General features: G+C 61.7%; 45 protein-coding genes (1 of these 45 running past the window's edge). 24 read left to right on the top strand and 21 right to left on the bottom strand.

What is annotated here, in order from left to right:
• The 13 genes from EGM97_RS21490 to lpxC all read left to right on the top strand — a co-directional run.
• A protein-coding gene (locus EGM97_RS21490; RefSeq protein WP_172679573.1) for a peptidoglycan D,D-transpeptidase FtsI family protein crosses the window boundary here: on the top strand, positions 1-684 show its 3' end. 1056 nt of this gene lie to the left of the window's left edge; only the last 684 of its 1740 coding nucleotides appear in the window; its start codon lies beyond the left edge, outside the window; the stop codon is at positions 682-684.
• Positions 684-2147: a UDP-N-acetylmuramoyl-L-alanyl-D-glutamate--2,6-diaminopimelate ligase gene (locus EGM97_RS21485; RefSeq protein WP_238962637.1), complete on the top strand. Its 1464-nt coding sequence runs from the start codon at positions 684-686 to the stop codon at positions 2145-2147. Before EGM97_RS21490 ends, EGM97_RS21485 begins: the two co-directional genes overlap by 1 nt.
• Positions 2140-3507 carry a UDP-N-acetylmuramoyl-tripeptide--D-alanyl-D-alanine ligase gene (locus EGM97_RS21480; RefSeq protein ID WP_238962636.1) on the top strand — a complete coding sequence of 456 codons (1368 nt, stop codon included), beginning with the start codon at positions 2140-2142 and terminating at the stop codon, positions 3505-3507. Before EGM97_RS21485 ends, EGM97_RS21480 begins: the two co-directional genes overlap by 8 nt.
• Positions 3507-4589, top strand: a complete 1083-nt coding sequence (gene mraY / locus EGM97_RS21475) for a phospho-N-acetylmuramoyl-pentapeptide-transferase (protein WP_053146432.1) — start codon at positions 3507-3509, stop codon at positions 4587-4589. Before EGM97_RS21480 ends, mraY begins: the two co-directional genes overlap by 1 nt.
• 5 nt (positions 4590-4594) lie before the next feature.
• On the top strand, positions 4595-5941 hold the full coding sequence (gene murD, locus EGM97_RS21470) for a UDP-N-acetylmuramoyl-L-alanine--D-glutamate ligase (protein ID WP_238962635.1): 1347 nt from the start codon (positions 4595-4597) through the stop codon (positions 5939-5941).
• Positions 5938-7155: a putative lipid II flippase FtsW gene (ftsW, locus tag EGM97_RS21465; RefSeq protein ID WP_238962634.1), complete on the top strand. Its 1218-nt coding sequence runs from the start codon at positions 5938-5940 to the stop codon at positions 7153-7155. The genes murD and ftsW overlap by 4 nt, the downstream gene beginning before the upstream one ends.
• Positions 7145-8215, top strand: a complete 1071-nt coding sequence (gene murG, locus EGM97_RS21460) for an undecaprenyldiphospho-muramoylpentapeptide beta-N-acetylglucosaminyltransferase (RefSeq protein ID WP_238962633.1) — start codon at positions 7145-7147, stop codon at positions 8213-8215. Before ftsW ends, murG begins: the two co-directional genes overlap by 11 nt.
• The gene (murC, locus tag EGM97_RS21455) at positions 8208-9668 is read left to right on the top strand and encodes a UDP-N-acetylmuramate--L-alanine ligase (RefSeq protein ID WP_238962632.1); all 1461 of its coding nucleotides are present in this window, start codon (positions 8208-8210) and stop codon (positions 9666-9668) included. The genes murG and murC overlap by 8 nt, the downstream gene beginning before the upstream one ends.
• Positions 9665-10630 carry a D-alanine--D-alanine ligase gene (locus tag EGM97_RS21450; RefSeq protein WP_053149742.1) on the top strand — a complete coding sequence of 322 codons (966 nt, stop codon included), beginning with the start codon at positions 9665-9667 and terminating at the stop codon, positions 10628-10630. The genes murC and EGM97_RS21450 overlap by 4 nt, the downstream gene beginning before the upstream one ends.
• Before the next feature lie 3 nt (positions 10631-10633).
• A complete protein-coding gene (locus EGM97_RS21445; RefSeq protein WP_053149740.1) occupies positions 10634-11500 on the top strand; it encodes a cell division protein FtsQ/DivIB in 867 nt (288 codons plus the stop codon).
• Between the two features lie 15 nt (positions 11501-11515).
• On the top strand, positions 11516-12775 hold the full coding sequence (gene ftsA / locus EGM97_RS21440; RefSeq protein WP_053149737.1) for a cell division protein FtsA: 1260 nt from the start codon (positions 11516-11518) through the stop codon (positions 12773-12775).
• 100 nt (positions 12776-12875) lie between these two features.
• On the top strand, positions 12876-14069 hold the full coding sequence (ftsZ, locus tag EGM97_RS21435; RefSeq protein ID WP_238962631.1) for a cell division protein FtsZ: 1194 nt from the start codon (positions 12876-12878) through the stop codon (positions 14067-14069).
• A gap of 112 nt (positions 14070-14181) precedes the next feature.
• Positions 14182-15093: a UDP-3-O-acyl-N-acetylglucosamine deacetylase gene (lpxC, locus tag EGM97_RS21430; protein WP_053149734.1), complete on the top strand. Its 912-nt coding sequence runs from the start codon at positions 14182-14184 to the stop codon at positions 15091-15093.
• A 646-nt stretch (positions 15094-15739) separates the two neighbouring features.
• Here lpxC and EGM97_RS21425 read toward each other — a convergent pair.
• The 5 genes from EGM97_RS21425 to EGM97_RS21405 all read right to left on the bottom strand — a co-directional run bounded on the left by EGM97_RS21425 (position 15740) and on the right by EGM97_RS21405 (position 23785).
• Positions 15740-17236 (bottom strand): sensor domain-containing diguanylate cyclase, encoded by a 1497-nt coding sequence (locus EGM97_RS21425; RefSeq protein WP_238962630.1) that lies wholly within the window; start codon positions 17234-17236, stop codon positions 15740-15742.
• 243 nt (positions 17237-17479) lie between these two features.
• On the bottom strand, positions 17480-18859 hold the full coding sequence (locus EGM97_RS21420; protein ID WP_238962629.1) for a heavy metal sensor histidine kinase: 1380 nt from the start codon (positions 18857-18859) through the stop codon (positions 17480-17482).
• Positions 18834-19508 carry a heavy metal response regulator transcription factor gene (locus EGM97_RS21415; RefSeq protein ID WP_238962628.1) on the bottom strand — a complete coding sequence of 225 codons (675 nt, stop codon included), beginning with the start codon at positions 19506-19508 and terminating at the stop codon, positions 18834-18836. The genes EGM97_RS21420 and EGM97_RS21415 overlap by 26 nt, the downstream gene beginning before the upstream one ends.
• 9 nt (positions 19509-19517) lie before the next feature.
• Positions 19518-22631 carry a multidrug efflux RND transporter permease subunit gene (locus EGM97_RS21410; protein ID WP_238962627.1) on the bottom strand — a complete coding sequence of 1038 codons (3114 nt, stop codon included), beginning with the start codon at positions 22629-22631 and terminating at the stop codon, positions 19518-19520.
• Entirely contained in the window at positions 22628-23785 is a 1158-nt protein-coding gene (locus EGM97_RS21405) for an efflux RND transporter periplasmic adaptor subunit (protein ID WP_238962626.1), read from the bottom strand. Before EGM97_RS21405 ends, EGM97_RS21410 begins: the two co-directional genes overlap by 4 nt.
• Positions 23786-24021: 236 nt before the next feature.
• On the opposite strand from EGM97_RS21405, the gene EGM97_RS21400 reads away from it, so the two are divergent.
• Positions 24022-24267: a hypothetical protein gene (locus EGM97_RS21400; RefSeq protein ID WP_238962625.1), complete on the top strand. Its 246-nt coding sequence runs from the start codon at positions 24022-24024 to the stop codon at positions 24265-24267.
• Positions 24268-24300: 33 nt separating this feature from the next.
• Here EGM97_RS21400 and EGM97_RS21395 read toward each other — a convergent pair whose 3' ends face one another.
• Positions 24301-25269, bottom strand: a complete 969-nt coding sequence (locus tag EGM97_RS21395) for a LysR family transcriptional regulator (RefSeq protein WP_053146646.1) — start codon at positions 25267-25269, stop codon at positions 24301-24303.
• A gap of 332 nt (positions 25270-25601) precedes the next feature.
• On the opposite strand from EGM97_RS21395, the gene EGM97_RS21390 reads away from it, so the two are divergent.
• From EGM97_RS21390 to EGM97_RS21375, 4 genes are read left to right on the top strand one after another with little or no spacing between them, the layout of a single operon-like run.
• Positions 25602-27113: an efflux transporter outer membrane subunit gene (locus EGM97_RS21390; protein WP_238962624.1), complete on the top strand. Its 1512-nt coding sequence runs from the start codon at positions 25602-25604 to the stop codon at positions 27111-27113.
• A gap of 10 nt (positions 27114-27123) precedes the next feature.
• A complete protein-coding gene (locus EGM97_RS21385) occupies positions 27124-29286 on the top strand; it encodes an FUSC family protein (protein WP_238962623.1) in 2163 nt (720 codons plus the stop codon).
• A 2-nt stretch (positions 29287-29288) separates the two neighbouring features.
• The gene (locus tag EGM97_RS21380) at positions 29289-29489 is read left to right on the top strand and encodes a DUF1656 domain-containing protein (RefSeq protein ID WP_238962622.1); all 201 of its coding nucleotides are present in this window, start codon (positions 29289-29291) and stop codon (positions 29487-29489) included.
• Positions 29490-29499: 10 nt separating this feature from the next.
• Positions 29500-30363 carry an efflux RND transporter periplasmic adaptor subunit gene (locus EGM97_RS21375; protein WP_238962621.1) on the top strand — a complete coding sequence of 288 codons (864 nt, stop codon included), beginning with the start codon at positions 29500-29502 and terminating at the stop codon, positions 30361-30363.
• A gap of 299 nt (positions 30364-30662) precedes the next feature.
• Here EGM97_RS21375 and EGM97_RS21370 read toward each other — a convergent pair whose 3' ends face one another.
• Both EGM97_RS21370 and EGM97_RS21365 read right to left on the bottom strand, forming a co-directional pair.
• Positions 30663-31487, bottom strand: coding sequence for an SDR family oxidoreductase (locus EGM97_RS21370; protein WP_238962620.1), 825 nt, complete (start codon positions 31485-31487; stop codon positions 30663-30665).
• Between the two features lie 31 nt (positions 31488-31518).
• The gene (locus EGM97_RS21365; RefSeq protein ID WP_238962619.1) at positions 31519-31983 is read right to left on the bottom strand and encodes a multidrug transporter; all 465 of its coding nucleotides are present in this window, start codon (positions 31981-31983) and stop codon (positions 31519-31521) included.
• 174 nt (positions 31984-32157) lie between these two features.
• Between EGM97_RS21365 and EGM97_RS21360 the strand changes: the two genes are divergently transcribed.
• A complete protein-coding gene (locus tag EGM97_RS21360) occupies positions 32158-34878 on the top strand; it encodes an RHS repeat domain-containing protein (RefSeq protein WP_238962647.1) in 2721 nt (906 codons plus the stop codon).
• Positions 34879-34950: 72 nt separating this feature from the next.
• On the opposite strand, the gene EGM97_RS21355 is transcribed toward EGM97_RS21360, so the two are convergent.
• The 13 genes from EGM97_RS21355 to yaaA form a co-directional block, all read right to left on the bottom strand.
• Positions 34951-36402, bottom strand: a complete 1452-nt coding sequence (locus tag EGM97_RS21355; RefSeq protein WP_053146658.1) for a mannose-1-phosphate guanylyltransferase/mannose-6-phosphate isomerase — start codon at positions 36400-36402, stop codon at positions 34951-34953.
• 147 nt (positions 36403-36549) lie between these two features.
• Entirely contained in the window at positions 36550-37215 is a 666-nt protein-coding gene (locus EGM97_RS21350) for an alginate O-acetyltransferase AlgF (protein ID WP_053146660.1), read from the bottom strand.
• A 14-nt stretch (positions 37216-37229) separates the two neighbouring features.
• Positions 37230-38405 (bottom strand): alginate O-acetyltransferase, encoded by a 1176-nt coding sequence (locus EGM97_RS21345; RefSeq protein WP_238962618.1) that lies wholly within the window; start codon positions 38403-38405, stop codon positions 37230-37232.
• A gap of 11 nt (positions 38406-38416) precedes the next feature.
• Complete coding sequence (locus EGM97_RS21340) at positions 38417-39982, bottom strand: MBOAT family O-acyltransferase (protein WP_238962617.1); 1566 nt, start codon at positions 39980-39982, stop codon at positions 38417-38419.
• Positions 39983-40190: 208 nt separating this feature from the next.
• On the bottom strand, positions 40191-41324 hold the full coding sequence (locus tag EGM97_RS21335) for a mannuronate-specific alginate lyase (RefSeq protein WP_275300626.1): 1134 nt from the start codon (positions 41322-41324) through the stop codon (positions 40191-40193).
• Between the two features lie 11 nt (positions 41325-41335).
• On the bottom strand, positions 41336-42784 hold the full coding sequence (locus EGM97_RS21330) for an alginate O-acetyltransferase (RefSeq protein WP_238962616.1): 1449 nt from the start codon (positions 42782-42784) through the stop codon (positions 41336-41338).
• An 11-nt stretch (positions 42785-42795) separates the two neighbouring features.
• Positions 42796-44385 (bottom strand): mannuronan 5-epimerase AlgG, encoded by a 1590-nt coding sequence (gene algG / locus EGM97_RS21325; RefSeq protein WP_238962615.1) that lies wholly within the window; start codon positions 44383-44385, stop codon positions 42796-42798.
• 26 nt (positions 44386-44411) lie between these two features.
• Positions 44412-45896, bottom strand: a complete 1485-nt coding sequence (locus EGM97_RS21320) for an alginate export family protein (RefSeq protein ID WP_238962645.1) — start codon at positions 45894-45896, stop codon at positions 44412-44414.
• A gap of 5 nt (positions 45897-45901) precedes the next feature.
• Complete coding sequence (algK, locus tag EGM97_RS21315) at positions 45902-47305, bottom strand: alginate biosynthesis TPR repeat lipoprotein AlgK (protein WP_477788846.1); 1404 nt, start codon at positions 47303-47305, stop codon at positions 45902-45904.
• Between the two features lie 9 nt (positions 47306-47314).
• Positions 47315-48484, bottom strand: coding sequence for an alginate biosynthesis protein Alg44 (locus tag EGM97_RS21310; RefSeq protein ID WP_238962613.1), 1170 nt, complete (start codon positions 48482-48484; stop codon positions 47315-47317).
• 35 nt (positions 48485-48519) lie between these two features.
• Positions 48520-50001, bottom strand: coding sequence for a mannuronan synthase (gene alg8, locus EGM97_RS21305; RefSeq protein ID WP_477788845.1), 1482 nt, complete (start codon positions 49999-50001; stop codon positions 48520-48522).
• Between the two features lie 100 nt (positions 50002-50101).
• Positions 50102-51418: a nucleotide sugar dehydrogenase gene (locus EGM97_RS21300; protein WP_238962612.1), complete on the bottom strand. Its 1317-nt coding sequence runs from the start codon at positions 51416-51418 to the stop codon at positions 50102-50104.
• Between the two features lie 809 nt (positions 51419-52227).
• A complete protein-coding gene (yaaA, locus tag EGM97_RS21295) occupies positions 52228-53007 on the bottom strand; it encodes a peroxide stress protein YaaA (protein WP_238962611.1) in 780 nt (259 codons plus the stop codon).
• A 191-nt stretch (positions 53008-53198) separates the two neighbouring features.
• Here yaaA and EGM97_RS21290 point away from each other — a divergent pair, with 191 nt between their 5' ends.
• The 5 genes from EGM97_RS21290 to moaE all read left to right on the top strand — a co-directional run bounded on the left by EGM97_RS21290 (position 53199) and on the right by moaE (position 57478).
• On the top strand, positions 53199-54323 hold the full coding sequence (locus tag EGM97_RS21290; RefSeq protein WP_238962643.1) for a polysaccharide deacetylase family protein: 1125 nt from the start codon (positions 53199-53201) through the stop codon (positions 54321-54323).
• A gap of 336 nt (positions 54324-54659) precedes the next feature.
• A complete protein-coding gene (locus EGM97_RS21285; RefSeq protein ID WP_053146685.1) occupies positions 54660-56054 on the top strand; it encodes a PhoH family protein in 1395 nt (464 codons plus the stop codon).
• Between the two features lie 255 nt (positions 56055-56309).
• Positions 56310-56783 (top strand): cyclic pyranopterin monophosphate synthase MoaC, encoded by a 474-nt coding sequence (moaC, locus tag EGM97_RS21280; protein WP_238962610.1) that lies wholly within the window; start codon positions 56310-56312, stop codon positions 56781-56783.
• Positions 56780-57022 (top strand): MoaD/ThiS family protein, encoded by a 243-nt coding sequence (locus EGM97_RS21275; protein ID WP_238962609.1) that lies wholly within the window; start codon positions 56780-56782, stop codon positions 57020-57022. Before moaC ends, EGM97_RS21275 begins: the two co-directional genes overlap by 4 nt.
• Before the next feature lie 3 nt (positions 57023-57025).
• The gene (gene moaE / locus EGM97_RS21270) at positions 57026-57478 is read left to right on the top strand and encodes a molybdopterin synthase catalytic subunit MoaE (RefSeq protein ID WP_238962608.1); all 453 of its coding nucleotides are present in this window, start codon (positions 57026-57028) and stop codon (positions 57476-57478) included.
• Positions 57479-57671: the final 193 nt, after the last annotated feature.

The raw sequence follows: 57671 nt of genomic DNA, 5'->3' as shown, positions 1-57671 counted from the left end.
AGCAAGATCGCCTTCGACATCGGCGGCGAAACGATCTATCGACTGGCCCAGAAGATCGGCCTCGGCCAGGACACCGGCCTGGGCTTCCCGGGCGAACGGGTTGGCAATCTGCCGAACTACAGGGAATGGCGCAAGGCTGAGACGGCCACGCTGTCCTACGGCTACGGTGTTTCCGTGACGGCGATCCAGCTGGTTCACGCGTTTTCGGCGTTGGCGAACAACGGTCGTATTGCACCGCTGACCCTGATCAAAACCGACAAACCGCCGCAGACTACCCAAGTGATCCCGGAGAATGTCGCCAAGACCATGCAGGGCATGCTGCAGCAGGTGATCGAGGCCCCGCGTGGGGTTTATCGCGCCCAGGTGCCGGCCTATCACGTCGCGGGCAAGTCGGGTACGGCCCGCAAGACCTCCGTGGGCACCAAGGGCTACGCCGAGAATTCCTATCGTTCGCTGTTTGCCGGCTTCGGTCCGATGAGCGATCCGCGCTACGCCATCGTGGTGGTCATCGACGAACCGAGCAAGGCCGGCTATTTCGGTGGTCTGGTATCGGCGCCGGTCTTCAGCAAGGTCATGTCCGGCACCCTGCGCCTGATGAACATTACTCCGGATAACCTGCCGCCGACCCAACAGGCGAGTACCGCGCCGGTCGTCCCCTTGAAAGCCGATGGAGGGCGTGGCTGATGTCCCTGAGCCTGAACAAGATATTCGCCCACGCCGGTCACGATCTGCTGATTCGCGAGCTGGCTCTGGACAGTCGCAATGTGCGCGCCGGGGACCTGTTCCTGGCCGTGCCGGGCGGCCGCTTCGACGGCCGGGCGCACATCGCCGACGCCTTGCAGCGTGGCGCGGCCGCCGTGGCCTATGAGGTGGAAGGCGCAACCGTGCTGCCGATTACCGATGTTCCGCTGATTCCGGTCAAGGGGCTTGCGGCGCAGTTGTCGGACATTGCCGGGCGTTTCTATGGCGAGCCGAGTCGCCACCTGAACCTGATTGGCGTGACCGGCACCAACGGCAAGACCAGCGTCACCCAGCTTGTGGCCCAGGCATTGGACCTGCTGGGCCAGCACTGCGGCATTGTCGGGACGTTGGGCAACGGTTTCCACGGCGCGCTGGAAAGTGGCTCGCACACGACGCCGAATCCGATTGCCGTTCAGGCGACCCTGGCCGATCTGAAGAAGGCCGGTGCCAGGGCCGTTGCAATGGAAGTTTCCTCCCACGGCCTGGACCAGGGGCGCGTGACCGCGCTGGCGTTCGATGTCGCCGTGTTGACCAACCTGTCCCGCGACCACCTGGATTACCACGGCACCATGCAGGCTTATGGCGAAGCCAAGGCCAAGCTGTTTGCCTGGAATAACCTGAAGTGCAGGGTCATCAATCTCGATGACGAATTCGGCCGGCAATTGGCCGCCGATAAGCGTGAGTCCCGGTTGATCACCTACAGCCTGGAAGATGCCAGCGCCTACCTTTATGTACGCCAGGCGCAATTCGATGACGAAGGCGTGCGCGCCACGCTGGTCACTCCCCAGGGCGAGCACCATCTGCGCAGCACCTTGCTGGGCCGCTTCAACCTGAGCAACGTGTTGGCTGCCATCGGCGCCTTGCTCGGCCTGGATTATCCGCTGGATGAAATCCTCAAGGTCCTGCCGAAGCTCGAAGGTCCGGCCGGTCGCATGCAGCGCCTGGGTGGCGGGACTCAACCGCTGGTGGTCGTCGATTACGCCCATACCCCGGATGCCCTGGAAAAAGTCCTGTTGGCCCTTCGGCCCCATGCCAAGGGCAAGCTGCTGTGCCTGTTCGGCTGCGGTGGCGATCGCGATCGCGGCAAGCGTCCGCTCATGGCCGAGGTGGTCGAGCGCCTGGCCGACGGCGTGCTGGTCACCGACGACAACCCGCGCACCGAAGATCCGCTGCGGATTTTCGACGACATCCGTGCCGGTTTCTCCGAAGTGGATAACGTGACGTTCGTGGCCGGTCGCGGCCAGGCGATTGCCCAACTGATTGCCAGCGCATCGGCCGACGATGTCATCGTCCTGGCCGGCAAGGGCCACGAGGACTATCAGGAGATCAACGGCGAACGCCATGCGTTTTCCGACCTGGTGGAAGCCGATCATGCCCTGACCGCGTGGGAGGTGGCTCATGCTTAAGGCCTTGAAACTCAGCGAACTGAGCAACGCCCTGAATGCACGCCTCGTTGCGGCTGACGCCAGTTTCGACGGGGTGAGCATCGACAGCCGGGCCATTTCTGCGGGGCAATTATTCGTCGCCCTGGCCGGGCCGCGTTTCGATGGCCACGATTACCTCAACGAAGTGGCCGCCAAAGGCGCGGTCGCCGCGCTGGTCGAGCGGGAAGTGACCAACAGTACGCTGCCGCAGTTGCTGGTCAATGACTCCCGCCAGGCCCTCGGCCGGCTGGGCGCGTTGAATCGTGCGGCGTTCGACAAGCCGGTCGCCGCGATCACCGGCTCCAGTGGCAAGACCACTGTCAAGGAAATGCTCGCCAGCATCCTGCGCACCCGCGGTCCGGTTCTGGCAACCCGTGGCAACCTGAACAACGACCTCGGCGTGCCGCTGACGTTGTTGGAGCTGGCTGCGGAACACACTGCTGCCGTTATTGAGTTGGGTGCGTCGCGGCTCGGCGAGATCGCCTACACCGTGGGCCTGACCAAGCCGCACGTCGCGGTGCTCAATAACGCCGGTACCGCCCACGTCGGCGAGTTCGGCGGGCCGGAAAAAATCGTCGAGGCCAAGGGCGAGATCATCGAGGGGCTGGGTGCCGATGGCACCGCCGTGCTGAATCTCGACGACAAGGCATTCGATATCTGGAAGGCCCGGGCGGGCGAGCGCAAGGTGTTGACCTTCGCCCTGAGCAATCTCGCCGCGAATTTCTACGCCAGCGACCTGGATCGCGATGCCCGCGGCTGCCCGGCTTTCAACTTGCACAGCCCGGACGGTGCGCAGCGGGTCCAATTGAACCTGCTCGGCACCCATAACGTCGCCAATGCCCTGGCCGCGGCGGCTGCCGCCCACGCTCTGGGCGTGTCGTTGCCGAACATCGTCGCCGGGCTGAACGCGGTGCAACCGGTCAAGGGACGCAGTGTCGCCCAGCTGGCCACCAATGGCATGCGGGTGATCGACGACACGTACAACGCCAACCCGACCTCCATGTGCGCAGCGGTGGATATCCTGGCCGGCTTTTCCGGTCGTACCGTGCTGGTTCTTGGGGACATCGGCGAGCTGGGCGAGTGGGCGCAGCAGGGGCATCACGACGTCGGGGCCTATGCCCGTGGCAAGGTCGACGCGCTGTATGCCGTCGGCCCGATGATGGCTCATGCCGTCGCCGCGTTCGGCGAGCAGGCCCAGCATTTCACCACTCAGGCCGAGCTGATCCAGGCCCTGGGTGCCGAGCAAGACCCGAACACCACTTTATTGATCAAGGGCTCTCGTAGCGCAGCGATGGAAAACATCGTCGCCGCGCTGTGCGGCACCCGTACGGAGAAACATTAATGCTGCTGCTGCTAGCGGAGTACCTGCAACAGTTCCACAAAGGCTTCGCGGTCTTCCAGTACCTGACCCTGCGCGGGATCCTGGGTGTGCTGACCGCGTTGTCGTTGTCGCTGTTCCTGGGCCCGTGGATGATTCGTACCCTGCAGAACCTGCAGATCGGCCAGGCAGTCCGCAATGACGGCCCGCAGTCGCACCTGTCCAAGTCCGGCACTCCGACCATGGGCGGTGCTCTTATCCTGTCTTCCATCGGCATCAGCACCTTGCTCTGGGCCGACCTGGCGAACCGCTACGTCTGGGTCGTGCTGCTGGTGACCCTGCTGTTCGGTGCCATCGGCTGGGTCGACGATTACCGCAAGGTCATCGAGAAGAATTCGCGAGGTCTGCCGAGCCGCTGGAAATACTTCTGGCAGTCGGTGTTCGGCCTGTGTGCGGCGATCTTTCTCTACAAGACCGCTGCTTCGCCGGTAGAAACCACCCTGATCCTGCCAATGCTCAAGGACTACAGCATCCCGTTGGGCGCCGGCTTCATCGTGTTGACCTACCTGGTGATCGTCGGTTCGAGCAACGCCGTCAACCTCACCGACGGCCTCGATGGCCTGGCAATCATGCCGACGGTCATGGTCGGCGGCGCACTGGGGATCTTCTGCTACCTGTCGGGTAACGTGAAGTTCGCCGAGTACCTGCTGATCCCTTACGTGCCGGGCGCGGGTGAGCTGATCGTGTTCTGCGGCGCGCTGATCGGCGCGGGCCTGGGGTTCCTGTGGTTCAACACTTATCCGGCGCAGGTCTTCATGGGCGACGTTGGCGCGCTGGCGCTGGGCGCGGCCCTGGGCACCATCGCGGTCATCGTCCGTCAGGAAATCGTCCTGTTCATCATGGGCGGCGTGTTCGTGATGGAAACCCTGTCAGTCGTCATTCAGGTTGCCTCCTTTAAATTGACCGGCCGCCGCGTATTCCGCATGGCGCCGATCCATCACCACTTTGAACTCAAGGGCTGGCCCGAGCCGCGTGTGATCGTCCGTTTCTGGATCATCACCGTGATTCTGGTGCTGATCGGCCTTGCCACCCTGAAGCTGAGGTAGAACGAGTGTCCCTGATCGCTTCTGACCACTTCCGCATCGTTGTCGGCCTCGGCAAGAGCGGCATGTCCCTGGTTCGCTTCCTGGCGAACCGGGGTGTGTCGTTTGCCGTGGCCGATACGCGGGAAAATCCGCCTGAGCTTGCGACGTTGCGTCGTGACTATCCGCAGGTGGATGTGCGTTGTGGCGAGCTGGACGTTGAGTTCCTGTGCCGCGCCGACGAGCTTTACGTCAGCCCTGGCCTGGCCCTGGCGACCCCGGCCCTGCAAGCTGCGGCCGCTCGTGGTGTGAAACTCTCCGGCGATATCGAGTTGTTCGCGCGCAACGCCAAGGCGCCGATCATCGCCATCAGCGGTTCCAATGCGAAAAGCACCGTCACCACCCTGGTGGGCGAGATGGCCGCGGCCGCGGGTAAGCGGGTCGCCGTCGGTGGCAACCTGGGGACTCCGGCACTGGACCTGCTCAGCGACGACGTCGAGCTGTACGTGATGGAGCTGTCCAGCTTCCAGCTTGAAACCACCGATCATCTGGGCGCCGAAGTGGCGACCGTGCTCAACATCAGCGAAGACCACATGGACCGCTACAGCGGCCTGCCGGCTTATCACCTGGCCAAGCACCGGATCTTCCGGGGCGCCCGGCAGGTGGTGTTCAACCGTCAGGATGCCCTGACCCGGCCGTTGCTGAGCGAAGGCCTGCCATGCTGGTCCTTCGGCTTGGGCGTACCGGATTTCAAGGGCTTCGGGTTGCGGGAAGAGAACGGCGAGAAATACCTGGCCTTCGAATTCCAGAACCTGATGCCCGTGCGTGAGTTGAAGATCCGCGGCGCCCATAACCAGGCCAATGCCCTGGCGGCCCTGGCCCTGGGGCATGCAGTCGGCCTGCCGTTCGACGCCATGCTCTCGGCCCTGCGTACTTTCGCCGGTCTTGAGCACCGCTGCCAGTGGGTGCGCGACCTTGATGGCGTGGCCTGGTACAACGATTCCAAGGCCACCAATGTCGGCGCCGCGCTGGCCGCCATCGAAGGGCTTGGCGCAGACATTACGGGCAAGTTGGTGCTGATCGCCGGTGGCGACGGCAAGGGCGCCGACTTCAAGGACCTGCGTGGTCCGGTGGCGGCCAACTGCCGCGCCGTGGTGCTGATGGGCCGTGACCGCGAACTGATCGCCCAGGCGCTCGGCGATGCCGTGCCGCTGGTGCGCGTGGCTTCGCTGGACGAAGCCGTGCAGCAATGTCGCGCCCTGGCTCAGCCGGGCGATGCCGTCCTGTTGTCGCCGGCCTGTGCCAGCTTCGACATGTTCAAGAACTACGAAGAGCGCGGGCAGCTGTTCGCCCGGGCGGCGGAGGACTTGGCATGAGCCTCATGAATATCATCAAGCCGTACCCGTCGCCGTTGATCACCGGGCGTGGCATCGACCTGGATTTCCCGATGCTTGCCGGTTGCCTGGCGCTGCTGGGCCTGGGCCTGGTGATGATCACCTCCGCGTCGTCGGAAGTGGCGGCCGTGCAGTCGGGCAACACCCTTTATCACATGATCCGACACCTGATTTACCTGGTGATCGGTCTGGGCGCGTGCGTTGTCACCATGATGATACCGATCGCCACCTGGCAACGCCTGGGCTGGATGATGCTGCTCGGTGCCTTCGGCCTGTTGGTCATGGTGCTGGTGCCGGGTATCGGTCGCGAAGTGAACGGCTCGATGCGCTGGATCGGCTTCAGCTTTTTCAACGTGCAACCTTCGGAAATCGCCAAGGTTTTCGTGGTGATCTTCCTGGCTGGCTACCTGGTGCGGCGCCAGAAGGAAGTGCGCGAGAGCTGGATGGGCTTCTTCAAGCCGTTCATCGTCCTGCTGCCCATGGCGGGCCTGTTGCTGATGGAGCCGGACTTCGGCGCCACGGTGGTGATGATGGGCGCGGCGGCGGCCATGCTGTTCCTGGGCGGCGTCGGGCTGTTCCGCTTCATCCTGATGGTGGCCCTGGCCGTGGCGGCCGTGACCGTGCTGGTGCAGGCGCAACCGTATCGGATGGCGCGTCTGATCACCTTCACCGACCCGTGGGCCGACCAGTTCGGTTCCGGTTATCAACTGACCCAGGCACTGATCGCGTTCGGGCGTGGCGAATGGCTGGGTGTCGGCCTGGGCAACAGCGTGCAGAAGCAGTTCTACCTGCCGGAAGCCCACACCGACTTCGTGTTCTCGGTCCTGGCCGAAGAGCTTGGCGTTGTTGGGTCGTTGTGCACCGTGGCCCTGTTTGTCTTCGTCTGCGTGCGCGGCATGTACATCGGTTTGTGGGCGGAGAAGGCCAAGCAATTCTTCGCTGCCTACGTGGCGTATGGCCTGTCGTTCCTGTGGATCGGCCAGTTCCTGATCAACATCGGCGTGAACGTCGGCCTGCTGCCGACCAAGGGCCTGACGTTGCCGTTCCTCAGTTACGGCGGCAGCTCCCTGGTGATTTGCTGTGCCTGCCTCGGTTTGTTGCTGCGCATCGAATGGGAGAGTCGAACCCACCTGGGCAGCGAAGAGATGGAGTTCCACGAGAGCGACTTTGCCGAGGAGTCGATCCATGGGCGCTAACGTGCTGATCATGGCAGGTGGCACCGGCGGGCATGTGTTCCCGGCGCTGGCCTGTGCCCGGGAATTCCAGGCACGGGGCTACACCGTGCACTGGCTGGGCACGCCTCGGGGTATCGAAAACGAACTGGTGCCCGGCGCGGGCCTGGAGCTGCACCGGATCGAGGCCAGCGGCCTGCGGGGTAAAGGCAAGTTGTCGTTGCTCAAGGCGCCAATAATGTTGCTCAAGTCGGTCTGGCAGGCCCGGACAATCATCCGTCGGCTGCGGCCGGTGTGCGTGGTGGGGTTTGGCGGTTATGTGACCGGTCCTGGCGGGGTCGCGGCGAAACTGGCCGGCGTGCCGGTGATCGTTCACGAGCAGAACGCCGTGGCCGGTACCGCCAATCGGTTACTGGTGCCGTTGGCCGCCCGGGTCTGTGAAGCCTTTCCCGACACCTTTACCCTGTCGGGCAGCCGGCGCACCACCGGTAATCCGGTGCGTACCGAGCTGTTTCTCGATACACCGCGCCCGGCCCTGGCCGGACGCAAGGCGCGTTTGCTGGTCCTGGGCGGAAGCCTGGGAGCGGAGCCGTTGAACAAATTGCTGCCCGAAGCCCTGTCGCAGGTCGCTCCCGACCTGCGGCCGGAAGTGTTTCATCAGGCTGGCAAGAACCACGATGAAGTGACCGCCGAGCGCTACCGCGCCGCCGGCGTCGAGGCGCAAGTGCAGCCTTTCATCAAAGACATGGCCCAAGCCTATGGCTGGGCCGACCTGGTGATCTGTCGCGCAGGTGCGCTGACCATCAGTGAACTGGCTGCCGCCGGTCTGCCCTCGATGCTGGTGCCATTGCCCCATGCCATCGACGACCACCAGACCCGCAATGCCGATTATTTGGCCCGCGAAGGCGCTGCCTTCCTGATGCCGCAAAGAACGACGGGCGCCGCGGACCTCGCCGCCCGCCTGACAGAGGTTTTGATGCAGCCGCAACGACTTGAAGACATGGCCCGCGCCGCCCGCCGCCTGGCCAAACCCGATGCTACGGCCCAAGTGGTCGATACCTGCCTGGAGGTGGCCCATGGTTGAGAATCGCAAAGCCATGCCGCAGCCGGAAATGCGCCGTATCCGCCGCATCCACTTCGTCGGTATCGGCGGCGTGGGCATGTGCGGGATCGCTGAAGTGCTGCTGAACCTGGGCTATCAGGTCTCCGGTTCTGACCTGAAGGCGTCTCCAGTCACCGAGCGCCTGGAATCGTTCGGCGCGAAGATCTTCATCGGTCACCGTGCCGAGAACGCTGCCAACGCTGATGTACTGGTGGTTTCCAGCGCCGTGAACACGTCCAACCCGGAAGTCGCTACCGCCCTGGAGCGCCGCATTCCGGTCGTGCCGCGAGCCGAGATGCTGGCCGAGCTGATGCGCTACCGTCACGGCATCGCCGTGGCCGGTACCCATGGCAAGACCACCACTACCAGTCTGATCGCCTCGGTGTTCGCCGCCGGTGGCCTGGACCCGACCTTCGTGATCGGTGGTCGTCTCAATGCGGCGGGCACCAATGCCCAGTTGGGCACCAGTCGCTACCTGATCGCCGAAGCCGACGAAAGCGATGCGAGCTTCCTGCACCTGCAGCCGCTGGTGGCCGTGGTCACCAACATCGACGCCGACCACATGGCGACCTACGACGGTGACTTCAACAAGCTGAAGAAAACCTTCGTCGAGTTCCTGCACAACCTGCCGTTCTACGGTCTGGCGGTGGTGTGCCTGGACGACCCGGTGGTGCGCGAGATCCTGCCACTGATCAAGCGCCCGACGGTGACCTACGGCTTTAGCGAAGAAGCCGACGTGCGCGCCATCAACGTACGCCAGCAGGGCATGCAGACCTTTTTCACCGTGCTGCGCCCCGACCGCGAGCCATTGGATGTGTCGGTGAACATGCCGGGCAATCACAACGTGCTCAACGCGCTGGCGACCATTTGCATCGCCACCGACGAAGGGGTCAGCGACGAAGCCATTGTCCAGGGGCTGTCGGGCTTCCAGGGCGTCGGCCGACGCTTCCAGGTCTATGGCGAACTGCCGGTGGATGGCGGCAACGTGATGCTGGTGGACGACTACGGCCACCATCCAACCGAAGTCGCGGCGGTGATCAAGGCCGTGCGCGGTGGCTGGCCGGAGCGGCGCCTGGTGATGGTCTATCAGCCGCACCGCTACAGCCGCACCCGCGACCTGTACGACGATTTCGTCCAGGTGCTGACCGACGCCAACGTGCTGCTGCTGATGGAAGTCTATCCAGCCGGCGAAGAACCGATTCCCGGTGCCGACAGCCGCCAGTTGTGCCACAGCATCCGTCAACGCGGCCAGCTGGATCCGATCTACATCGAGCGCGGCGTAGACCTGGCGCCGCTGGTCAAGCCGCTGCTGCGCGCCGGTGACATCCTGCTGTGCCAGGGTGCCGGTGACATCGGTGGGCTCGCTCCGAAACTGTTGAAAAGTCCGTTATTCGCCGGGGCCATCGTGGCGCCCAGCGAGGGGAAACTGAAATGACTGCTGCCTACGCCAACCTGGTTTCGACCCTTGACCCGAAAGCCTTCGGCCGTGTCGCCGTGCTGTTCGGCGGCAAGAGTGCCGAGCGCGAGGTTTCCCTCAAGTCCGGCAAAGCCGTACTCGAAGCCCTGCAAAGCGCTGGTGTCGATGCGTTCGGCATCGACGTGGGCGACGACTTCCTGCAACGCCTGCTGAGCGAAAAGATCGACCGCGCGTTCATCATTCTCCACGGCCGCGGCGGTGAAGACGGCAGCATGCAGGGCCTGCTCGAATGCCTGGGCATTCCTTACACCGGCAGCGGCATCCTGGCCTCGGCCCTGGCGATGGACAAGCTGCGCACCAAGCAGGTCTGGCACAGCCTTGGCATTCCGACGCCGCGTCATGCCGTGCTGGCGAGCGAGGCCGATTGTATTTCGGCGGCCACGGAACTGGGCTTCCCTTTGATCGTCAAACCGGCCCATGAAGGTTCAAGTATCGGCATGGCGAAAGTGAATTCGCTGCCTGAGTTGACCGCGGCATGGAAAGACGCCAGTTCCTACGATTCGCAAGTGTTGGTCGAGCAATGGATCACCGGTCCCGAGTTCACCATCGCCATCCTGCGTGACCAGGTGTTGCCCCCGATTGCGCTGGGCACCCCGCACACGTTCTACGACTACGACGCCAAGTACCTGGCCAACGATACCCAGTATCGGATCCCCTGTGGCCTGGACAGCACCAAGGAAAAAGAACTGATGGACCTCACGGCCAAGGCCTGTGAGGCGTTGGGTATCGCCGGCTGGGCAAGGGCGGACGTGATGCAGGACGCCGACGGGCAGTTCTGGTTCCTGGAGGTCAATACCGCCCCGGGCATGACCGATCACAGCCTGGTGCCGATGGCGGCCCGCGCCGCCGGTCTGGATTTCCAGCAACTGGTGCTGTCGATCCTGGCGGCCAGTGTCGGCTCTCAAGAGCCTAGAGGTTAAGCCATGCAAGGCGCATCGCTTCGTCATCAGCCCTCCGCACCCGGTCGCAAGCCGGTGCCCCGGGGTGCCAGCCGAATGGTGGCCAAGGAGCCGATGTCGGCGCGCCTGCCGAAAGCCAATTTTGGTTTTCTCAAGAGCCTGTTCTGGCCGGTGATGCTGGTGGCAGTGGGGTTCGGTACGTATGAAGGCGCCCAGCGCTTGTTGCCTTATGCGGACCGGCCGATTGCGCGGATCAACGTTCAGGGCGACCTGAGCTACATCAGCCAGCAGGCGGTGCAGCAGCGGATCGCGCCGTTCGTGGCGTCGAGCTTCTTTACCATCGACCTGGCGGGCATGCGCACGGAACTGGAGCAGATGCCCTGGATCGCTCACGCCGAAGTCCGTCGGGTATGGCCCGACCAGGTGTCGATTCGCCTGGAAGAGCAATTGCCGGTGGCCCGTTGGGGCGATGAGTCGCTGCTGAACAACCAGGGCCAGGCGTTTACCCCGCGGGAACTGGCCAACTATGAACATTTGCCACAACTGTTCGGTCCACAGCGGGCCCAGCAGCAAGTGATGCAGCAGTACCAGGTGCTGAGCCAGATGTTGCGGCCATTGGGCTTCTCCATCGCGCGCCTGGAACTGCGCGAGCGCGGCAGCTGGTTCCTGACCACTGGCGCGGGCAGCTCGGGGCCGGGCATCGAGCTGTTGCTCGGTCGCGGCAACCTGGTGGAAAAGATGCGCCGCTTCATCGCCATCTATGACAAGACGCTCAAAGAACAGATTACGAACATCGCGCGCATCGATCTGCGCTACGCCAACGGCCTGGCCGTCGGCTGGCGGGAACCTGTAGCGCCCACGACGGCCGAACCCGCCGTCGCGAAGAATTAAGAAGAGGCAGGACCCATGGCAAACGTGCAAAGCGGAAAAATGATCGTCGGGCTGGATATCGGCACTTCCAAGGTGGTTGCGCTGGTAGGTGAGGTCGCGGACGACGGCACGCTGGTCATCGTCGGGATCGGTACTCACCCGTCCCGTGGCTTGAAGAAAGGCGTGGTGGTGAACATCGAGTCCACCGTGCAATCGATCCAGCGCGCCATCGAAGAAGCGCAATTGATGGCCGGTTGCCGGATCCACTCGGCGTTCGTCGGCGTGGCGGGCAATCACATCCGCAGTCTGAACTCCCATGGCATCGTGGCGATCCGTGATCGCGAAGTCAGCTCCGCCGACCTCGAGCGCGTGCTCGACGCGGCCCAGGCCGTGGCGATCCCGGCCGACCAGCGCGTGCTGCACACCCTGCCGCAGGATTATGTGATTGATAACCAGGAAGGCGTGCGCGAGCCCCTGGGCATGTCCGGTGTGCGCCTGGAAGCCAAGGTCCACGTGGTGACCTGCGCCGTGAACGCTGCGCAGAACATCGAGAAATGCGTGCGCCGCTGCGGCCTGGAAATCGACGACATCATCCTCGAGCAACTGGCCTCGGCCTACTCGGTGCTGACCGACGACGAGAAAGAACTGGGCGTATGCCTGGTGGACATCGGCGGCGGCACCACCGACATCGCGATCTTCACCGAGGGCGCCATCCGCCACACGGCGGTGATCCCGATTGCCGGCGACCAGGTGACCAACGACATCGCCATGGCGTTGCGCACCCCGACCCAGTACGCCGAGGAAATCAAGATTCGCTACGCCTGCGCCCTGGCGAAACTGGCCGGTGCCGGTGAAACCATCAAGGTGCCGAGCGTTGGCGACCGTCCGCCGCGTGAGCTGTCGCGCCAGGCCCTGGCCGAAGTGGTCGAGCCGCGTTACGACGAGTTGTTCACCTTGATCCAGGCCGAGCTGCGTCGCAGCGGCTACGAAGACCTGATCCCGGCCGGCATCGTGCTGACCGGCGGTACGTCGAAGATGGAAGGCGCGGTCGAGCTGGCCGAAGAAATATTCCACATGCCGGTGCGCCTGGGCGTGCCCCATGGCATTAAGGGCCTGGACGACGTGGTCCGCAACCCGATTTATTCCACCGGCGTGGGCCTGTTGATGTACGGCTTGCAGAAACAGTCCGACGGGATCTCGTTTTCGGGGATAGGCAGCCGCGACAGCTACAGCAGCGACGAGCCGAAGGCTCCGCTGTTCGAGCGGCTCCAGGCATGGGTCAAAGGCAATTTCTGATCAGATTCAAAGCTTCAGGCATCGGGTTTCAGGCCTGGTGCCGGAAGGCGGCAACAAACGCAGTAGGCGAAAAAAACTAGAGAATGTAAGGAGAGGGAAAATGTTCGAACTCGTAGACAACATCCCCGCTAGCCCGGTTATCAAGGTGATCGGTGTCGGCGGTGGCGGCGGCAACGCTGTCAACCACATGGTCAAGAGCAACATCGAAGGCGTCGAGTTCATTTGCGCCAACACCGATGCTCAGGCGCTGAAAAACATCGGCGCGCGGACCATCCTTCAACTGGGTACCGGCGTGACCAAGGGCCTGGGTGCCGGCGCGAATCCCGAGGTTGGCCGTCAGGCTGCCCTGGAAGACCGCGAGCGCATCGCTGAAGTCCTGGCCGGCACCAACATGGTGTTCATCACCACCGGCATGGGCGGCGGTACCGGTACCGGTGCAGCGCCGATCATTGCCGAAGTGGCCAAGGAAATGGGCATCCTCACCGTTGCGGTGGTGACCCGTCCGTTCCCGTTCGAAGGCCGCAAGCGCATGCAGATCGCCGATGAGGGCATCCGCGCGCTGAGCGACAGCGTCGACTCGTTGATCACCATCCCCAACGAGAAGCTGCTGACCATCCTTGGTAAGGACGCCAGCCTGCTGTCGGCTTTCGCCAAGGCCGATGACGTACTGGCCGGTGCCGTTCGCGGTATCTCCGACATCATCAAGCGTCCGGGCATGATCAACGTCGACTTCGCCGACGTACGCACCGTGATGTCCGAAATGGGCATGGCGATGATGGGTACTGGCTGCGCCAGCGGTCCGAACCGTGCGCGTGAAGCCACCGAAGCGGCCATCCGCAACCCGTTGCTCGAAGACGTCAACCTGCAAGGTGCTCGTGGCATCCTGGTCAACATCACCGCCGGTCCGGACCTGTCCCTGGGCGAGTACTCCGACGTGGGTAGCATCATCGAAGCGTTCGCCTCCGACCACGCAATGGTCAAGGTCGGCACCGTGATCGATCCGGACATGCGCGACGAGCTGCACGTGACCGTGGTTGCCACCGGTCTGGGCGCGAAGATCGAGAAGCCGATGAAGGTGATCGACAACACCGTTCAAACCACCATGGCTTCCCAGTCTCAGCAACAAGCCCCCGTTCGTCAGGAACAGCCTGCGGTCAACTACCGTGACCTGGACCGTCCGACCGTCATGCGCAACCAGGCCCAGGCCGGTGCTGCGACTGCCGCGAAGATGAATCCACAAGACGATCTGGATTACCTGGATATCCCGGCCTTCTTGCGTCGTCAGGCCGATTGATGAAATGTATCAGGGGTATTCGGGTGATTGGTGTTCAGCAAAGGTCTGGTCTGCTATCATCGCCAGCCTTTGTTGATACCAGTTCGCAATTTGCGCTGAAGCGGCCCATGCCATGATTAAACAACGCACCCTGAAGAATATTATCCGTGCCACAGGTGTCGGCCTGCACTCCGGCGAGAAGGTCTACCTGACCCTCAAGCCAGCGCCTGTCGACACCGGCATCGTGTTTTGTCGTGCCGACCTCGACCCTGTGGTGCAGATTCCTGCTCGCGCGGAAAATGTTGGTGAAACCACCATGTCGACCACACTGGTCAACGGTGACACCAAAGTGGACACGGTGGAGCATTTGCTCTCGGCCATGGCTGGCCTGGGCATCGATAACGCCTACGTCGAGCTCTCCGCGTCCGAAGTCCCGATCATGGATGGCAGCGCCGGACCCTTCGTATTCCTGATTCAATCGGCTGGCCTGGAAGAGCAGGACGCGGCCAAGAAGTTCATCCGCATCCTGCGGGAAGTGACAGTACAAGATGGCGACAAGCGCGCCACTTTTGTCCCTTTCGACGGTTTCAAGGTGAGCTTCGAGATCGATTTCGATCACCCGGTTTTCCGTGACCGCACCCAAAGTGCAAGCGTGGATTTTTCCAGCACTTCGTTCGTAAAAGAAGTCAGCCGCGCCCGTACCTTTGGATTCATGAGTGACATCGAGTACCTGCGCAAGCACAACCTCGCACTCGGCGGCAGTGTTGAAAACGCGATCGTGGTCGATTCCGATGGCGTGTTGAACGAAGACGGCCTTCGTTATGAAGATGAATTCGTCAAGCACAAGATCCTCGATGCAATCGGCGACCTCTACCTGCTGGGCAATAGCCTGATTGGTGAGTTCAAGGGCTTCAAGTCCGGCCACGCACTGAACAACCAGCTGCTGCGCAAGTTGATTGAGCAGAAAGACGCTTGGGAAGTCGTGACGTTCGAAGATGCCAGCACCGCACCAATCTCTTACATGCGTCCGGTTGCGGCGGTGTAAGTAAAAAACCTCTCTAGTTTTTTGAAGGCTGCCTTTGGGTGGCCTTTTTTTATGGGCCGTTTTTGTGTGTATATCCGTTTCTTAGGTAACAGCGGCTGGCGGTTTCGCCCTTACGGCGACTTACTTTTTTTCAAACGCCAAAAAAAGTAAGCAAAAAAGGCTTCGCCCCACCACTGGGCACCTCGCCACGGCGAGGTGTTCCCTCACTCCGGCATTGCTCCGTGGGCCCGCCGCGAAGGGCCATCCATGGCCCAGCGCGGCTATCCCGGCATCCATGCCGGGATGCCCACTACGCAATGCCTGCGTTCGGCCCTTGTGGTTAACGGGGCGCCCAAGATCAAAAGCCAAAGCCAAAGCGAAGCGGCCTTAGAGCCGACCTGTTTCCCGGTCGTAACCACAATTCAACTGTGGGAGCGGGCTTGCTCGCGAAGAGGCCGTGCCAGTCGCCATAGGTATTGCTGACCCACCGCCTTCGCGAGCAAGCCCGCTCCCACAGTTGGGTCTGTGCCGAACACAAATTCTGAGTACACCTGCGATCCCCTGTGGGAGCGAGCCTGCTCGCGATGGCGTCAGGTCAGTAGCATTGATACTGGCTGACCCACTGCAATCGCGAGCAAGCTTTGCTCCCACAGGGATCTGGGGAACATCACATTGCACAAACTACCCGATTACGCCCACTTGCCTTGGCCTGGTACAGCGCTTTGTCCGCAGCGTGCAGCAGTTGTTGGACTTCGCCATAGGGCCCCTGTGCCCAGGTCGCGATGCCAATGCTGACAGTCATCGGCGTGTCACCGGCTATGGTGGCTGGCAGTTGCTCCACCGCTTCGCGAATATGTTGGGCCATGGCGAATGCACCGGCGGTAGTCGTCTCAGGAAGCACCACCGAGAACTCCTCACCCCCGTAGCGAGCCGCCAGGTCGGCGGGGCGGCGGACGTGTTGGTTGATGACCTCGGCCAAGGCTCGCAAGGCCGCGTCACCGCGTGGGTGGCCATAGCGGTCGTTGAATGCCTTGAAATGGTCTGCATCGACCATCAATACCGACAGCGGTTGGCCCGAACGCTGGGCCCGCAACCATTCCTGTCGCAGGGTTTCATCCAGGGCACGGCGGTTTGCCAGGCCGGTCAGTGCGTCAACGGATGCCAAGTGAGCCAATTCTCGCTCGGCGCGGTGGCGGCGCCTCAATTCGCGGCGCAGCAACCAGGTCAGCCAGAGCAAACCGATGCACAGCGCGCCGGTGGCGCCGCTGACCAATAGTGCAGTGCGTTGCCATGACGCGAATACTTCCTGGGCAGAAAGTGCCACCACGACGATCAATGGCAGGTCGCCTACCTGGGAGAATGTATACAGGCGTTGCGTCTGGTCGATGCTGGACACACTGGTGAAACTTCCGTTGCCTTCACGCAGGATGCGGATGAAATTGGGCCGGTTACTGAAGTCCTTGCCAATCATGTCTTCGGCCAGGGCGGGCTCCTGTGCCAACAGGATGCCGTCGCGACTGACCAGGTTGACCGTACCGCCATGGCCGATGTTCAAGCTTTTGAATAGCTGGCTAAAGTAGTTCAAGCGCATCGCGGCCTCGGCCACGCCCATGAACTCACCTTGCTCATCATTGATCCGATAACTGAAACTGATGCGCCAGTCGTGGGCGGCACTTCTGGAGCGGAACGGGCGGCTGATCATCATGCCCAGGTTCGGGTTCTGAAGATGGGATTGGAAATACTCCCGGTCGGCGTAGTTGCCTTTGCGCGGTTCGACCGAGGCGGAATCGGCAATCACATCGCCCTGCTTGTCGAGCAGCAGGATATCGCCCTTGTAAGGCGCAGCGGTGGCGCGGTCGAACAGAGCCAGGTGGCGGACCGTCGGCGACACGTCTTTCAGGTCGTCGCGTTTAGCCGTGGCGATCAAGCCTTGCAGCGACAGGTCATAAAGCTCGACGTTACGCAGCACGTCGGCATCGATCAGTTGCACGATATTGGTTGCTGCACGCGTGGCTGCCTGTTGGGCGCTGGCGTGTTCGCGGATCAGCAGGAAGGTGACGATGCTGAGGATGGCGAGGACGACCAATGAGCTGGCCAGTACGAGTACCCTTTCTGAACGTCTCGAAGGCAGGGTGTTGCCGGGTGTCGCACTGCTAGCGCTCATGGTTCCAATGTCTGCATGGTCATGTGGCAGGGATCCTTCCCAATGGATTGCACGGGCAATGAACCAGATGCTGGCCTTTTGCTGATTGTGCTTGGATCGGTGTAAGCGGGCAATCGGTGTTCGTGTAATAGCCCATGGGAATTGGCGGAGCCAGGTCGGCGATTCTGATTGAGTTGGCTTTCGCCCAGCATTCAAGGGCGCAAAAGGCATCCTTCGAACGCAACCGGGGCCTTTGAGAGAGTGTCAGGCCGGCAGGCGAATGCCGAACGTATTGGCGCCGTGGTCACTGCGCACGAACACGTCCCCGCCATGCATCAACGCGATCGCCTTGACGATGGCCAGCCCCAACCCATGGTTCGCGCCGCTGTTGCTGCGGGAGGCGTCGACCCGATAGAAACGTTCGAACAGGCGCGGCAGATGTTCGCCGGCAATCGGTTCGCCAGGGTTGGTGACGGCGAGGGTGATCTGCTCGCCGAGGGCTTCGATGCGCACATCGATCACCTGCCCCGGGGCGGTGTGCTGCACGGCATTGCTCAACAGGTTGATCAGCGCCCGGCGCAGATGGGCAATTTCGATATTGGCCTGGGCGTCGCCGCTGACCCGGACCTGGACATGGGCGTCTTCAAGAATGAAGTCCAGGTAATCGAGGGTAGTGGCCACTTCGTCGGCCAGGGAGGCGTTGGTCAGCTTGGTGGCCTTGCTGCCCTGGTCGGCGCTGGCCAGGAACAACATGTCATTGATGATCGAGCGCAGGCGTTCCAGTTCTTCGAGGTTCGATTGCAACACTTCGAAGTAATGCTCGGCCGAACGCCCACGGGTCAGCGCCACCTGGGTCTGGCCAATCAAGTTGGTCAGAGGCGAGCGCAGTTCATGGGCGACATCGGCGTTGAATGACTCCAGTCGCGAATAGGCCTGTTCTACCCGGTCGAGGGTGGTGTTGAAAGAACTGACGAACTGGTTGAGCTCCGGCGGCAGCGGCGACAGCTGCAAGCGCCCGGACAGGCGTGGAGGGGCCAGGCGCCGGGCCTCCTCGGACAGCTTGATCAGCGGCTTGAGGCCGATCCGCGCCACCCAATAGCCCAGCGCCGAGGCCAGCAACACGCCGACAATCGCCAGGCTCACCAGTGCCACCAGCAAACGGTGCTGGGTCTGGTAGAACGTCTCGGTGTCGATGCCGATCATGAAGCGTAGTGGCGGTCGCTGCTCCTTGGCCGGGAACTGGCTCACCAGCACCTTCATCGGATAGTGCCGGTCGGGCAACTGCAGGTTGTGCTTGCCCGGTGGTCCGTTAGTAACGGCCCGTACCTGTGGATCGGGATTGCCATATTCGAAGCGGGGGTCGCCACTGGTGATCCAGAAGTGAATGCGCTTGTCCTCTTCCGCCAGCAATCGCAACTTGTTATTGATCTTCACCCAGTGCTCGGGTGTACCGTAACGGCCGATGGTGGATTCGAGCACGCTGTAGCGCGCATCGAGCTCGGCTTCGGGCAGCAGGCCCAGGCCTTTTTCGACCTGTTGATACAACGCGCCGCCGATCAGCAGAAACACCAGGGCCGCCACCAGCGTGAACAGGCCACTGAGCCGCAGCGCGATGCTGTTACTCACCGCGATTTTCCAGGACATAACCCATCCCGCGAATGGTGTGCAGCAATTTCTGTTCGAACGGCCCGTCGAGCTTGGCGCGCAAGCGCTTGATCGCCACTTCCACCACGTTGGCGTCGCTGTCGAAATTGATGTCCCAGACCATCTCCGCAATGGCGGTTTTCGAAAGGATTTCTCCCTGGCGGCGGGCCAATACGCTGAGCAGGGAAAACTCCTTGGCGGTCAGGTCCAGGCGCTGGCCCGCGCGGGTGGCCTTGCGACTGATCAGGTCGATCCACAGGTCGGCGATGCTCACTTGCACCGGTTCATGGCCGCCGCTGCGGCGGGTCAGCGCTTGCAGGCGCGCCACCAGTTCGAGAAAGGAAAACGGTTTGCCCAGGTAATCGTCGGCGCCGTCGCGCAAGCCCTTGATGCGATCCTCGACCCGTTCGCGGGCGGTGAGCATGATCACCGGTGTCTGCTTGCGGGCACGCAGGGCTCGCAGCACGCCGAACCCGTCCAGGCCCGGTAGCATCACGTCGAGCACGATCACCGCGTACTCGTTTTCCAGGGCCAGGTGCAGGCCCTCGACGCCGTCAGGCGCCACGTCCACGGTGTAACCCTGTTCCGTCAGACCGCGATGCAGGTAGTCGGCGGTTTTCTCTTCGTCTTCGATGATCAGAACGCGCATGGCCCCCCCTCAGTCTGTGTTCGTCAGCGCCGCTGTCGACGCGGGCTCAGGTGGAAGAGGGCGCCGATGAAACAGGCGCTCGAGCCACAAGTATATGACCGGTGTCGTGAACAGCGTCAGCGCCTGGCTCACCAGCAGGCCGCCGACCACCGCGATGCCCAGGGGCTGGCGCAACTCGGCTCCGGCGCCATAGCCGAGCATCAGTGGCAGGGCACCGAGCAGTGCGGCCAGCGTGGTCATGATGATCGGGCGGAACCGGGTCATGCCCGCCTGGAAAATGGCTTCCCGGGGCGTAAGTCCGCCGTTGCGCTGGGCGTCGAGGGCGAAGTCGATCATCAGAATGCCGTTCTTCTTGACGATCCCGATCAGCAGCACCAGCCCGATCAACGCCATGATGGAAAAGTCCTGGCCCAGCAGCCAGAGCATGATCAGTGCACCAAGGCCAGCCGAGGGCAGGGTGGAGATGATGGTCAGCGGATGCACGAAGCTCTCGTAGAGCACGCCCAGAATGATATACACCGCCACCAGCGCAGCGAGGATCAGCCATGGCTGGCTGGCCAGCGAGCTCTGGAAGGCCTGTGCCGCGCCTTGGAAATTGCCGGTGATGGCGGCGGGCATGCCGATTTCGTTCTTGGTCTGTTCGAGGATTCGTACCGCATCCCCCAATGCCACGCCGGGCGCCAGGTTGAACGAGAGGTTGGCGGCCGGGAACATCCCGTCATGGGCAATGGACAGCGGACCGTTGGTGGGCGCATCAAAGCGCGCCAGCGCCGAGAGCGGCACCATTTCTCCGCTCAGTGGCGAACGCAGGTAGAAGTACGCCAGGCTCTCGGCCTTGCCCCGTTGCCGGGTGTCCAGCTCCAGGATGACGTTGTATTGGTTGGTCTCGGTCTGGAACTCGTTGATCTGTCTCTGGCCGAACGCGTCGTACAGGGCCTGGTCGACATCGCTGGCGGTCAGGCCGAAGCGCGCCGCCGCGCTGCGGTCGATGTCGATATGAGTGATGCTGCCGCCCAGTTGCAGGTCGTTGGAGATGTCGCGCAATGCTGGGTTGGCGCGCAGTTTTTCGGTGAGTTTCTGTGTCCAGGCGGTGAGTGTCGGCCCATCGTTGCTCTTGAGCACGTATTGGTACTGGGCGCGGCTGGGCCCTGAGCTGAGGTTGATGTCTTGCCCGGCCCTGAGGTAGAGCACCACGCCAGGGATCTTCTGCAATTGAGGGCGAATCCGATCGATGAAGCCACTGGCCGACACATCGCGTTCGCTCCGGGGCTTGAGGGCGATCCAGAAGCGGCCGTTAGCGATGGTCTGGTTGTTGCCTGATACGCCTACGGAATGCGAGAACGTCTGCACCGCAGGGTCGGCGGCGACGATTTCGGCCAGGGCCTTGTGCTTGGCCACCATGTCGGGGAAGGACACATCGGCCGCCGCTTCGCTGGTGCCCAGCACCAGGCCGGTGTCCTGTACGGGGAAGAAGCCCTTGGGGATGAAAACGTAACCCGCCACGGCCAGCGCCAGCGTCAGGCCGAATACACCGATCATCAGGGACTGATGGGCCAATGCCCGGCGCAGGCCTCGTTCGTACCAGCCCAGCAGCCGTTCGCCGAATCCCGGCTGGCGGTGGGCATGGTGCACCGGGGCACGCATGAATAGAGCGGCCAGGGTGGGCGCCAGTGTGAGTGATACCACCACCGATATCAGGATGGTCGAGGTGGCGGTGAGGGCAAACTCCTTGAACAGGCGGCCGACCACGCCGCCCATGAACAGCAGTGGTATGAACGCGGCCACCAGCGAGAAGCTGATGGAAACCACCGTGAAGCCGATTTCCCCGGCGCCCTTGATGGCCGCCTCGCGCATGCCGTCGCCGGCTTCCAGGTGCCGGTGGATGTTCTCCACCACCACGATCGCATCGTCCACCACGAACCCTACCGAGATGACGATCGCCACCAGGGTCAGGTTGTTCAGGCTGAAGCCCATGATGTACATCAGGGCGAAACTGGCGGTCAGCGACACTCCCAGTACCGCCGAGACGATCAGAGTCGCCGAAAGCTGGCGCAGGAACAGCGCCATCACCGCCACCACCAGCAGCACTGCGATCAGCAGGGTGATTTCCACTTCGTGCAGCGAGGCGCGGATGGTCTGGGTCCGGTCGATCATCACCTTGACCTGGACAGCGGCGGGCAACATGGCTTCCAGGGTGGGCAAAGCTGCCTGGATACGGTCGACGGTCTCGACGATGTTCGCCCCCGGCTGCCGGAAGATCACCAGGTTGACGCCGGGCTCCTGGTCGGACCAGGCCTGGACGTAGGCGTTTTCCGAACCGTTGACGACATTGGCGATGTCCCTGAGGTGAACCGGTGCGCCGTTCTTGTAGGAGACGATCAGATCACCGTATTGCTCAGGCTGGAACAGCTGGTCGTTGGTGGACAGGGTGGAAATGCTGGATTCGCCGTAAAGCGCGCCCTTGGCGAGGTTGAGGCTGGCCTGCTGGAGTGTCACGCGGATGTCGGCCAGGGTCAGGCCGATGGCGGCGAGACGATCGGCGGACGCCTGGACCCGGATCGCGGGACGCTGCTGGCCGGTGATGTAGATCTGGCCCACGCCGTCGATCTGGCTGATCTGCCGGGCGAGCAGTGTTTCGACATAGTCGCTCAATTCCGTCCCGGGCATCAGGCTGGAACTGATGCTGAGGATGAGCACGGGGCTGTCGGCCGGGTTGACCTTGCGCCAGGTGGGCAGGTTCGGCATGTCATTGGGCAGTTTGCCGGCGGCGGTGTTGATGGCCGCCTGCACTTCCTGGGCGGCGGTGTCGATGCTTTTGTCGAGGCTGAATTGCAGGGTCAGGTTGGTCGAGCCCAGGGCACTGCTGGACGTCATCTGGGTGATGCCGGGGATGGCACTGAATTGGACTTCCAGCGGCGTCGCCACCGAGGACGCCATGGTTTCGGGGCTGGCGCCAGGCAACTGGGCGTTGACCTGGATCGTCGGGAATTCCGCCTCCGGCAACGGCGCGACGGGCAGGCGGGGAAAGGCGATGCACCCCAGCAGCACCAGGGCAAACGTCAACAGTACCGTGGCGACAGGATGATCGATGCACCATGCCGAGACCGAGCCACGGCCCTTCATGGCTGCGACTCCGATGTCCTGGCGAGCGCCGGCGGATTGCTGAGCACCTGGATGCTGGCTCCCGGCTTGAGCCGTGACTGCCCATCGCTCACCAACAGGTCACCGGCGTTGACCCCTTTGATGATGTGCATGTCGCTGTCCTGGTAGACCATCTCTACCGGTACGCTCTGCACCTTGTCGCCCTCGACCCGGTACACGAAATGCTGCTCCAGCCCACGCTGGACCACGGTGGGCGGTACCACCAGGGCATCTTTGTCGAGGGCGGTCTGGATCTTGAGCGTGACCAGTTGTCCGGGCCACAAACGTTGCCCGGCGTTGCTGAATTCGGCCTTGGCCCGCAGGGTGCCGGTATTGGCGTTGATCTGATTGTCGATGAGGCTCAGGCGCCCCTCGCCCAACAGTTCGCCCGGGTTGCCATCGGCACCGATATAAGCCTTGACCAGGGCTGGCTCAGGGGCGGCGATCAGCCGTTGCAACGTCGGCAGCATCTGTTGGGGCAAGGAGAATTCCACCGCGATCGGATCGATCTGGGTCACGGTGAACAGGCCTTCGGCATCACTGGTGCGCAGGAAATTGCCTTCGTCCACGTTGCGGATGCCGACGCGACCGGTCACCGGAGAGCGGATCCGGGTGTAGGACAACTGGACCTCGGCGGCATCGATGGACGCCTGGTTGCCTTGGGCGGTGGCCTTGAGCTGATTGACCAGGGCCTGTTGCTGGTCGTAGGTCTGCTTCGATACGCCGTCGTCGACGCTCAGCGCTTTGTAGCGCTTGAGATTGACCTGGGCCACCGCCAGCTGCGCCTGGCTTTCGCCGAGCTGGGCTCGGGCCTGATCGAGGCTGGCGCGGATGGAGCGGTCGTCGATGGTCGCCAGCAGGTCGCCCTTTTGAACCCGTTGCCCCTCCTTGACCAGCAAGCGGGTCAGGATGCCGTCGATTTGCGGACGGATCACCACGCTGTGCAGGGACAGCACCGTGCCGATGCCGCTGACGAAGCGGGGTACGTCCTTCTGCTCCACGCTGACCACACGCACCGGAACGGCGGCGGGAGCGCCCGGTCGGGTGGTGACGGGTTTCATGGCAAACCAGAGGACGAGGGTCGCCAGGGCGGCCAGCAGTGCGACAAGCAGGACGGTTTTTTTCTGAATGTGCATGAATAGGGGAAGCCGGTTCGGACGAAGGGATTTTTATGTTTCTTATATAGCGTTGCGAGACGGTCAGGAAGGTGACGGCTAACTGACGGGCGTGTCAGTTTTGTCCCTTAACATTGTCAGAGGAGTCGTCACGGAAGTCATCTACCCAATGCACCGTCGGAGTGGGCAGGTATACTGGCCCCTTTCGTGGCCCGCTTACCGGGCCCGGCTTGCATGCATTGCCCGGAGCTTTCGACATGACTTCCCCGACTTCTGCGCCCGCGGATGAACTTCCAAACGGTGACCAGGCTGCACGGCCGGCCGACACAGGAGAGGCCAAGGCGACAATCGCGCCGTTCAAATTCCCCTTCAAGCCCGGCGAACTGGCTGCTGCCAAAGGGACCGGGCAATTGCCGTGGTACAAGAACGGCGTGAAAGATGGCCATGCCAAGACCCCGGGCGCTGCACCTCCCGGCACACGTCGCTCCATGGGCAAGCGCTGAGCAGCTGCCCGCCAGGGGCGCGGGCTGAATATTTCAACCCGTGACCCGCGCCCCGGTCAGACTGCCGCTCAACTCATACGCTGTCAGCTCGGCCTGATGCGCCGTCAGGATCTCCGGCAGCGAGCCTCGCAGATATTCCACCCAAGTCTTGATCTTCGCATCCAGGTACTGGCGCGAAGGGTAGATGGCGTAGAGGTTCAGTTCCTGGGAACGGTAATTGGGCATCACCCGCACCAAGGTGCCGTTGCGCAGGCCTTCGATGGCTGCGTAGACCGGCAGCACCCCTACGCCCATTCCGCTGGTGATGGCGGTTTTCATGGCGTCGGCGGAGTTCACCAGGAACGGCGACTGGTTGATCGTGACCATCTCCTGGCCTTCCGGGCCATCGAACACCCATTTCTCCAGCGGGATGACCGGGCTGACCAGGCGCAGGCAGGCGTGATTGAGCAACTCGCCGGGCTTCTGCGGGCAGCCGTTGGCTTTCACATAGGCGGGTGAGGCACACACGATGCTGTAGGTGATGCCCAGGCGTTGGGAGACGAAGCCTGAATCCGGCAGTTCACTGGCCAGCACGATGGAGACGTCGTAACCCTCGTCGAGGATGTCCGGCACCCGGTTGGCCAGGGTCAGGTCGAAGGTCACGTCCGGATGGGTCTTTCGATAACGGGCGATGGCGTCGATGACGAAATGCTGGCCGATGCCGGTCATGGTGTGGACCTTCAACTGTCCGGCCGGGCGAGCATGGGCATCGCTGGCCTCGGCTTCGGCCTCTTCGACGTAGGCCAGGATCTGCTCGCAGCGCAGCAGATAGCGCTTGCCGGCTTCGGTCAGGGCGATACGACGGGTGGTGCGGTTGAGCAGGCGGGTTTGCAGATGGGCTTCCAGGTTGGAAACCGCACGCGAGACGTTGGCTGTGGTGGTGTCGAGTTGCACGGCGGCGGCGGTGAAACTGCCGGCTTCGGCAACACAGCAGAACGCACGCATGTTTTGCAAAGTGTCCATGAACGGTTCTCTTGAGAGGTGGCAAATTGTGACACGAAGTTACAGCGCTACGGGACCCCGACTTATGGATTATCGCGTTAACGGTAACAAAGAATCGCAGAAAGGTCGGCTTATCGCTGGTGGGCCTCGTACCTAGAATTGCCGCCATTGCAGTCGTGACCTGTCTAGCGCTGACTTTTGTGGGAGCGAGCAGGATTGCGATGGCGTCAGCACAGCCGACAACGCCGACAACTGATCCACCGCCATCGCGAGCAGGCTCGCTCCCACAGGATTGTGTTAACAGGCAAGCACACTCATCACCTCTCCATGCCCACCTCAGGAAATTGTCGCAAGTGCCGCGTTGCATCAGCAGAGAGCTGAAGACTCTCAGTGTTTGGGTTTTGACGTCAGCCATCAGCGGTTGCATCGGGACAGGAGGGATTGCGCCGCAAGGCAAGGCGTTGCCGGCCAATCAGCTGGCCACTGACGCCGCGATCCGCGAGGCTGCCTACGACGCCCACTGGCCCATCCGTCAATGGTGGACAACCTATGGCGATCCGCAACTGGATCGTTGGATCGACCTGGCCGTGCAAGACAGCCCGACCCTCGCCATGGCGGCAGCCCGGGTGCGTCAGGCCAAGGCCCTGGCCGGCGTGGCGGAGGCGGCCGAGTCGTTGCAGGTCAACGCTGACGCGACCCTCAGGCGTCACAACTGGCCCACCGATCAGTTCTATGGCCCCGGCGAGCTGGCTAACACCACCACGTGGGACAACAACGCGGGCCTGGGCCTGAGCTATGCCCTGGATCTCTGGGGCCGCGAACGCAACGCCAGTGAGCGGGCAGTGGATATGGCGCACATGAGCGTGGCCGAAGGGCGCCAGGCGCAGCTGGAGTTGCAGAACAACATCGTGCAGACCTACATCCGGTTTTCGCTGCACTATGCCCAGCGCGATATCGTCGCGGCGACGCTGCGTCAGCAGGAGCAGATTCTCGACCTGGCGCAAAAGCGCCTGGACGGTGGCATCGGCACTCACTTCGAGGTCAGCCAGGCCCAGGCGCCACTGCCTGAAACCCATCGCCAACTCGACGCCCTCGACGAAGCCATTGCCTTGAGCCGCAATCAGCTGGCGGCGCTGGCAGGCAAGGGACCGGGGGAGGGGGCGCGGTTGCAACGACCGACCCTGGCTCTCGGCGCACCGTTGAAGTTGCCCTCGGCATTGCCCGCCGAACTGCTTGGCCAGCGTCCGGACGTGGTTGCCGGCCGTTGGCAAGTGGCAGCCCAGGCCCGGAGTATCGATGTGGCGCGTGCCGGTTTCTATCCCAACGTCGATCTGCTGGGCAGCATCGGCTATATGGCGACCGGCGGTGGCGCGCTGGAGTTTCTGACTGGCAAGAAGCTTACCCACAGCGTCGGACCGGCGATCTCATTGCCGATTTTCGACGGTGGCCGCCTGCGTTCGCAGTTGGGTGAAGCGGCGGCCGGTTATGACGTCGCGGTCGCGCATTACAACCAGACCCTGGTGAATGCGCTCAAGAGCATCTCGGATCAATTGATCCGTCGCCAATCCATGGATAAGCAACAGGCCTTCGCCGCCGAATCGGTGGCCGCCGCACAGCGTACGTACGACATTGCATTAGTGGCCTTCCAGCGAGGATTGACGGACTACCTCAACGTACTCAACGCCCAGAGTCTGTTGTTCAAACAGCAACAAGTGCAGCAGCAGGTCGAGGCGGCGCGCCTGAGTGTCCATGCCGACCTCGTGACGGCGCTGGGTGGCGGACTGGAGGCGGGCGGTGACGTGCCGGCGACCGCTGCGACGCGCCCGGCCAACGTCCCGGCCATCCTGTCTGCCCTTGATCATTGAGTCTGCGCCGATGACGTTCTTGCTTGCTCCCTGGCGCTGGCTGTACCGCCTCGAATGGCGCCGCGGTTTTTTCGACTGGCTCCGCAGCGATGGCGTGACGTGGGTCTACATGTTCAAGGTCCTGTCAGCCGCCTTCCTGACGCTGTGGCTGGCGATGCGTCTGGAACTGCCGCAACCGCGCACGGCCATGATCACCGTGTTCATTGTCATGCAGCCCCAGAGCGGCCAGGTGTTCGCCAAAAGTTTCTACCGCTTCCTCGGGACCCTGGCCGGTTCGGCGGTGATGGTGGCGTTGATCGCATTGTTTGCTCAGAACACAGAATGGTTTCTGGGGTGCCTGACGATCTGGGTCGGTTTCTGTACGGCGGGCGCGACACGTTCGCGCAACTTCAAGGCGTACGGTTTCGTACTGGCCGGCTACACCGCAGCGATGATCGGCCTGCCAGCGCTGGCCCATCCGGAAGGTGCCTTCATGGCGGCGGTCTGGCGAGTGCTGGAAATTTCCCTGGGCATTCTCTGCTCTACCCTGGTCAGCGCCGCGATCCTGCCGCAAACCGCCAGTGCCGCGATGCGCAACGCCCTGTACCAGCGCTTCGGGGTGTTCGCCCTGTTCGTCACCGACGGGTTGCGTGGACGAAGCCGGCGGGAGGCGTTCGAGGCCGGCAACGTGCGCTTTATCGCCGAGGCGGTGGGGCTGGAAAGCCTGCGCAGCGTCACCGTGTTCGAAGACCCGCACATGCGTCGGCGCAACGGTCGGCTCAGTCGCCTGAACAGCGAATTCATGGGCATCACCACGCGCTTCAATGCCTTGCACCAGTTGCTTGAACGTCTGCGCAGTAGCGCGGCGGACCACGTCGTCAACGCCATCAAACCCGGTTTGTACACCTTGGCCGAGTTGCTCGACGGTTTCAGTAGCCGGGGGCTGACCGACGCCGATGCGGCGCGCCTGGCGGTGGCGCTGGCCGAGTTCAAAGTCGAGCTGCCGGCCCAGGTGCGGCGACTGCGGACGTTGTTCCAGGACACTCAACCCAGCGACGCGCAACAGCTGGATTTCCACACCGCCTACGAATTGCTTTATCGCTTTGTCGACGACCTGCACGGCTACGCACTGACCCACGCCTCGTTGGCCGAGCACCGCCACGAACGGGAGCGCTGGGACGAACCCTTCGTGCCGCAGACCAATTGGCTGGCAGCCTTGGCATCGGGCTTTCGCGCCGCGTTCATTCTGCTGGTGCTGGGCAGTTACTGGGTCGCCACGGCGTGGCCGAGCGGCGCGACCATGACCATGATTGCCGCGGCCACGGTGGGCTTGTCGGCGGCCACGCCGAACCCCAAGCGCATGGCGTTCCAAATGGCGTGTGGCACCTTGTTCGGCGCGCTGGTCGGTTTCGTCGAGATGTTTTTCATCTTCCCGCTGATCGACGGCTTTCCCTTGCTTTGTGTGATGCTGGCGCCCGTGATCATGTTTGGCTCGTTTCTCAGCTCGCGGCCGCAGTACGCCGGGGTCGGGCTGGGGTTGCTGATTTTTTTCTGCACCGGCTCGGTGCCGGACAACCTGACGGTGTACAACCCCTACACCTTCATCAACGATTACCTCGCGATGATTCTCGGCATGCTGGTGTGTGCCGCCGCCGGAGCGATCATCCTGCCGCCCAACAGCCGCTGGCTGTGGCGCCGGCTCGAACAGGATCTGCGCGAGCAGGTGGTGTTCGCCATCAGCGGCAGGCTCAAGGGGCTGGCATCGGGCTTCGAAAGCCGCACCCGGGATCTGTTGCACCAAGCCTATGGACTGGCCGCCGGGCAGCCCCAGGTACAGCGGGACTTGCTGCGCTGGATGCTGGTGGTGCTGGAGGTCGGGCACGCGATCATCGAATTACGCAAGGAGCAAGCGATCCTGCCGGTGCATCCGGCCTATGCCGAAAGCCAGCCGTGGCGCCAGGCGATCCGCGTGATGGGGCGGTCGCTGGTGCGGCTGTTCCGCCAGCCTGGACAGCACAACCTGGAGCGTGCCCTGGTGGCCGTGGACCAGGCCATCGGCCGCGTCCAGGCGACCGATGAACCCTTCGCCCCGCACTTCGACACGTCGGCCCTGCGCCGGGTGAAGAGTTACCTGCATTTCATCCGCACCTCGTTGCTTGACCCGCAATCGCCATTCGCTGCCCCAGGACCCTGAACATGCCCCGTGAAATCGCCTTCCATGGCGTGTACATGCCCACCATGACCCTGATGTTTTTCATCGCTGCCGCGTTGGCCTGGGCCTTGGACCGCTTCCTCGCAGGGTGGGATCTGTACCGCTTCTTCTGGCACCCGGCGCTGCTGCGCCTGAGTCTGTTTACCTGCCTGTTCGGCGCACTGGCGCTGACGGTTTACCGTTGAGATCGATGCGATGAAAAAGTTTTTCAGCCTGCTGGCGACGTTGTTGGTGCTGGCGCTTGCGTTGTGGATCGGCCGTACCCTGTGGGTTCATTACATGAATACTCCCTGGACCCGCGATGGCCGGGTGCGGGCCGACATCATCAACGTGGCGGCCGACGTCAGCGGTGAGGTGGTGGAGGTGCCCGTGCGTGACAACCAGATGGTCAAGAAAGGCGATCTGCTGATGCGCATCGACGCCGAGCACTACCGCATCGCCGTCAAGCAGGCCCGTTCCCTGGTGGCATCGCGCAAGGCTACCTGGGAGATGCGCAAGCTCAACGCCCATCGCCGCGCGGATCTGGACAGCCTGGTGATCTCCCGGGAAAACCGCGACGACGCCAGCAACATCGCCGATTCGGCCCTGGCCGACTACCAGCACGCCCAGGCACAACTGGAGGCGGCCGAATTGAACCTGTCGCGCACCGAAGTCCGTGCAGCGGTGGACGGTTATGTCACCAACCTCAACGTGCACCGGGGCGACTATGCCCGTATTGGCGAGGCGAAGATGGCCGTGGTGGATATGCATTCGTTCTGGGTCTATGGCTTCTTTGAAGAGACCAAGCTGCCCAAGGTCCGGATCGGCGATCCGGCCCAATTGCAGTTGATGAGCGGCGAGGTGCTCAAGGGGCATGTGGAAAGCATCTCCCGTGGTATCTACGACCGTGACAACCCGGCAAGCCGCGAACTGGTGGCCGACGTCAACCCGACCTTCAACTGGGTCCGCCTGGCCCAGCGCGTGCCGGTGCGCATCCATCTGGATGAAGTGCCGGAGGGTGTGCTGCTGGCGGCGGGGATGACGTGTACGGTGGTGGTGGAAAACCAGGCTGGGCGCTGACCTGTGGGATGACCATACCCTTCACATCCATCGCCAATCCCCTGTGGGAGCGAGCCTGCTCGCGATAGCGGTGGTTCAGCTTGCATCGATGTTGACTATGCCCCCGTCATCGCGAGCAGGCTCGCTCCCACAGGGATTTGTGTGTATGTGGATTTGTGGCATGCCACGAAACCTGTGGGAGCCGAGCTTGCTCGCGATGGCGTTGGTTCAGCTTGCATTGATTGTTGGATGTGCCGCCGTCATCGCGAGCAAGCCTGCTCCCGCTGGGTGGCGCAGCCGCCCCAAAAAATTGCCCGGAGTTAAAGCGAGCCCCCCAGCCCGAACCGCTTCATCAGACCCTTTTCCAACAGCCCCTTGGGCAGCCAGCTGGCCATCAGTGGCAGGGTCCGGCTGCCGTTGCCCAGGCGCAGCAGGCGCGGTGGCCTGGGTTGTTGGATGGCTTTGAGCAGGCCGGCGGCAAAGTCGCTGGCCGGGGTGGGGTTGTCCTGGGACGCCCTAGCCCGGGCGCGGATGCCGTCGCGCAGGGGCCACCAGGGCGACTGTTCGCCGATCAATTGTTCGGCTTCATGGCCGGCATTTTTTGCGAAGCTGGAGGCGATGGCGCCGGGTTGAACCTCCATCACCCGGATGCCGAACGGCGCCAGTTCCATGCGCAGTGCATCGCTCAAGGCATGCACCGCGGCCTTGGAGGCGCAATAGGCGCCGGCGAACGGTGTGACCAGCACACCGGAAACACTGCCGATATTCACCACCAGCCCTCTGGCCCGGCGTAGCACCGGGAACAGCGCACGGGTCACTCCGACAACGGCGAACACGTTCGTTTCGAACTGGCGCTGCATGGCCGGTACGCCGCCGTCCAGCAGCGGGCCCATGGCGCCGTAGCCGGCATTGTTGACCAGCACATCGAGGCCGCCGTGTTGCTGGTTGATCCGTTCGCTCAATTGTTCCAGGGCCGGGCCGTCGTTCACGTCCAACTGTACGGCGGTGAACCCGGCGGCGCTGAGCACCGCGACGTCCTCGGCCTTGCGGGCACTGGCCCAGACCTGGTAGCCGGCGGCCTTCAACGCGTCGGCGAGGGCGCGGCCGATGCCGCTGGAACAACCGGTAATCAACGCAACGGGCATGGCGCTTTCCTTGTGCAAAAAGTGAGAGACGTCAGTCGGAGAAACTACCGTGCAACCGCTCTGCGCGAAACTCCAGGGTTTGCGGGCGGTAGCCGGGACGCAGGGGTGGCAGGGGCAGGCAATCCTGCCATTGGGCGCCGGCCTGCAACTGGCCGGGGCCACGATAGCGCGGTGCGTTGTAGGGGGTGTCGGCCAGGTTGATGGTGTCACCGGGCGCGTAGGCCGCGACCCGCCAGCTCAGGTCGACCAGCGGCACATCGTTTGTGTTGTTCAGGTTCAGCAGCAGCGGTCGGTCGGCGGGGCAGTGCTCGGGAGCATAGGTCATGCGCAGTTCCAGGCGCGCCAGTTGCCGGGTCTCGCGGTTTTCCTGCCAGATCACCCATGCGGCCACCAGCCCCAGCCCGACGAACGCCGCCATTGACACCGGCAGCGCCTTGGCCGGGTAGCGCAGCAGCAGAATCAGCCAGGTGATGACCAGCAAGACGCCGATAAGCATGTTCGAAGCCTCCGATACCGTCGCCACATCCTACCGAAGGGCGAGGTCCATGGATATTCTCGTCGATCCTGCTCCGTCGGTCGTCACTGTTATATCTGACAGTAGGCATCGGTGTCCGCCCCTTGTTAGATGTCGCTGAGACGGAGGCGACGCGATGATCAAGAGAGCCGGATGATGAGCATGGAGCACGCTACCCCGAGGCTGATGGTCGTCGATCCACGGTACCTGCCGGTCCGCTCGGTCGATTATTGCCGCATCGGGAGTGGCCCCACCCAGCGGCGGATCAATCGCAGCCTTTTCGATACGGCGGGACGGGCCGTCAAACAATGGGATCCGCGCTTGTGGCCCCTGCACCAGGACGATGAGTCTGTCCCCGCCAACCTTTCGACGGTGTATTCGCTGTCCGATGCCAGGCTTTTTACCCTCAGTGTCGACGCTGGCCGCCGGATCGATCTGCCAGGGCTCGCCGGTGAAGGCTTGCGCAGTTGGGACGGCCGCGGAACGAAAAGGGAAGCGGCCTATGATGACTCGCTCCGTCCTGTAGCGGTGTTCGAACAGGGCGCCGGGCAGCCGTTCCGGTGTGTGGAGCGCATGACGTACGGTTACCCGGGCCAGGGCAACAGCGACCATAACCAGTACGGTCAGTTGATCCGGCACGATGATCCGGCGGGCAGCGTGCTGTTGAGCTCCTTTGCCCTCGCGGGACAAAACCTCGAGCTGGACCGGCGCTTCGTCCTTGACGCGGCCCTGCCCGACTGGCCGGCGGAGGAAGCTGATCGGGAGTCTTTGCTCGAGCCGGGCGAGGGGGCTCGCTCGACCTGGCGCCGGGGTCCGCAAGGCGATCTGTTGGAGCAGATCGATGCCCGGGGCAATCGGCTACGCCAGGCCCTGACACTCGATGGCAGGTTGGCAAGCAGTCAGTTGTTGCTGCAGGGCCAGAGTCAGTGGCAGCCGCTGGTGAGTGATATCGGTTACAACGCCGAGGGCCAGGTCGAACGGGAAATGGCTGGCAATGGTGTACAGACCACGCTCACCTACAGTCCCGAGGACGGTCGATTGATGCAGCGCCTTGCCCGTCGTGGGGGACAAGTGCTGCAGCATCTGGTTTATGCCTACGATCCCGTGGGCAACGTCCTGGGGATTGAGGACAAAGCGCTGCCGGTACGTTACTTCGCCAACCAGCGGATCGAGCCTATCAGTCGTTTTACCTACGACACGCTCTATCAATTGACCGAGGCCACCGGCTGGGAAGCGGGCAGTGCGAACCAGGGCCCCGAGTCGGTTGGCCGTAATGATCCGTCAGCGGTCAGCAACTATCGGCAGACCTATCGCTACGATGACAGCGGCAATCTGCTGGAACTGACCCACGTCGGTGCACAGAATCATGGGCATCGAATGAAGGCGGCCCGCTACAGCAATCGTTGCCTGTCGTACCGTGACGATGTGCCGCCGACGGAGGAAGAAATCGACGCGGCGTTCGATGCGCGGGGTAATCGCCTGGAGCTGGAGGGTGGACGATTGCTGGCCTGGGACCTGCGCAACCAGTTGGGCTCGGTCACCCCGGTCGAGCGCGCCTCGGGGCTCAACGACGGTGAAACTTACGTCTACGCTGGCGACGGCCAACGCGCACGCAAGCTTCGCACGCTGCAAACCAGAACCCGGACCCTGGCGACCGAGGTGCGTTATTTGCCGGGGCTGGAGCTGCGCGCCGACAGTGGCAGCGGTGAGTCATTGCAGGTCATCACAGCCCAAGGTGGGCTCAACAGCGTTCGGGTATTGCACTGGGAAAGCACACCCCCTTCGGGTGTAAACGATCAGTATCGATACAGTTTTTCCGATCATTTGGGCTCGGTCGGCCTGGAGTTGGATCACGACGGACGGATCATCAGCCAGGAACATTTCTATCCCTTTGGCGAGACTGCCTACCTGGTGGGGGACGATATGATCGAGGTCAGCTACAAGACGGTCCGTTACTCGGGTAAGGAACGGGACGCGACGGGCCTTTATTACTATGGACTTCGCTATTACATGCCGTGGTTGCAGCGCTGGGTGAATCCAGACCCGGCGGGCGAGGTGGATGGCCTGAATATCTATGCGATGGTGGGAAATAATCCTGCGACGTTCCTTGATTGGGATGGCGGTACCAAAGGCCAGCTAAATGGCGGGGGCGTCGCAGAGAATGAGAAGATTTCGATAAAAGAGAGAGCGGCTATGTTCGGTGCGGCAAGGGCTGAGCGCACCGAGCGTCGAGCGGCCGAAAAGCCTGATGTTATTGCTTTCCCTTCGTCTGGAAAATCGGTACAGGGGCCGCCGCCCATATTCGGCAATCATTTGCTGGATCAGGTCAAGGCAACAAAACCGGCAAGCAATACTGCCGCCGAAACTCAAAAAGTCGAACGCAGAGGAACCGGGATCAACGAAATTTCAACCAGCGACGTCTCGATCAGTTTCAAGGACGTGACGATCACTCGGAACCGAATGGAAGTCGCCGTGCAACGACTGACGGTTACGTTCCACCGGGCATTCGATTTAGTCGAAGGAAAAAGCGTGCCCCAATGGCCATCGGGCTACGAATTGCTTCCAAGTCAGGATTGGGCGAATGAGGAGGGGATCAAGGAGTACGAGAAATTTCACGTGCTCGAAGGTACAGAGCGTGAGGGCGCGGTTGCCTTGATCAAGACGAAAAGCCCGCAAGCGCTGAAAGTCGGCCTGGGGACCCCGACCTTCGCCTATGACCGTGATGCAAGGATTATCACCCTGAAAGATGGGCATCATCGCTTCATTGCCGCGGCCAGGCTCGGTCGTACGATCGAACTGGACAGTTCGCGTGTACCGACCTCCAATCTGAGGTGGAAGGGCTTGAAGTACAGCGTAAAGAAACCTGTGAAAGTCTGATCACAAAAAAATCCAACCCACTGCGGATAGGGACGCCGTGGGTTGGATGAGGACTGCCGTCTTCTGTCGAAGTTACTGCGCGATGGTTTTCACCGACACGCCGCGTTCGATCGGGGTGGAGCGACCGTAGATGTCTTCGAAGCGCTCGATGTCGTCCTCGCCCAGGTAGCTGCCGGACTGCACTTCGATGATTTCCAACGGGATCTTGCCTGGGTTGCGCAGACGGTGAACCGACGCGATCGGGATGTAGGTCGACTGGTTCTCGGTGAGCAGGAACACGTTTTCGTCACAGGTGACTTCGGCGGTGCCGCTGACCACGATCCAGTGTTCGGCGCGGTGGTGGTGCATCTGCAACGACAGGCACGCGCCCGGCTTGACCGAGATGTGCTTGACCTGGAAGCGCCCGCCCATGTCCACCGAGTCGTAGGAACCCCACGGACGGTAGACTTCGCAGTGGTTCTGGGTTTCGTTGCGACCCTGTGCGTTGAGGGTGTTGACCAGTTGCTTGACGCCTTGGACCTTGTCCTTGTGGGCGATCATCATGGCGTCCTTGGTTTCGACCACCACGATGTTTTCCAGGCCGATCACCGACACCAGCTTGCCGTTGCCGTGGATCATGCAGTTGCGGCTGTCCTGGATCACCACATCGCCCTTGGTGACGTTGCCGTTGGGGTCTTTTGCGTTGACTTCCCACAGCGACGCCCAGCAGCCGACATCACTCCAGCCAGCCGACAGCGGTACGACGCAGGCGCGCTGGGTTTTTTCCATCACCGCGTAGTCGATGGAGTTGTCCGGGCAGCAGGCGAAAGTGGCTTCGTCCAGGGTGATGGTGTCCGGCGTCTGTTCACTGCGCTCCAGGGTCAGCAGGCAGGTGTCATAGATGTCCGGATCGTGTTTCTTGAGCTCTTCGAGGAAGCGGCTGGCGCGGAACAGGAACATGCCGCTGTTCCAGAAATAGCCGCCCGCTTCGAGGTATTCCGCGGCGCGCTTGGCGTCGGGTTTTTCGACGAAGTGCGAAACGCGGCTCACGCCTTCCGGCAGCAATGCATCGTTGGTCGACTTGATGTAGCCGTAGCCGGTTTCCGGCTTGGTGGGCGGTACGCCGAACAGCACCATTTCGCCACGCTCGGCGGCCACGGTGGCCAGGGCCAGGGCACGTTGCAGGGCTTTCTGGTCTTCGATGACGTGGTCGGCAGGCAGCACCAGCATCAGTTCATCGCGACCTTCATTGACCAGCATCATCGCGGTCAGCGCCACGGCCGGCGCGGTGTTGCGCCCGAACGGTTCCATCAGGATGCGCTGGGCTTCCAGGTTGCGGCTGCTCAACTGCTCGTTGACGATGAAACGGTGGTCTTTGTTGCAGACCACGATGGGCGTATCCATGCCTTCGAACACCAGGCGTTCGATGGTCTGCTGGAACAAGGTGTGTTCCCCGGTCAGGGCCAGGAACTGTTTAGGGAATTGCTTGCGCGAAAGCGGCCAAAGACGTGAGCCGCTACCACCTGACAAGATCACCGGAATCATGTGTGTTACTCCTTTGAAGCGAAATGGTTATAGAGCTACTGCGTTCTGTCGTTTCACTCTTGTTTTTATTCCGTGCCCGAATGACGCCTCGGATCTGTGTGGGAGCAGGCTTGCTCCCACAGGTACAGCGTCAGTCGAGCGAATCCATCAGCGGGTTGAAACTGGACGCTTTACCCAGACCGGCGACAAGCTGCTTCCGGAGCCGGTGACGTACAGCACGGCAGCTTCGCCGCGCTCCAGGGCCACGGGCTTGAGATCGCCGACTTTCTTGTCGCCTTCGAACAGCGCCAGGCTGACTTTCACCGGGTTGATTTCACGTTCGCCACGGCCTTTGGCCGCTACGTTCGGCACCACTTCGGTCTTGCCGTCGGCAGTCTTGAGGGTCAGGGCCTTGTCGGTGAGGTTCTGCACGCGCACCAGGGACTTCTGCTTGTTCTTGAACGGCGGTTCTTCGATCAGTTGAGGTTGGCCGCTGGCGTTGTTGACCAGGGTGTAATAGTGATCGGGGGCCAGCTTCACCGGCACGGTCTGGCTGCCGACCTTGGCGCTGTAGTCGCCACCGGGCATGAAGCTGAAGTCAGTGCTGGCCAGCGGTGCCACGTCGTTGAGGTTGGTGCTGCCGACGGTGGCGCTGACTTCGGCATTGCTGGCGTTGTAGATGCGCACGAAGCTCGAACCTTTTGGCGCGACCGGGCCGTACAAGGCCGAGTCCCCGGCGAAGGCGGACAGTGAAAGGGCGCTCATGCTGGCGACCAGGGCAACGGCCTTGAAGGAGCGAGCAGCGAGACGACGAGGAGTAGTGTTGAAAGTCATGGTGGACCTCTCTTTCAGTTTTGCGCCCGGTCGGGCGTCTCGGATGGGGTGTTGGCGGCTACGTTCTGTTGACGTGCACCGGCCTGTTTGAGCTCTGCCACCCACTGTGGGTCGGCGTCGCCGATTTCGTTGTTCACGGGCAGATAACGTTCAGGAAACTCCCAGATCAGCACTTGTGGCGGGCTGTTCTTGAAAGCGTCGCTCTTGAGGTAGCTGAGCATCGGCAGAATCGGGCCATGGCCATCTTCGGCGTAGTTCACGACATCGCTGTGCAGGGCTTGCTTGAGCGCACCGACGAAGTTCCAGGTGGGGTTGGCGCTGTAGCTGGTGCCGATCAGGGCTACGGGCACTTGGGCATCGGCAAACAAGGCGTCGTCGCCGGCTGGTTTGTCGTCGGCTTCGCGGGTGTTGCGCTTGACCAGTGGCTCCTGGGCCGGCATCAGGTTTTCAAACAGCGGATCCAGGGGCAGGAACTGTCGCAGGTCACCCTTGTGGATGATTTTTTCCGCCGGCTCGGTGACGAAACGTTGCGGCTCACCGTTGAGCGGGGCGCGCTCGGCGATGGCCTTGGCCAAGTGCTCGGCGGCGACCTGTGCACCTTCCGGGGTCCAGTGGGTGTCGGTGCGCAGGAACACTTGCTGACCGCTTTGCTTGGCCTGTTGCAGCGGGCCGAGCAGGTCGGGTGCCAGGATCTTGTCCGCCGCCACGCGGGCATGGAAATCCTGGTAGAGGTTGGCGTGAATACGCGATGGCTTCACTTCACCCAGATGCTCGGGGTACAGGCGCGCCTTGGCCGGCACGATGGCCATGACCAGGGTAATGCCTTGCTCCTTGAGCTTCTGGCGCACGCCTTCGACCAGCGCGTAGTTGCCTTGCAGGTTCAGCTCTTCATTGACGATCGGGTTGAACTCTTCGTCGCTGTACAGCCATTGGTCGCGGCCCAGGACCACGCCTTTGCGGCCTTCATTGAACAGCTTGTAGTCCAGCGCCGCCCAGATGTTGGTGCCCAGGCGCTTGATCGGGAACTCGTCATCGTAGTGAGTTTCCACGGCCTTGGCCCAACGTCCGTTGAGCACGGTGGCGTCGGGATTGGTACTGAAGCCGAAGAAACTGCGCATCGACCACAGGCCCAGGACCGTCAGGATCAGCAGGAACAGCGCGATGTAAAGGATGCGTAATGAACGGGTCATGTTCGGATCCCTCAGAACTGGAAGTAAAGGAACGGCGAGAAACTTTGCGCCGAGAGTTTGAGAATCGAGGCGATGAACAGCAGCAGCACCAGGGCGCGCATCACGTAGCGTGACCAGTCCACTGTCCAGTAGGCCGGTTGCACTTGGGCTTCGACGCCCACGGTGTAGCCCGGTTCGTGGATCTTCGCTGGGTCCTCGCCCGGAACGGCCTTGATCATCCCGGGTTGTGCGGTTGCCGGGCCGTCGGCCTGGGTGTTCACTTCAGGCTTGGTCTTGACCGGCGGACGGTTGGTGTAGAAGTCGCGCAGGCCGAAGAAGGCGAGGGTGACGTAGGCCACTACCAGCGTGGCGATCTGCAGGCCGGTGAGGTTGGCGCGGGTCAGCTCAGACAGCGACCAGTCGCTGAAGCTGAACATGGCGCTGTACATGCGACCGGCCACGTGCAGGTTCTCGGCACGGAAGATTACCCAGCCCATTACCACCAGCAGGAAGGTCAGTGCCCAGCGGATCGGGTTGATGGTGCGTGGCGTGGTGTTGATGCCCACGGCCTTTTCGATGGCCAGCCAGATGCCGTGCCAGGCACCCCAGATCACGTAGGTGAAGTTCGCGCCGTGCCACAGACCACCGAGCAGCATGGTCAGGAACAGGTTGCGATAGGTCATCAGCGTGCCTTTGCGGTTACCGCCCAGGGTGATGTAGAGGTAGTCACGCAGCCAGGTGGACAGGCTGATGTGCCAGCGGCGCCAGAACTCGGTGATCGACTGGCTGATGTAGGGCTGCTTGAAGTTTTCCATGAAGCGGAAACCCATCATCAGGCCCAGGCCGATGGCCATGTCGCTGTAGCCGGAGAAGTCGAAGTACAGCTGCGCGGTATAGGCCAGGGCGCCGAGCCAGGCATCGCCGGTGGTGGGGTTCTGCAAGGCGAAGCAATGGTCGGCCACTACCGCCAGGGTGTCGGCGATGAACACTTTCTTGATGAAGCCCTGCATGAAGCGCGTGCAGCCTTCGGAGAACTTGTCCAGGGTGTGCGTGCGGTTGTTGAACTGGTCGGCCAGATCGCGGAAACGCAGCACGGGCCCGGCGATCAGGTGCGGGAAAATCGCCACGAACGCCGCAAAGTCGATCAGGTTGCGGGTAGCTGGGGTGTCGCCGCGATAGACGTCGATGATGTAGCTGATGGACTCGAAGATGTAGAACGAGATTCCGATCGGCAACAGCACATGGGTCAGGATGAACGGTTCGAGACCGAAGCTGGTCATGATCGCGTTGAGGCTGTCCACCCCGAAATTGGCGTACTTGAAGTAGCCCAGGATGCACAGGTCCACGCCTACGCCAAGCAACAGCCAGCGCTGGGCCGGTTTGGTACGCACGCCGGCGGCGCCGACTTTCAGGCCGATCCAGTAGTTCCACAGGGTCACGGCGGCGAACAGCGCCAGGAAGTCCACGCGCCACCAGGCATAGAACACGTAGCTGGCGATCAGCAGCAGCAGGTTGCGATAGCGTTGCCCGCTCAAGTAGTACAAGCCGAGAAAGATCGGCAAGAACAGGAACAGGAACACATTGGATGAAAATACCATCCCGATCTCTCCATGTTGAATCAACATTCAAGGGCCGGAGCCCCCCCAAACCCCCCCATCCAAACCGGGGGGCAATACACAGTTCACGCCTGACACTGACCCTGTAGGAGCGGGCTTGCTCGCGAATGCGGTCGATCAGTCGGCATCATTGTTGAATGTCAGACCGAATTCGCGAGCAAGCCCGCTCCCACAAAGGGATCGTGTTGGCCTACGAGCCTTTGCGTTTCTCATTCGCCGGGTCATACACCCGGGTCAAGTCCCCGCCGAGGCGGAAGGTCTTGAACGGTTGCATTTCATGCTTGCGCTCCAGCACATCCTCGGAACAGCTGTAGAGGCTGCAGAACGGTTCGAGCCAGGCGAATTTCGAGTCGATCTTCAGGTCCTTCATGTCCTGTTCTTCACCGTTCTTCTCTTCGAAGATGTCCGGGTCTTTCACACCGGCCAGCACCCGCTCGCCCAGACGCTTGAGGGCCGCGTTGTTTTCCTGGCGCAGGTCCACGCCATTGACCTGGGCGAAACTGGCAATCATCGCCAGCGGCGGCAGGGCGTAGTTGTGGTAGGACAAGGCCCGTTGCTTGCGCTTGAGTTCGTTGGGCAGGAAGCCTTCGGCATCGACCTGGTTGACGCCGACCTTGTATTCCTTGACGGCCCAATCGAACAGGTCGCGGCGGTTGGTCGCCACGGCGGTAGCCATGACTGACCAGGCGGCCCAGTAGGAGTGGTTGTTGGTCTGCTCCAGCGGCAGGTTGTCCCAATCGCTGACCACTTGGTCGGCCATCCGGCTGAACCAGTTTTCGATCAGTTGCGCCTGTTCCTGGTGGTTGGCCAGTGGGCGGGACTCGGAGAACTTCAGGCGCACATAGGCCGAAGCCATGCTGCCCAGGGCCCATTTGCGCATGGACTTGCCGGTATGGTTGAAGTCCTTGGACATCAGCGCGTCGGCCTGTGCCCAGGCGGTCAGCCAGTTCAGCGTGCACTCCAGTTGCTCGGGGCGACCGTCGCGCATGAACTGCATGACTTGCTTGCTGACGCCGCGCTCGATCTTGGTGATGTCGGCGGTACTGTCGCGGAAGGCTTTTTCCGATTGCACGTTCAGGGTCGCCCGGGCCTTGTCGGAACCCTCGTACTTGCTGCGAAATTGCAGCGCGCCGGTGTAGGGCGTCGGCGTGGCATCGCAGCCTTGTGCGGCATCGCCCTCCTTGACCTTTTCGATGGGCGCGAAGTAGCCCTGTGGTGGACGCAACGGAGCCGCGGCCTGCGTGGCCCCGGCGAACATCGCCAGGGTCAGCAGGGACGGCGCCAGCAGCGCTTTAAAGGTTCTGGGTCGCATGTTTCTGGTCATAAAGCGAGACCTCATTGTCCGATTTGAGCCGTTTGTTCGGCTTGCGGAGAGACATTGCGTTTGCAGACTTTCGCTTCGATTTGCTGTGGCGCTGCACCGGCTTCGGGACCCTGGACTTCAACGGCCAGCAGGTTCTGCGAAGCCCAGTCCTCATCGGTGCGCAACTGGAAGGCGAAACGCCCGTCGGTTTCCGAGGTGTTCGGTTTCTCGATCTTGATGTCCTCGTGGCGCCCATTCATGTACCAGAGGGTGGCTTGCAACGTTTTCACCGACGTATCGGCGAAACGGATATCGACCTGGTGGCTGCCGTTACGCAGATCCATGTTCTTGCTGTTGACCATCAATTCGTTCTTGCCGGGCTTGAGGGCTGTCTTGCTGCTCATGACGGCCGGCTTGCCTTCGCAACCGTTGTTGTCCAGCAACGCAAACATCTGGCGGTAGATGGTTTCCTGGTCCAGGCGATACAGCGGCGAGAATTCCCAGATCAGGATCTTCGGCGGGTTCTTCTGGAACTCTTCGCTGCCCAGGTACTGGATCATCGCGCCCTCGAAACCGCCGCCGGGGAAGGCCACGTTGAGGATGTCGGCACCGATGGCCTCTTCCAGGAAACCGGCGAAGTTGTAGTTCTTGCCGCTGTGGCTGGTACCCACGAGCGTGATCTGCGGGTTGCCGGAATCACCGAACAGGTCGCCGTCGCCGGCCTCGCCCTTGGGCTCGGTGGTGAACTGGTCCATGTACTGGATGGCGTAGCTGGTGCCACACAGTTGCCCGGCCATGTTGTGCAGGGTGCCGGTCTTGCCCATGCGGCCGGACTTCTTGGTCTCGAATTCACGCTTGGGAATGTCGGCGAAGGCCGGGATCTGCTTGACCTTCTCGGCAACGATTTTCGCCGTGCGCTGGGCGCCATACGGGGTCCAGTGCTGGTCGCCACGGAAGTAGAAGTCGTGGGCCGGCAGGGTTTCGGGCAGGTTTTCGTTGGTCAATGGCGACAGGTCCGGCACCACATAACCCATCTGTGCGAAACGACCGAGCATGGTCTTGTAGTTGGTCAGGGCCTTTTCGTAGTTGAAGTTGGCTTTGTCCTGCGGGTTGAGCTTGTTGCGGTTCACCAGGCCACGGGTCGGCTGGTAGACGATCACCAATTCGACGCCTTTTTTCTTGAAGGCGTCGTGCAGCTGTTGCATGCGCTGGTAGCCCACCGGGGTGGTGGTGAATTCGGTGCGCAGGTCTTCCTGGGTACGGAACAGCCAATCGCCCTGGGCCTGAATCAGCGTGGTGAAGTTTTGCTGATAGCGCGTGGTGTAGTTCTTCGCGTCGTGAGCGGCGGGGCACAGGTTGCAGCAAGGTTCGGCGGTGAAAGTCGGCGCCTTGATTTCGTCGGCGCGCGCACCACTGGTGGCGGCAAGGATGCCGGCCGTGAGGGCAGACAGGCCCAGAAGTTTGATCATCTGTGGGTTCATAAAGGTCATCCTCAGTCCCGCATTTCGGTCTGGCGTTCGACAGGGTCGATCAGTACGGCTTTCTGCTGGCGCACCAGCAGGTCAAGAATTTCATCCTGGCGCTCACCCAGAATCCCCGTGAAGCTGATGCCGCTGGATTTGGTCGGCGCGAGCATCGACACGCGATACAGCTCGACGCTCAGGGGGGAGTCGATGGACAGCGGGCCACTGCCGTTGCCGGCCAGTTCGCCACCGACCACGATCAGCGACACCTCGGCGTCGAATGGGTCGAGCTTGATGTCCCGGTCGGTGTTGGACAGGTCCTTGATGTGGCCGTAGAGACCGGTCAGGCCGTTGGCCATGGACAGGTTTTCATACAGGCGGATGTTCACGCTGTTACGGATCCGAATGCCGTGGCGCTGGTTGCTGATGACCTTGTTGCCCCACAACAGGTTGTCGGCACTCTCGTAAAGCGTGATGCCGTCGGTGTGGTTCTTGTAGATCTCGTTGTAGGCGATCAGGTTGTTCACGCTGTTACGGTCGATCACTACGCCCGAGAGCTTGTTGTCGTAGCTGCGGTTGTTGATGATGAAGCTGTCGTTGACTTCACGGGAAATAATGATCCCGTGCTTCTTCTTGGTCCCGTAGACGGTGTTGTCGGCAATGATCAGCCGATGGGAACGGTCGTGCGGGTCAATGCCGTAGACGATGTTGTCCTTGTACGTGTTGCCCTTGATGACGAAGTCCCGCGTCTCATAGCAGTAGAAGCCGTACCACATGTCCGAGAACTCGGAACCGATGATCCAGCCGGTCGGTTCCGGGCGCTTGAGGACCTTGGCCATGTTGGGCGTGTACTGGGAAATACTCACCCCGTACGACTTACTGTTGGCGTAGCCGAAGCTGGCCATCTTGGTATTGACGATGTAAGTCTCGGTGCCGCCCCACGACAGCAGGAACGGACGGAACTCCTTGGGCGAGCGGAACGTGGCAGGGCCATTTTCCTTTTCACGCCAACCGGTGACCTTGGTGTCGCGGATGAACATCTGGCCATCGTTGACCAGGAACGCGCCGCCCTCCTGGGACAGGCGCAGTTCCTGGGTCTGTTTGTCGATCTCCAGGATGCCTTTCTGGCCGACCACGATCGGGATCTTCGCCAGGTAGACACCCGGCGAAGTCTCGATGACGTACTTGGGCACCTTCTTGCCCAGGTCCTTGAGGTTCATGTAACCATCGTCGAGGAAGATGGCCTGTGGGATACCGTGCTGGCGCACGACCCACTCGGCCATCTTGTTGTCCCCGCCGATGAAGTCCTTCAAGGCATTTTCCTGCATCATCCGGCGCACGCTGATCTTGCCGGTCTTGGTCCGCACGATCTTGGCCGCGACCGCTTCGGCGGTGTAGCCCTTGAGGTCCGGCAAGGTCGGCGCGGCCAGCTCCAGCGGGGCGGTCGGCGCACTGCTGACGGTGTAGGTCTTGGCCCGTTGCAGTTCCTTGACCACGTTGCCCGGCTTGACCGCCGGTTCAACGTTGGCGAACGCCGGCGAGCCGGCCAGCAGCATCGCTGCGACCAACAGGCTGATCGAACCTTTCATCGCCTGGCTGTTCCTGAGGTAGCGGTTCATATCGGGCACTCCCATGGTCATTCGCATCAGAAGCGCCAGATCACGTCGACAAAGGCGCGATGCATGTACGAATCGACCTCTTTGCCGTAGGCGTCGCCTGGCTTGAACACGCCGCCACGCAGGCGCACCAGCGCCGACGGCTCATCGATGGACTGGCTCAGCGCGGCTGGCAACAGCCCTTGCTTGAAGTACTTGGTGACCACCAGGTCGACTTCCTGGCCCAGGTCCTTGTCGCCATCGCGCAGCGGCAGCGTGGAGGTGGACAGGATGGCGCCGGTCACGTCGTCGGTGTTGTTTTCAACGGCATTGATGCCGTTGCTGCCCACCGGCTTGTTGCCGTCCACGCGCCAGAACTTGTGGTACACCAGGCTGGCGTCGTATTCGTCACGCAGTTGCCAGGAACCGAACAGGCTGGCGCTCTGGGTGTTGGCCATTTCGCCACGGAACGCTTCGCCGAAACGGTGCACCCGCGAACGGGTACCGGTGAAGTTCGAGCGGTTGCTTTGCAGGCCGTTCTGTTGGTATTCGTCGCTGGCGCGGGCATAGGCCGCACCGACTTGCCATTGCGGATCCAGGCGCAGGCGGATACCCAGGTCGGTGGCCCAACCGCTCAGGTCTTCGCTGCGCTTGGCCTGCGCAGGGCGGGTACCGTCGGCGTTAAGCGGGTTGACGGTGTCGCGATCGCCGGTCATGCCGGTGATGCTTGCCCAGTAGTTGACGGTGTTGGTGTTGCGCCAGTTGTAGGCGTCGCTGTTGGCTTCCAGGCCCAGCCAGGAAATGTCACCGTTCTGGGTCTTGTCCAGGGTGTCGGTGGGTTCGCCCGGTGTCGGGTAGTCGAGGCTGCCGTTGTCGTGGGTGTGGTGGGCACGGATACCGGCCCATTGGCCTGGCATCCACTGGTACGCCACGTCACCGTAGACGTGCAGACGGTCCTTGTCCTTGGGGGACAATTCCTTGAGGTCGGTGCGGTATTCGCTGAAGCGTTCGGCGACGCCGACGTTGGCCCGCAGCAATGTGGTGTCGAAGGTCCAGTTCAAGGCTTCGATGTTGGTATCGCGCCATTGGCCGTCGTCGTTGCGCAGGCGCTGGCGACCGAACTTCAAGAGCTCGCCCGGATACTGGGTCAACCCGCTGTAGCCAATCCAGAACTCGCGCATGGCCAGGTAGCTTTTCTTGGCTTCGCGATCACCGCTGTCGGTCTGCTCGGTGGCGCCATCGGACTGTTGCAGCGTGTCGGTCTCGATGATGTCGGTGGAGGTCACGGCCTGGGCCATGGCGTAGGCGCTCCAGTCGCCGCTTTCGCCATAGACCCATGGGCGCAGGTCCAGGCCCACGCCGTTGACGTCGCCGCCGCTCTGGGTGCCCAGGTCACGGTCGTCTTCGGATTGGCCGGTGATCTTCACCTCCAGGCCGAAGTTCTTGGTTTCGGTCAGGGCCGCCAGGGTCGGGCAGGACCACAGCAGGGCACAGGTCAGGCCAATTCCGGCCTGCACAAAAGGATTGAGCTTCAAAGGCTTCATAGTTTTTCCTCGCCGTCATCTTCTGTCAGGGCTTGCAGTTCCAGCGTATCGGGGCTCATGACGCCCCGAATGGCCTGCTCTTGTTGTAGCAGGCGTTTGGCTTCTGCAAGCTGCTGCGGCGGTAATTGTGCTTCGAGGGTCTGGGCAAGCTCGTTGGCTTGCGGAGTGTTCTGGGCCTTGGCCAACTGGCTGAACACATAGGCGTTGACCGGATTGGGCTTGGTGCCCTTGCCCTGGGAGAACAGTTGGGCAATGGCATAGTCGGCGCTGTTCTGGCCGTTGCGGGCGGCCTTGAGCAGGTGATCCAGGGCTTTTTGCGAGTAGACCTGGCCCAGGTATCCACGGCGGTAGATCTGGCCGAGGTAGTAATCGGCGGCCACTTCGCGGCCCACGGCTTTCTGGAAATGCGCTTCGGCAAGTTTGGCGTCGGCGGGTACCCACTTGCCTTCGTAGTAGAGCTTGCCCAACAGCAATTCGGCACGAGGCTGATCGGCAGCGCGACCGTTTTCCAGGTACTGCATCATTTTGTCGACGTCACCCAGCTCGGGGAAGTCGTAGAGCAATTGCGCCAGGCTGACCCAGGCGGCGGGGTAGCCGGGAGCGATGCCTTCGAGCAGCGACTGGGCGGTCTTCTCGTCGGTTTTGCCCAGGCTGGAATCGGCCAGGACGCGAGCGACGCTGTCGACGCGCTGGGCCGACACGGCGCCACGGGCATGACCATCCTGCATTTGCTTGAGCAATGCCGCTTGCTGTTCCGCCTGGCCGCGCTTCTGGTAGACCGTGGCCAGCTCGACGTAGCAGATGTCGGTGGTGGCGAGGGCGGCCTTGCAGACCTTCTCCACTTCGTCCAGGTGCTGGTCGTAGGTGCCTTGTGTGCGGTAGAGCAGAATCTGCGCCAGGCCCGCTTCGGGGTAGCCGGCGCTGCGCCATTGGCTGATCTGCTGCTGGGCGTTGACGTTCGGGAAGCTGTGAGGGTATTGCAGGTACAGCATCGCCAGCGGAATCAGGGTATTGCCTTCACCGTTGGCGAAGGCTTTTTTCAACAGGCCTTCGGCTTCGTGTTTTTCCGCTTCGGTGGAACCGGGCTTGGCTACCAGCAGGCGACCCAGGCGCGCCTGGGCCCGTGGCGAGATGTCGGCGGCGGCACGGTAGGTGGCCTCGGCCTTTTTCATCTGCTCGGGGTCGCGGCTGTCTACCTGAATATCGGCCAGGCCCACCTGGGCCTCGCTGTAGCCCAGGTCGGCCAGTTGCTGATAGTTCTGCTGCGCCAGCGCCGTGTCGCCGCGCTTGAGCGCTTCATTGGCCAGGCGCTGGTCGGGCAGGCCGGCGCAGCCGGCCAGGCTTACAGCCAAAGCCAGTGCGCAGTATGCCGAGCGAATGTGTGGAATGGTCACGGGCATGTCCTCCGCTTACTTACCGACAGCCATGGCTTTGTCGATCAGCCAGTTCAGGTTCGGACCGCGGTCACTGTTGACCTCCACGGGACGACCGGCCAGGGCGCTGTCCAGCGGTTCGTCGGGCTTGATCATCACGCGGATATCGGAGGACAGGTCTTCGCTTTTCAGGCTGGTGCTGCTGATGATCTTGCCGGTGCGGGTGACGTCTTCGCCGGCCACCTGGAAGTTGACGGTGGTGCCTGGACGTACTTCGCCGAACTGGCGATAGGAGAAACGGGCCTCGACGTTGGCTTCGCTGCCGCGAGGAACCAGCTTGAAGATCACGTCGCCTTTGCTGGCGTACTGACCGTCGGACACCAGTTGCTGGGCCACGATGCAGTCGCAAGGGGAGGTCAGGGTGCCGGTCATTTGCTTGCCGAACAGTTCCTCGACCTTGGCCGGTTGCAGCTGGTTGTCGTCCAGGTGGCCCTTGAGTACGTCGAGCATGCTGGTGCTGAAGGTGGCCAGCGGGGCGCCCTTGGCGGCAACGCCATCTGCCTTGACCAGGCTCTGCACCGTGCCATCGCGCGGCATGGTTATGGCCATGCCCGGTACGTTCACCAGGCCGGCCTGGGCATGGCTGACGAAGTACATGCCATACACCGATTTGAAGATGAAGCCGAACGCCGCCAGGCCGACCCCGAAGATGGCCAGGCTGAAGGTCACGGCCCGCAGGCGACCGAAGGCACTCATGCCGCTGCTGTCGTCCTTCTGCTTGCGCGCCTTGGTGAAGTTGTCGCGTTGCAGGGTTGCCAGCACATCGCCGACGCCGACGATGTCGCCCGCCAGGTGCGAGGTGATGATGTGACGCAATGTCGAGATGTCACGTGGCTCCAGGTTCTGGAACTGGCAGCCGGTGCGACCGGTCTGGCGGTCATGGGAGCGGATCTGCAATTCCACATCCATGGCAAGGCCAAGGTTGTCGATCACGAACTGCAGGCGAGCCTTGTAGGCCTCGCCAACCTTGAGCGGCATCTGACCGGCGTTGAAGCACAGGCCACCGGCGGACAGGTCCAGAACCTTGACTTCCATGGGCGTACGGTCGGGACCGAAGAAGCGCAGCTTGGCCGGGATTTTCACCCGGGCGTGTTGGCGCTGGGCTTCGGATTCATGCACTACGTTGACATTCACGGCGGTATTCATAGGGGCGATTTCCTGGTTAATTCATTCAAGTCCGGTCAGACCATCGTCAGCAGCACGGCAACGAAAATGCTGCCGGCAGAGAAGGTCATGGTCCGAGACGACCAAGTGTTGAACCAACGTTGAAAGCTGGCGAGATCACGAGTCAGTGAGGTGGGCTGGCGGGTCCAGGACTGTTGGTCGAGGCGGAAGAACACGTAGATCTTCACCAGCGCGCCGACGATCTGGTTGTAATAGAGGATCAACGGGTAGGCCGGGCCGATCCGGTGTCCGGAGCACGACAGCAGCAGGGTCAGGATCAACCGGGTGATGCCGATCCATAGCAGGTACACCAGGATGAACGCGGTGCCGTACTTGAAGCTGGCGATCAGTGCGACGGTCAGGCCCAGCAGGGAAGTCCACATCGATACGCGCTGGTCGAACAGCACCACGGAGGTGAACAGGCCCAGACGCCGCATGCCCAGGCCCAGTGCCCGGGAGTTCTGCCGCAGGTTGTTGCCGTACCAACGGAACATCAACTTGCGACTGGCCTTGATGAAGCTCTTTTCCGGCGGGTGCTCGACGGTATTGATCGCCGCGTCGGGCACGTAGAAGGTGTCGTAACCCAGGCGCATCAGGCTGAACCAGCTGGACTTGTCGTCGCCGGTCAGGAACTTGAAGCGGCCCAGGCGCCAGTGTTGCAGCGAGTCGCTTTCCACGTCGGCGATGAAGTCGGGGTTGGTGACCACGGTGGCGCGGAATACCGACATGCGCCCGGTCATGGTCAGTACGCGCTTGGACAGGGCCATGGAGCACATGTTGATGTGACGCTGGGCGAAACGCAGCTTGTGCCATTCGCTCATGATGTAGCCGCCACGCACTTCGCAGAACTCGTTGGTGGTCAGGCCGCCGACGTTGCCGAACAGTTGGAACCACGGCACGGTCTTGCGCACCACGCCCTCGGCCAGCACGGTGTCGCCATCGATCACGGCGACCACGGCGCGGTCGTCCGGCAGGTGGCGGGAGATGGCGCGGAAACCGTAGGCCAGGCCGTCGCGCTTGCCGGTGCCGGGAATGCGCACGAAGTCCAGCTTGACCCGCTCTGGCGGGTTAAGGCGGGCCCAGAGGCTCTTGACCAACAGTTCGTCGGACATTTCCACGATGGAGCAGACCACGGTAGTGGGCAGGCCACAGTCGATGGCTTCGCGGATCACCGAGCCATACACCTGGGCAGTGGTCAACGCATCGATTCGGAAGCTGGTGACCATCAGGAACACGTGCGACGGGTCCGCGGCCTTGCCCAGCTTGCGTACCTTGCGGCGCAGGTGAGGGTAGACGATGTACAGAAAGATCATGCCGCGCACGAAATGCGTCGCGCCCATGGAGTAACGCCAGATGCCCACGGCGCCGATCAGGAAAATGAAATCCTTGGATTCGGAGTCGAACGTGGACGTGGGCAACGCCGTGGCGATGCCCATCAATAAACTCAAGTAAAACAGCCAACCGGCGGCCTGAAGCAGGCCGTGCTTTAGCCTGTGCATAATCTGCATCCGTCTCTATCTCGGGCGGGCCTTGTGGGCGGCCCGATGGGTTAAGGCAGGCGAAAGGCCGGCCGGGGCGAGCCCCGGCCGGCAAACAGACTTACCAGCAGATGCCTTCGGCCCGGCCACTTTGTTGGGTGGTCTTGGACATGAAACCGACCAGGTCGATGACCTGTTTGCCTTCGGGTACGTTCTCGGTCAGTGCACGGAATCGCTCATCGCGGTTGCCCAGGATGATGATGTCGGAGCTGTCGATCACCGAGTCGAAATCGGAATTGAGCAAGGACGAGACGTGAGGGATCTTCGACTCGATGTAGTCCTTGTTCGCACCGTGGACGCGGGCGTACTCGACGTTGCTGTCGTAGATGCGCAGGTCGTAGCCCTTGCCGATCAGCATTTCAGCCAGTTCAACCAATGGGCTTTCGCGCAGGTCGTCGGTGCCGGCCTTGAAGCTCAAGCCCAGCAGGGCGACTTTGCGTTTCTCGTGGCTGGAAACGATGTCGAAGGCGTTTTGCACCTGGGACTCGTTACTGCGCATCAGCGAGTTGAGCAGCGGGGCTTCCACGTCCAGGGAGCTGGCGCGGTAGGTCAGGGCGCGAACGTCTTTTGGCAGGCAGGAGCCGCCGAAGGCGAAGCCAGGGCGCATGTAGTACTGGGACAGGTTCAGGGCCTTGTCCTGGCAAACCACGTCCATCACTTCACGGCCATCGACGCCGACGGCCTTGGCGATGTTGCCGATCTCGTTGGCGAAGGTCACCTTGGTGGCGTGCCAGACGTTGCAGGTGTACTTGATCATCTCGGCGACGGCGATGTCCTTGCGGATGATCGGCGCATCGAGTTCTTCGTACAGCGACTGCAGGACGTCGCCGGAGGCTTTGTCGAATTCACCGATGACGGTCATCGGTGGCTGGTCGTAGTCCTTGATCGCGGTGCTTTCGCGCAGGAACTCAGGGTTGACCGCGACGCCGAAATCGACGCCGGCTTTCTTGCCGGAGCAGTCTTCGAGGATCGGGATGACAACGTTTGCGACGGTGCCTGGCAGAACGGTACTGCGAACCACGATGGTGTGACGGGTGGTCTTGTCACGCAGAACAAAACCGATTTCGCGGCACACGGCTTCGATGTAGTTGAGTTCCAGATCGCCGTTTTTCTTGCTCGGTGTACCGACGCAAATCATCGACAGATCGGTGTCGCGAATAGCTTCCGCGAAGTTGGTAGTACCGCGCAAACGGCCCGTTTGAATACCCTGTGCCAGCAACTCTCCAAGACCCGGTTCAACGATCGGCGATTTACCGGCGTTGATCATATCGATCTTGTCCTTGGCGACATCCACGCCAACCACATCATGGCCCCGTGCAGACAGGCAACCGGCACATACTGCACCGACGTAACCCAAACCAAATATGCTAATGCGCATCGCATTTACCTCTGTTTTCACGCCATTAAATGGCCGGAGTTAATAGTGTTCAGCGGTCATCGCGCACTCGGAAGTGTGGAATGCAGGCGCCACAATGCCGTGTGCAGGCATACTAAGTTCCGAGTGTCTAAATAATTGCACTCAAGTTGTGCGCAAAGCGGCCTAGTTGTTATGACCTGCCCTGTTATGCAGCCGGTCCTCGTTGTCGGGGACGTTCGTGCAAAGGTCTTACACTTCTGATTTCTGGCGAAAAGCCCACAAAATCAGAAGGTTGTGTGTTCGGGTGAACACGTTATAGGGGCGCAGCCTTGGCCTTAGTAGGGGATAGTGATGGTGCGTTATCTCCTGTCCTTTCATCTTGGATCCCATTAGGCGACCGTTTCGCTTAGTTGTCGTGACAACTTGGTTACTTCTGTCGACCTCCTGCGTAAGTTATCTCGTACACGCTCGGCGAGAATCGTTACGGGTGGTATGAGCCGTGCATTTGGACATAGTTCCGATCCGCTCATCGCGATTTTCGAAATTTTTCGAAATATCTGCTGGGATGGCACTGCTTTCAAATTGATAGCACTTGCGATTTCGGCCTTTAGTTACGGGGAGTTAAAAGGCCTGGATAGTTTTTTGCCACTATCGTTGAAAATTTTCCGTGCCACTACGGAAAAAACTGACATTTGTCGAGTGAAAGAAAAGTTAGCGCCAGGGGTGTCTTGAAAGTTGACGCCAAGAAAGTGGCGAATCGGGCGAGGAACTGAGATGACATCTTCGGAGTTGATCGAGGCCCCTGATCAGGGGCCTGGAGAGTCGTTGCGTTATTGCGGTGCGTGGTCGCGCAGGAAAACCAGTTTTTGCGGGGACGATTGTTCAGTGCTGAAGCGATAGCCCTGCACATCGAACTGCTTGAGCATTTCCGGATCGTTGATGCGTTCCTGAATGACAAAGCGGCTCATCAGGCCGCGGGCCTTTTTGGCGTAGAAGCTGATGATTTTGTACTGGCCGTTCTTCAGGTCTTTGAATTCGGTGTCGATGACGCGCGCTTTCAAGGCGTTGCGCTTGACCGCCGAAAAGTATTCGTTGGAAGCCAGGTTCAACAGCACGTCATCGCCCTGGTCGGCCAGGGCTTCGTTCAACCACTCGCTGATGCGGGTGCCCCAGAAGGCGTAAAGATCCTTGCCCCGGGCATTGGTCAGCTTCGTGCCCATCTCCAGGCGATAGGGCTGCATCAGGTCCAGCGGTCGCAACAGGCCATACAGTCCGGAGAGCATGCGCAGATGTCGCTGGGCATGATCGAAATCGGCGTCGCTGAAGCTTTGCGCATCAAGGCCGGTATACACGTCGCCTTTGAAGGCCAGCAGCGCTTGCTTGGCGTTGGCGGTTGTGAACGCCGGGGTCCAGCTGCCGAACCGCGCGGCATTGAGGCCGCCGATCTTGTCGGAGACGTGCATCAGTTCACTGATCTGTGCCGGCGAGAGTTCGCGCAGTTGCTCGATCAGTTCCTGCGAGTGGTCCAGGTATTGCGGCTGGGTGAAGCGAGAGGTGGCCGGCGGTGTTTCATAATCAAGGGTCTTGGCGGGGGAAATCACCATCAGCATGCAATCGTCTCCTTTAAAGGTGCGGCGATTCTAGGAGGTTGTCCGGATGGACTCCAGCTATTGGGGTGATAGGAGATGGGCGGCTTCCGGGCTGCCCTCGCCACAAGAATGAATACCAGCATGAGATCCAGAGGGCGGAGTCCCAGGATCGGCTATGATGCCGCGCGGGTTTCGTTATGGAGACATCCCTTTTGCGCATCGCTCTTTTATTGTCGGCCTGGCTGTTGAGCCTCGGTGCCTGGGCCGCGCCCAACGACATCGCCACCCTGGACCGCAGCACCTGGCCGGAACAACTCACCAGCCCGACCCTGTTCGATGTGGCCTCCCGTGCCGAGATCCTGATGTTTGCCCGGGTCTTGCTGGACACCGATGCCATGGACGAGATAGCGCTCAAGCAATATCTGGGGTTGCGCACCGTCAACATGGCGGCGATCACCGCCCTTCGTGCGCGTCTATGGCAGCGGTTGCTGACCAGTTACAACTTTGCCCAGCAAAGCTGCGACCAGGACGCATCCTTCTGTTACCTGGTCGAAGACCTGGCCACCTTGCGCGAAGAAGCGGGCCGGTTCCATCTCGATGACGATTCCTTCTATATCAAGTGGGCCGGTCCGAGCCGGATCTTTCACACCCAATATCGGGACGAATTGCTGCGCAAGGCTGCGCTGTTTCCACAGACCAGCAGCGAGATCGAGCGTTTCGGCGATTACGAGCGTAACGGCGAAGACATGCATGACCGGCTGTTTCTGCTGACCTTCGACAGCGGTGCCAACGTTGCGCCGGATAACACGCCCTGGCTGACCGAGTACCTGCGCAAGTCGAACATGAACGGTACTTTTTTCGTCCTTGGCAAGGATATTCAGGCGCGGCTGGCGGATCGCTCGGTCAACAGTCTCCAGGCGTTGTATTCCGGCCAATGCGTGGGCGTGCAGGGTTGGGAGTTCCGCTCACACAGCTATTGGCAGGACTGGCAGGACTCAGTGCGACGCAGCGTCGAACTGGTCAAGGGCAAGTTGCCTGAAAACTACGTTCCGTTGTTCCGCCCGCCCCAGGGGCAGCGGCGTGGCGACGCCGAAGCCTTTTTCCGCAAACAGGGCCTGCAGGTGGCGTTGTGGGACATCGATCCCCAGGACGGCAGCAACCGACTCAAGCCCGAGCAAAGCGCCCATCGGGCGTTGACCCTGATGCTGCTCTGGCGCCACGGGGTGATCAACTTCAATGCCAAGCAGGATGCAGTGAAAACGGCAATGCCCTGGCTCATCGCGCAAACGGCGCAAAGCGGGATTGGTTGGGAAGATTGTCAGGACGCGTTTCACTGAAAACCGCAAGGGCCCGGAAACATTGGGGCAAAGGAAAATCCCGGTGTGCATTCGTGGCGACCGGACTTCCGACTTTAACGGGGCGGCGGTGGTACGCCAAGGGCTTTTCGTCACTCTGAAAAATAAACTTCAAAAAAGCGTCAAAGTGCTTTTTCCTGTCATGGTTTTTGGAGTATCAAGAAGTCAGACCGCCGAAACCTGCAACACAGGTGGCGTCTTCCAAGACCCAGCTTGTGTGCAGTTCACCTCAATCCCCGCGGGTGAATTCGGTGGCTACCTCGAGGCGCAGCACTGTCATGGTATTGCGTCGAATGGCCCCCACAAAGGTGACCGAGTATGGATGACCACGGACGTAGCCCTTCCTCCAACCAGCCAATCCTCTATGTACTCGATACCAACGTATTGATCCACGATCCAAACGCACTTCTGAACTTCGAAGAACACCACGTTGCCATCCCCATGACCGTGCTCGAAGAGCTGGACAAGCTCAAGAGTGGGCATCACAGCGTGGCGGCCGAGTGTCGGCAGGCGATTCGCCTGATCGACAAGACCCTGGGGGATGCTTCTCCCGAGGATGTCGAACTGGGTGTACCGATCCAGCGCGGCAAAAGCGGTCCCAAGGGCCTGCTCTCGATCCTGATGAGCAAGCGCACCGAACCCAATCTGGTGCTGCCCGAACACTTGAACGACAACATCATCATCAACCAATTGATCGACCTGCACGCGCGCAACAAGGATCAGGCCGTGGTGCTGGTGACCAAAGACATCAACATGCGCCTCAAGGCCCGCGCCTGCGGGATCGCGGCAGAGGACTACAGCACCGACCAACTGGTGGACGACGTTTCGCTGCTGCCCAACGGCTACCACACCATGACCGGTTCCTTCTGGGACCGTGTGAGCAAGGTCGATACCCGTCAGGACCATGGGCGCACCTGGCACCAGGTGCAACTGATCGACAACCTGCCGGCGGTGCACATCAACGAGTTCATCATTGACGAGCAGGGGTTCGTTGGCTGGATCAAGGAGATCGAAGACGACAAACTGCTGATTCTGGACTTGCACCAGGAGCCCCTGCTGCATCAGGAGGCCTGGGGGCTCAAACCGCGCGATATCTACCAGAGCCTGGCCCTGTTCGCCTTGCTCGACCCGGATATCCATCTGGTCAACCTGTCCGGCGCCGCCGGTTCCGGCAAGACCATCCTGGCCCTGGCTGCCGCTATCGAGCAGACCATGGTCAGTAAACGCTACCGGCGCATCATCGCCACCCGCAGCGTGCAGGGCCTGGACCAGGAGATCGGTTTCCTGCCCGGTACCGAAGCGGAAAAAATGGAGCCCTGGCTGGGAGCGATCACCGACAACCTCGAGGCCTTGCACATGGATGACGAAAGCACCCATGGCAGCGTCGACTACATCCTCAGCAAAGTGCCGTTGCAGTTCAAATCCCTCAACTACATTCGAGGCCGCAGCTTCCAGCAGAGCCTGATCCTGATCGACGAATGCCAGAACCTCACCCCGCACCAGATGAAGACCATCATCACCCGTGCCGGCGCCGGTTCCAAAGTGGTGTGCCTGGGTAACCTGGCACAGATCGACACGCCTTACCTGTCCGCGACCAGCTCCGGGCTGACCTACCTGACCGAACGCTTCAAGGACTTCCCCAACGGCGTCCACATTACCCTGCAAGGCGTACCGCGCTCGATCCTGGCCGAATACGCCGAATCGCATCTGTAACCCCACCGGACCGGGCAGCCTCCAGGCTGCCTGGTTTTAGCTGGCTGCCTATGATCCCTGTGGGAGCGGGCTTGCTCGCGAAAGCGGTATATCAGCCATACATGCATTGCCTGACAAACCGCTTTCGCGAGCAAGCCCGCTCCCACATTGGGTTGTGCGGTGTCCCGTAAATTGCTTTCTTCAGGTGCGACAATCAGTCGTGCCGGAATCTGACCCACAGGTTTACAATCGACGTTCCTGATCAGGAGTATCCCTGTGCTGACTCATCTCGATTCCCAAGGTCGCGCCAACATGGTCGACGTGACCGACAAGGCCGTGACGTTCCGTGAGGCCACGGCCGAAGCCTTTGTGCGCATGCTGCCCGATACATTGCAAATGATCGTCAGCGGGGGCCACCCCAAAGGGGATGTGTTCGCCGTGGCGCGCATTGCCGGCATCCAGGCGGCCAAAAAGACCAGCGATCTGATTCCGCTCTGCCATCCGCTGATGCTCACCAGCGTCAAGGTCGAGCTCGATGCGGCCGGGGATGACCTGGTGCGCATCGTTGCCCGCTGCAAACTGTCGGGGCAGACCGGGGTGGAGATGGAAGCGCTGACCGCTGCCAGCGTCGCCGCGCTGACGATCTACGACATGTGCAAGGCCGTCGACCGGGGCATGACCATCGAGGGCGTGCGGGTGCTGGAGAAACTGGGCGGCAAGAGTGGCCATTTTCGGGCGGATGCATCATGAGCATTACCGTGAAGTTTTTTGCGCGTTATCGCGAGTCGCTGGGTCTGGATTCCGAGAGGATCGATGGCAACTTTCACACGGTGGAAGACGTTCGTGCGTTTTTGGCGGCGCGCGAAGGGTTCGACGTATTGAGCGAGCAGAATCTGATGTGTGCTCGCAACGAAGAGCTGTGCCAGCTCGACGAACCGCTGGCCGACGGTGACGAGGTCGCGTTCTTTCCCACCGTGACCGGAGGCTGAGCCATGGCGATTCGTGTGCAGGCCGATCCATTCGACCCGGGCGCCGAAGTCAACGCGATGCACGCGGCCAATGTCGGCGTGGGGGCGGTGGTGAGTTTTGTCGGTTACGTACGTGACTTCAACGATGGCCTCGATGTGTCCGGGATGTTCCTCGAACATTATCCGGGCATGACTGAAAAGGCCCTGGGCAAGATTGCGACCGAGGCCGAGCAGCGCTGGCCGTTGTTGAAACTGGAAGTGCTGCACCGCATCGGCGCCCTGGAGCCGGGCGAGCCGATTGTCTTCGTAGGAGCTGCCAGTGCCCATCGTCAGGCGGCGTTCGACGCCTGCGCCTTCGTCATGGACTACCTCAAGACCCGTGCTCCGTTCTGGAAGAAAGAAAACACCGTCGATGGCCCGCGTTGGGTCGAAGGACGGGACAGCGATCATGCGGCGGCGGATCGCTGGAAGCAGTGAATACCTTGTAGATTTTCATTGGTCATCAGGCCGTCATCGCGAGCAGGCTCGCTCCCACAATGGATCTGAGTTTGTACACAGGTCCCCTAATGAAATGGTCCTCTCAGACCTCCCCCAGTGAAAGCTAAGCTTTCACTGGGGGATCTAATCGGAGACCGCCGCCATGAATACTGACAATCTTGCTCTCACTAGT

This window comes from Pseudomonas sp. AF32 (assembly GCF_022342325.2).
In the GTDB taxonomy this organism is placed as follows: Bacteria; Pseudomonadota; Gammaproteobacteria; order Pseudomonadales; family Pseudomonadaceae; genus Aquipseudomonas; species Aquipseudomonas uvaldensis.
The sequence above is the reverse complement of the archived record's forward strand: the minus strand, read 5'-3'. Positions and strand labels throughout refer to the sequence as shown.

Coding starts and splice junctions, on each gene's coding strand:
- EGM97_RS21395 (WP_053146646.1), bottom strand. CDS start 25,269: ATGGACACTTTGCAAAACATGCGTGCGTTCTGCTGTGTTGCCGAAGCC.
- EGM97_RS21480 (WP_238962636.1), top strand. CDS start 2,140: ATGCTTAAGGCCTTGAAACTCAGCGAACTGAGCAACGCCCTGAATGCA.
- EGM97_RS21425 (WP_238962630.1), bottom strand. CDS start 17,236: ATGAGCGCTAGCAGTGCGACACCCGGCAACACCCTGCCTTCGAGACGT.
- EGM97_RS21340 (WP_238962617.1), bottom strand. CDS start 39,982: ATGGTATTTTCATCCAATGTGTTCCTGTTCCTGTTCTTGCCGATCTTT.
- EGM97_RS21365 (WP_238962619.1), bottom strand. CDS start 31,983: ATGCTTATCGGCGTCTTGCTGGTCATCACCTGGCTGATTCTGCTGCTG.
- mraY (WP_053146432.1), top strand. CDS start 3,507: ATGCTGCTGCTGCTAGCGGAGTACCTGCAACAGTTCCACAAAGGCTTC.
- murC (WP_238962632.1), top strand. CDS start 8,208: ATGGTTGAGAATCGCAAAGCCATGCCGCAGCCGGAAATGCGCCGTATC.
- ftsW (WP_238962634.1), top strand. CDS start 5,938: ATGAGCCTCATGAATATCATCAAGCCGTACCCGTCGCCGTTGATCACC.
- lpxC (WP_053149734.1), top strand. CDS start 14,182: ATGATTAAACAACGCACCCTGAAGAATATTATCCGTGCCACAGGTGTC.
- EGM97_RS21360 (WP_238962647.1), top strand. CDS start 32,158: ATGAGCATGGAGCACGCTACCCCGAGGCTGATGGTCGTCGATCCACGG.
- EGM97_RS21445 (WP_053149740.1), top strand. CDS start 10,634: ATGCAAGGCGCATCGCTTCGTCATCAGCCCTCCGCACCCGGTCGCAAG.
- EGM97_RS21485 (WP_238962637.1), top strand. CDS start 684: ATGTCCCTGAGCCTGAACAAGATATTCGCCCACGCCGGTCACGATCTG.
- EGM97_RS21450 (WP_053149742.1), top strand. CDS start 9,665: ATGACTGCTGCCTACGCCAACCTGGTTTCGACCCTTGACCCGAAAGCC.
- EGM97_RS21335 (WP_275300626.1), bottom strand. CDS start 41,324: ATGACCAGAAACATGCGACCCAGAACCTTTAAAGCGCTGCTGGCGCCG.
- EGM97_RS21400 (WP_238962625.1), top strand. CDS start 24,022: ATGACTTCCCCGACTTCTGCGCCCGCGGATGAACTTCCAAACGGTGAC.
- EGM97_RS21355 (WP_053146658.1), bottom strand. CDS start 36,402: ATGATTCCGGTGATCTTGTCAGGTGGTAGCGGCTCACGTCTTTGGCCG.
- alg8 (WP_477788845.1), bottom strand. CDS start 50,001: ATGCACAGGCTAAAGCACGGCCTGCTTCAGGCCGCCGGTTGGCTGTTT.
- EGM97_RS21415 (WP_238962628.1), bottom strand. CDS start 19,508: ATGCGCGTTCTGATCATCGAAGACGAAGAGAAAACCGCCGACTACCTG.
- EGM97_RS21375 (WP_238962621.1), top strand. CDS start 29,500: ATGAAAAAGTTTTTCAGCCTGCTGGCGACGTTGTTGGTGCTGGCGCTT.
- EGM97_RS21370 (WP_238962620.1), bottom strand. CDS start 31,487: ATGCCCGTTGCGTTGATTACCGGTTGTTCCAGCGGCATCGGCCGCGCC.
- EGM97_RS21420 (WP_238962629.1), bottom strand. CDS start 18,859: ATGTCCTGGAAAATCGCGGTGAGTAACAGCATCGCGCTGCGGCTCAGT.
- murG (WP_238962633.1), top strand. CDS start 7,145: ATGGGCGCTAACGTGCTGATCATGGCAGGTGGCACCGGCGGGCATGTG.
- EGM97_RS21385 (WP_238962623.1), top strand. CDS start 27,124: ATGACGTTCTTGCTTGCTCCCTGGCGCTGGCTGTACCGCCTCGAATGG.
- algG (WP_238962615.1), bottom strand. CDS start 44,385: ATGAACCGCTACCTCAGGAACAGCCAGGCGATGAAAGGTTCGATCAGC.
- moaE (WP_238962608.1), top strand. CDS start 57,026: ATGGCGATTCGTGTGCAGGCCGATCCATTCGACCCGGGCGCCGAAGTC.
- EGM97_RS21350 (WP_053146660.1), bottom strand. CDS start 37,215: ATGACTTTCAACACTACTCCTCGTCGTCTCGCTGCTCGCTCCTTCAAG.
- yaaA (WP_238962611.1), bottom strand. CDS start 53,007: ATGCTGATGGTGATTTCCCCCGCCAAGACCCTTGATTATGAAACACCG.
- EGM97_RS21345 (WP_238962618.1), bottom strand. CDS start 38,405: ATGACCCGTTCATTACGCATCCTTTACATCGCGCTGTTCCTGCTGATC.
- EGM97_RS21300 (WP_238962612.1), bottom strand. CDS start 51,418: ATGCGCATTAGCATATTTGGTTTGGGTTACGTCGGTGCAGTATGTGCC.
- EGM97_RS21330 (WP_238962616.1), bottom strand. CDS start 42,784: ATGAACCCACAGATGATCAAACTTCTGGGCCTGTCTGCCCTCACGGCC.
- EGM97_RS21275 (WP_238962609.1), top strand. CDS start 56,780: ATGAGCATTACCGTGAAGTTTTTTGCGCGTTATCGCGAGTCGCTGGGT.
- algK (WP_477788846.1), bottom strand. CDS start 47,305: ATGCCCGTGACCATTCCACACATTCGCTCGGCATACTGCGCACTGGCT.
- ftsA (WP_053149737.1), top strand. CDS start 11,516: ATGGCAAACGTGCAAAGCGGAAAAATGATCGTCGGGCTGGATATCGGC.
- EGM97_RS21405 (WP_238962626.1), bottom strand. CDS start 23,785: ATGCACATTCAGAAAAAAACCGTCCTGCTTGTCGCACTGCTGGCCGCC.
- EGM97_RS21310 (WP_238962613.1), bottom strand. CDS start 48,484: ATGAATACCGCCGTGAATGTCAACGTAGTGCATGAATCCGAAGCCCAG.
- EGM97_RS21410 (WP_238962627.1), bottom strand. CDS start 22,631: ATGAAGGGCCGTGGCTCGGTCTCGGCATGGTGCATCGATCATCCTGTC.
- EGM97_RS21380 (WP_238962622.1), top strand. CDS start 29,289: ATGCCCCGTGAAATCGCCTTCCATGGCGTGTACATGCCCACCATGACC.
- ftsZ (WP_238962631.1), top strand. CDS start 12,876: ATGTTCGAACTCGTAGACAACATCCCCGCTAGCCCGGTTATCAAGGTG.
- EGM97_RS21285 (WP_053146685.1), top strand. CDS start 54,660: ATGGATGACCACGGACGTAGCCCTTCCTCCAACCAGCCAATCCTCTAT.